Origin of the sequence: Carboxydothermus pertinax, from assembly GCF_001950255.1 — a bacterium.
In the GTDB taxonomy this organism is placed as follows: domain Bacteria; phylum Bacillota; class Z-2901; order Carboxydothermales; family Carboxydothermaceae; genus Carboxydothermus; species Carboxydothermus pertinax.
In genome coordinates this window covers 20142-76919 of sequence record NZ_BDJK01000011.1, presented here as the reverse complement: position 1 = coordinate 76919, position 56778 = coordinate 20142, and the positions used below count along the sequence as shown (strand labels likewise).

Below are 56778 nucleotides of genomic sequence, written 5' to 3'. Positions count from 1 at the left end.
GTTTGAGAGGACGAATATTCGTTACTTTGAAGGGGAAAAGTTGCCTGTAAGACCTGATTTTGCTACTTGCGATGTTTCTTTTATTTCCCTTAAGCTAGTATTACCGAAGATCAAAGAGATTTTAGTTCCCGATGGCCAGGCAATTGTCTTAATAAAGCCGCAGTTTGAAGCCGGGCGGGAAAAGGTAGGGAAAAAAGGTGTAGTAAAGGACCCGGATACCCACCGGGAGGTAATAAAAGAAATTATTGGTTTTGCTAAAGATACTGGATTTTCGGTATTGGGACTTACCTATTCTCCGATTACCGGTCCCGAAGGAAATATAGAATACTTATTATATCTTTCGACAAAAAAAACTGAAAAAGAGGTTTCAATTGACATAAGTAGGGTTGTAGAAGAAGCTTTTTTACGGTTAAATAAGTAAGCAGGGAGTTTCCCTGCTTTTTTAAGTATCAAGGAGGATTTAGGTAAGACAGAGAGAATTTAAATAGCGGAGGTTGACGCCCTTGAGAATAATTGGTATTGCGGTAAATAAAGATAAAAAACTGAGTCCGGCATTATATGAAAAAATAATGGAAAAGGCGTCGGAATATGGGTTTTTATTAAAAAACCGTTATGCTGTTTCGGGAGAATGCGGAATTGTTGAATTGGCTGAAATTGATGAAAAAGCTGGAAAGCTAGACCTTGTTTTTGTCTTAGGAGGCGATGGAACAATTCTTTGTGCTACCCGGTATTTTGCCCCCAGGGGTATTCCGGTTTTAGGGATAAACCTTGGGCAGCTTGGGTATTTAAGTGAGCTTGATCCCCAGGAAATTGACTTTGGTTTGCAAAAAATTCAAGCCGGAGAATTCATTATAGAAGACCGTACCATGTTAGAAGCCGTAGTTTTGCGCGAACAAAGGGAAGTGGCGGTTTTTCATGGGTTAAACGATGGGGTTTTGACCAAAGGGGCTTTTGCCCGAATAATAAATTTCTCGGTTTTTGTCGATGAACAGTATATAACCGAGTACGCCGCCGATGGAGTAATTGTGGCAACTCCTACCGGCTCCACCGCCTATTCCTTATCGGCTGGGGGGGCAATCCTTGATCCGGAAGTAAAAGCTTTTATTATTACTCCCATTTGCCCCCATACCCTTGCTGCCCGGTCGCTGGTCGTTGCTGATGATAAAGAAATTAAAATACTGGTAAAGACGGCTTTAGAGAGCAGTATGTTAACTGTAGATGGCCAGCAAGGTTTCGGTATCCGTAAGGGTGATGAAATACTAATTAGGAAGGCTCCTTACCGGGCAAAATTTGTAAAGCTAAAAAACCGAAGTTTTTATCAGCTTTTACGGGAGAAAATGCGGGAGGCAAATCGCTATCATGATTAACCTGGAAAAAATTACAGGACTTGCCCATCTCTATCTTCAGGAGGTAGTTCAAGCAGGGGATGTGGTAGTAGATGCCACTGCCGGTAATGGTAACGATACCTTATTTCTGGCAGAGCTTGTAGGGAAAAGCGGTAAAGTTTATGCTTTTGACATTCAAGAAAAGGCCTTAAAGATTACCAAAGAAAAGCTAGCGGAAGCTTTTTTAGAGGAGAGAGTTACTTTAATTTTAGACTCCCACGAAAACATTCGCCAATATGTTTTCTCTCCCATAAAGGCTGCAGTTTTTAATTTAGGCTATCTGCCGGGGGGAGATAAAAAAGTGGTGACCAAGCCAAAATCTACAATTGCCGGCATCTCGGAGTGTTATAAACTCCTTGAACTTGGCGGAATCATCGCAATTACTGTATATGTAGGCCATCCAGGAGGCGAGGAAGAAAAAATTTTGCTGGAAGAGCTTGGGCAAAAAATTCCGGACCGGGAAGGTTTTGTAGTAAAACATGAATATTTAAATCGTCCCCAATCTTATCCAAAGTTATATATCATTGGAAAAAGGAGGAATCCTCTTTGAAAATACGCCGCCAAAAAAAAATCCTTGAGCTTATAGAACAAAAAGTAATAAGAACCCAAGAAGAATTGGCTGACGCTTTAAAACAAGAAGGTTTTGACGTAACTCAGGCTACCGTTAGCCGGGATATTAAAGAATTGGGACTGGTAAAAATTCCTTTTCAAAAAGATAGTTACCGGTATGCCTTACCCCAAAAAACTATTTCTGCGGCATCGATAGAACGGCTAAAAAGACTCTTTGCTGATGCCGTAAGTAGTTATGATCAAAGTGAAAACTTAATCGTAATTAAAACCTTGCCCGGCGCGGCCCAGGGAGTGGCCAGTGCTATTGATCAGGTTGCTTTTCCTGAAATTTTAGGAACAATTGCCGGTGATGACACTATTTTAATCATTGCCCGGGACCGCGAACGAGTTCCGAAAATATTGGCAAGATTTGATGAATTTTTATCCTAGGTGATAGTATGCTGTTAACGCTGGCTATTGAAAATTTTGGCTTAATTGAAAGGGTAAATCTTGAATTTACCAAGGGGTTAAATGTCTTAACCGGAGAGACCGGTGCTGGAAAGTCCATGTTAATTGATGCTCTCCTTTTAGTCATTGGGCAAAAGGCCCGGGGGGACATGGTGCGAAAAGGCGCAACCAAAGCGTTGATAACTGCTTCTTTTGAGTCGGAAAAGCTTACGGAAAAACTTGTAGAACTTGGACTTCCTGCCGATGAGGTAAACATTTTTTCCCGGGAAATATCAGCGGAAGGTAAGTCGGTGGCCCGCATTAACGGTATGGTGGTGCCCTTGGCTCTTTACCGGGAAGTATCCCAGGGTTTAATAGATATTATGACTCAACACGAACAACAATTACTGCTCTCGCCATCTTATCATTTAAAGCTGTTGGACCGTAGCGGGGACGATGAATTTCAAAGATTAGGGGAACAGCTTGGAGAAGCTTACAACGCCTGGCAGGAAGCGGAAAGGAAATATGAGACTGTAATTTCGCAAGAAAAAGAACGGCTAAAACGATTAGATTACTTGAAGTTTTGTATTGAAGAGATTGAAAAATTAAATCCTTCGCTAGAAGAAGAACAGGAATTAAAAAGTTTACGTTTGCGTCTTGTCAACCAGGAAAGGCTTTTAGGGTTAATTGGGGAAGCATATCGGGAAATCTATGGGGAAAATGATCCGGGAATTGTGGACCGCCTGGGACGGGTTATTAAAGATTTAAAAGATGCTGCCCGGATTGATACTTTTTCCCTGGAAGCTTTAAAAAAAGTGGAAGAAGCAGCCTGTCTTTTAGAGGAATCGGCTTTAGAAATTAAAGGTTATTTAGATGGATTAGAAAACCAAACGATAAACCCCGATGAAGTGGAAGAACGGCTTTATCGTTATGAACTTTTAAAGAAAAAATACGGGCCAGAATTAAGGGATGTTTTAGTTTTTTTAGAAAACGCCCGGAAAGAATATCAGGATTTGGCACAAATTGAGGAAAATAAGGCTTTTTACCAGGAAGATGCTTTAAAAAAACGGGAAAACTATTTTAAAATAAATGCTTTAGTAAAAGAAAAGCGAAAAAAACTGGCCGAGCATTTAGAAAAGAGCCTTAAAGAATATTTAAAGGAATTATTAATGCCCCATGCGGAAATAAAGGTTATGTTTTCCGCAAGTTTCCCAGGGCCCCGGGGGGATGAGACGGTACAATTTTATTTTCTTCCCAATCCCGGGGAAGATTTGAAGCCCTTAGCAAAAATTGCTTCGGGAGGCGAACTATCCCGCCTTTTACTCTCCTTTAAACTGTATTTTAACCAGGTAGACGAACATGATACGCTGATTTTTGATGAAATAGAGTCAGGGCTTGGGGGGAGTATTATAGAAGTGGTAGGAGAAAATTTAAAAAAACTCTCCCAAAATCATCAGGTTCTTTTGGTAACTCATTCGCCGGTAATCGCCGGCTTTGCTGATACCCATTTTGTAGTGGAAAAAATAGTTAGTGATGGTCGCACCAAGACCCGGGTAAAAAAATTAAACATGGAAGAAAGGGTTTGGGAAATTGCTCGTATGCTTGGGGAACGGGAAATTGGGGCTTTAACCCTGGAAATGGCTGAAAAAATTCTCAAAAAAGGAAATTAGCGGGAAAACCCGCTAATTTTTTTTGGATATCACTCCAAAAAAATATCAACATAATGGCGAAAGCAAAAGAAAAAATAAAATTAAACAAAAAAAACGCCGAAATGGGGTGATATCCTTTGAAAAAAAACAAATATCGGAAAATATGGCGAAATATCGTTGTAATCTCTCTGTTGTTTTTTTGCTTGTCCGGGTGGTTGGTCCTAAACTCCTTACCAAATGAAATCCAAATTTTAGGTGATGAAAAACCTAAAGCCCCTTTTCTAACTTCTTTAAAAATTAACCCGTTAAATAAGGATTGCATTGAATTAAAACTATTGGGCCTTATTACCCTAAAAGAAATTTCCGTTAAAAAAATCCCGGTGAATTATCTTGTACCCGGAGGTCACAGTATTGGAATTTACCTTAAAACTCCTGGTGTTATGGTGGTGGGTTTTTCGGAAGTAAAAACCAAAAAAGGAGATGCTAATCCTGCCAAAGAGACAGGTTTAAAAGAAGGGGATTTGATTTTAAAAGTCAATGATATTACGGTTAATCACGAATTTGAACTAAAAAATCTTATTAATCATTTTGGAGGCCAAAAAATAACTTTTACGATAAAACGGGGCGATGATATTTTTAAACGAGAAATTACACCAGTTTACAGTTTTGAAGAAAAGAGATGGCGCATAGGGGTGTTTATTAGGGACAATTTAGCTGGGCTTGGAACACTCTCTTACTATAACCCCCGGGATAAGAGCTTTGGTGCTTTGGGCCACACAATTATTGATCCTGATACCGGAAAAGTATTTCCCATCAACAAAGGTAAAATTGTAGCGGCTAAAATCCAAACAATTTACCCTAGCCACCGGGGACAACCGGGAGAAAAAATTGGTACCTTTTTGCACAAAAATGTTATAGGTGCAGTGTATTTAAATAACCGTTTTGGTATTTTTGGTAAGGCGAGTCAGGAAATAATTAATCCTTTTTTTAAAAAGCCTTTACCCATTGCTTTTAATGAAGAAGTAAAACCAGGACCGGCAGAAATTTACACCGTGTTAAAAGGAGAAAAAATAGAAAAATTCACCATTTATATCGAAAAGGTAAGACCCTATCAAAAAGATGGTCGAAATTTAATCTTAAGGATAAAAGATCCCAGGCTTTTAAGGATTACCGGCGGAATCGTACAAGGAATGAGCGGTTCTCCTATTATTAAAGATGGTAAATTTATAGGAGTTGTAACCCATGTGTTTTTAAGCGATAGTAGCAAAGGTTATGGAATACTTATAGAAAATATGCTCAAAGAAATATATAATAATAATAAACTCTGGGGTGGGAGCCCCAATTTTGTTTTTGTAAAATATTGTCGCTATTTTTCTGAAAAAAATGTTTTGTAAAAAGCAGGAATTAAAATGTTGCCGTCGAAATGTATTGAGGAAAAAATTTCAAGGTAATATTTAGGAGGCGGGGATGGTGGAACCAATTAGAATTGTCATCGTTGATGACAACCGGGAATTTTGTGAGCTTTTAAAAGAATTTATACACCAGCAGGAAGATTTTGAGCTTTTAGGAGTGGCCTATAATGGCATTGAGGCTTTAGAGGTCATTTTCAATCAAAAACCGGATATAGTGGTTCTTGATATTATTATGCCTCATTTAGATGGTATAGGTGTGTTAGAAAAACTGGCAGAGTTTGAAGAAAAGCCAAAAGTTATCCTCCTTACTGCCTTTGGGCAAGAGTCTATAACCCAGCGGGCGGTAGAGCTGGGAGCGGATTATTATATCTTAAAACCTTTTGATTTTTCGGTCTTAGCTTCCAGGATTAGACAACTGGCTTACGGAGCAACTCCCAGTAAACCTGTAACTTCCTCCAACCTAACATCTAACCTTGCATCATTACCTAAAACTAAAAATCTTGATTTATTAGTTACTAATATTATTCATGAGATGGGTGTACCTGCCCATATCAAAGGCTATCATTATTTACGGGATGCAATTTTAATGGTAACCAAAGAGGTAAATCTTTTAGGAGCAATTACAAAAGAGTTATATCCGATGATTGCCCAAAAATACCATACTACTCCCAGCCGGGTAGAAAGGGCAATACGCCATGCCATTGAACTTGCCTGGGACCGTGGGAATATTGAAATGATTAATAAGTATTTTGGATATACTATAAATGTTGAACGGGGTAAACCTACCAATTCTGAATTTATTGCGATGATTGCTGACCGTTTGCGCTTGGAAGCAAAGGTCAGTTAATAAATAATTAAGATTTTCTACCGTAAACGCCAGGTTTCCTGGCGTTTTTTAGTATGCTATAATAGGAAGGAAAAAAGTAGCTTGGGGTGGCAACAAATGGAAATAAAGGGCACGGCCCTTTTAGACAAAAAAACTAAAAATCTTATTAAACGGTTAAAACCCGGGCACATTGCTGTAATTGATCACCAGGATATCGATGAAGTAGCAGCTAGAGGTTTAATTGAAAAAAAAGTGAAAGCGGTAGTCAATTGTGCTCCTTCAATTAGTGGCAAATATCCTAATATTGGTCCGCTCTTGCTTGTGCAAAATGGTATTATCCTTGTAGATGAAGCACCAAAAAAGCTTTTTGAGGTTTTAAATGAAGGGGATTGCCTGACTGTCAAAGAAGGTGCCCTTTACCGCAATGGGGAGTTTTTAGGGCAAGGAACAATTTTAACGGAAGAACAAATTAAGGTTAAAATGGAAGCTACCAAAGAAAACTTAGGCGATATTATGTTGGCTTTTATTGAAAATACCTTAAATTATGCTCAAAAAGAAACGGGACTTATCTTGGGTCAATATCCACCGCCACCGGTTAAAACCGATTTTCGCGGGCGGCAGGCATTGATTGTGGTGCGCGGTCACAACTATCAGGAAGATTTAAAGACAATTCGCCTGTATATAAACGAAGTAAAGCCAGTATTAATTGGTGTGGACGGTGGTGCTGATGCTTTAAGGGAGGCTGGTTACTGTCCGGATATCATCATTGGGGATATGGACAGTGTAAGCGACGAAACTTTAAAATGCGGAGCAGAAATTATTGTGCACGCCTATCCAAACGGTGAAGCTCCGGGTTTAGCGCGGCTTCGTGATTTGGGACTTACGGCCCAAATTTACCCCGCTCCTGGAACCTCGGAAGATATCGCGATGCTTTTGGCGTACGAAAAAGGTGCTGAGTTAATTGTAGCGGTAGGAACTCATTCGAATCTGTTTGACTTTCTGGAAAAAGGTCGTAAAGGGATGGGAAGTACTTTTTTAGTAAGGCTTTTAGTGGGTTCCAAACTTGTCGATGCCAAAGGTGTTAATAAACTTTATAAAAGCCGCCTTAAAGCTAAATATTTAGTGCAATTAATTATTGCGGCCTTAATTCCGGTGTTAATTATTTTAGCTGTATCGCCGGTTACTAGAAACTTATTTAAAGTTTTGGTAATTCAGTTTAAACTTTTATTTGGAATATAGTTTGGAATTAGTACTGGAGGCGAATTTATTATGATTATTGATTTTAAATATCACATTGCCTCGTTAATTGCGGTATTTTTGGCTTTAGGCTTAGGAATTTTCATTGGTACATCTTTAGGATATGATAGTAACATTGGAGAAGCAATTTTAAATCAGCAAAAACAGCTTACCCAGGGCATTGAAAAGCGCTTAGATGAGCTTAAAAAGAAAAACGATGAACTGGAAGCATTAAATGAAGAGCTGGAAGTTACCAATAAAGTTTTAAAACAGTACCAGGAGGAAACCTTGCCGGTATTAATTAAAGGCAAGCTTACCGGTAAAAAAGTGGCAATTATTGTCACCGGGTATTACGGTTTAAACGAAGAAATAAAAGGGGTTTTAAAAACGGCGGGGGCAGAAATTACCAGTATAACTGAGATAATTCCCGAGGAGCTTACAAACCCTTCGGATATCGAGTATATAAAATCCCAAATGAAATGGCAAACCAAAGATGAAAAAGAGTTTTACACTAAATTTGCTTTAGAAGTAGGAAAAAATCTTTTAGCTCCGGGAAATGGTTCGACCCTTTTAACCTTAGCTAAAACCGATGCCTTAAAAATTAACGGAAAATATGGCGTGCCAATAGACGGTGTAGTCATTATTGGTGGAGGTTTAAACGATAGTGAGCTAGTTAATTACCTGGACGTACCTTTAATTAAATTTTTAAAAACTGTGCCTATTGTAGTTGGCACTGAATACAGTAATGTCGAGAAGTCTTACGTTAAATTCTACCAGAAAGAAAGAATTAGTACCATTGATGATTTAGATTTACCTTCAGGCCAATTAAGTTTGGTGTACTGTTTGCTTGGCACAACGGGAGACTATGGCATTAAAAGTACTGCCAAAAGGTTAGTGCCACCAATTGAACAATAAGGGGGCCATTATGGAAAAAAAAGTTTCGGTGATTATCCCAGCTTTTAATGAAGAGGAAAGAATTGGGGAAACGGTAAGGGCTTCCTTTAAAATTCCGGGGGTTAAAGAAGTTTTAGTGGTTGATGACGGCTCGACGGATAATACTTATCAGGAGGCAGCTAAAGCGGGGGCCAGGGTTATAAAACTTACCCAAAACAGGGGTAAAGGTAAGGCTATTGAGGCGGGAGCTCAAGAATTTACTGGAGATTTTGTGGTCTTGTTAGATGGAGATTTAGGAAGTTCTGCAGCTTGGGCGGAAAAACTCTTAAATCCCCTTCTTTCAGGAGAAGCGGATATGGTAATAGCCCGCTTTGGTAAAGCCCGGAAAAAGGGTGGAGTTGGGCTGGTCAAAAAGCTCACCCGCTGGGGGTTAAAACTTTTTACCGGGCAGGTGATCGACGCGGTGCTGTCGGGACAGAGAGCTTTTACCAGGGAAAGCTTTTTAGCGCTCCTTCCCTTATCTCCCGGTTATGCCCTGGAATTTGGAATGACCGTTGATGCCTTAAAAAAAGGTTACCGGATTGTAGAAGTTCCAGTGGAGATGACCCATCGGGAAACGGGGAGAGATTTAAAAGGTTTTCTCCACCGGGGTAAGCAATTTAGAGATATTTTGAAAGAAATTTTCAAGAGGAAATTTACAGGGGAATAGGGGGTGTAGCTAATTTATACCAAGATACTGTTATTAATTGTAGCTTTTGTGTTAACCCGCATTCTTATGCCACCGGTATTGGCCTTGTTGACTGCTGCTGGACATCTTAGGCCTAATTTTCAAAAGGAACTGATCCCCCAGTCGGGGGGATTGGTTTTTTTGCTGGTGCTGTTATGTATGGCACCATTAATTTTGCTATTTTCCCGGGGAGAATTTTGGTTTTTATTTTACTCCGGTGTTGCCACTATGACTTTTTTGGGAATTGTTGATGATTTTTTTGGAGATGCAAAAGCAAAAGGGCTAAAGGGGCATTTTAAAAAATTAATTTTAGAACACAAGCTTACTACAGGAGCCTTAAAAGCAATTGGGGGGGCTTTTTTGGCCCTAATGTTAACAATAAACGAGCCCTTTAAATTTCTGGTGATAGATTTTTTGTTAATAGTGCTGGGAATTAATTTTATGAACCTTTTTGATTTGCGTCCGGGAAGAGCCGGGAAGGTATTTATTTTTCTGGCGGCTATCATCGGCCTAACTTATTTTACTTATCCGGCAGCAACGTTTTTATATATGGTTTTTGGCATAGTGCTTGCTTATCTACCGCTGGATTTAAAAGCAAAAGTTATGATGGGGGACGCGGGGTCTAATGCTTTAGGCTTTATTTTGGGATATTCGGCAGTGCTGCTTTTTTCTTACAAAGTAAAAGTGGGGGTTGTTGTCTTTTTAGTTTTATTCCATCTCTTGACTGAAAAATATTCATTGACAGCAATTATTAAAAATAATCGTCTTTTAAGTTATCTGGATGAATTGGGGAGATAAGAAGGATTTTTGATAAAAAAGTCGAATAAGTACAAAAATTTTAAAAAAAGCGGTTGCCATGACCGCTTTTTCTTTTAATTACAAGAGGGGGGAATTTGGTTGGGTTTCATTTGTCAATATCATGCGGATATTTATCTTCTGGGGGGTTACATCGGTGATAGAAACTGCTACTGTTTTAGAGGTATTAAAAGAAATATTTGGAGCCAAAGGGGTTCATCCTTTAAACGAAAAAGCATTTTGGCAAGGTTACGAAGCGGCAGGAAAAAGTAAAAATAATGTAGAATTAGAGAATTAAAATATCCTTGGAGCGAATTTTATGAATGACCAGTTAACCAGTGATTTTCACCGCCTACGCTTTATTGCTTTGATAGGAGCATTATTCTTTTTTCTTCTTAATCCAGAGCCCATAAATAAAAAAGCGTTTTTGGTTTTATTACTGGCTATAGTTTATTCGGTGCTCCTGTATACTTATTTGCGGTTAAATCCCGAGAAAAGGGATTTTGGCTATAAACTTGCTTTTTGGCTGGATTGTTTGTTTATAACGATTATTATTTTCTATACCGGTTTAACGCATAGTTTGTTTTATTTTGGCTACCTACTGCTGGTGGCTCTTCACACTTTTTATTACGGTCCAACTTTTGGTTTTATAACCGCCGGGGTTAGTGCGGGAATGTATTTTATTGTTTCTTACCTTGACCCGGAGGTTAAATGGTTTGATTTTATTTTTAAATCGGGCTTTCTTTTTGTCATGGTAATAGGGGTAGCGGTGGTTTACTGGGAAAATTACCGGTTAAAAAAGCTTTATCTTGATGAAATTTCAAAACTTCAAGATTTAACGATAAAAACCCAGAAGATTGCCCAGGTAAGGGATCTAGAAGAGCTTGCCGATTTAGGACTGAAGATTGCGGTAAATATTAGCAATGCCGCCGCCGGAATAGTTTGGGTCTGGGAGGAAAAGCAGGAAAATTATCTTTACCCTGTAGCGGTATATGGGATTGAAAAAAAGGATATTCCGTTAACCCTGGCGGTAGATACTGTCTCCTGTTTTCCTTCTTTGCAAAATTTTGAGACAACCATTACCGCCGGAAGCGTTACCGGATTATTTTTTGAAAAAAACTATCGAAAAATTATTACCGTTGGTTTAGCCAGTAAAGACCAAAACTTAGGCTTTTTAACTTTATATAGCAATCTAGATTTTACTGAGCTTGATTATTTAACGATTTTTTGCAATTATCTGGCGGCGCAAATGTCTATTGTCCGCCTCTATGAACAATCAAAAGAGCTTTGCTTTAGTATTACTCAAGCGCTGGTGATGGCTATTGAAGCCAAGGATTCTTATACTGCTGGACACTCGCTGCGGGTTACCGCCATTGCCGAAAAGATTGGGGAAAAGTTGGGTTTTTCCCAGGAAAGACTGGAAAGGCTAAAAAAAGCTGCTCTTTTGCACGATATCGGGAAAATCGGGATTCCGGAGAAAATTTTAAATAAGCCGGGTAAACTTTTGCCCGATGAATACCGGGAAATCCAAAACCATCCGGAAATTGGGGCTGAAATAATTAAACCTATCGCGCAAATGCGGGATATTATTGAAATAATTTACCATCACCATGAAAGGTATGACGGGACTGGCTATCCTAGCGGCCTAAAAGGGGAAGAGATCCCTTTAGAAGCCAGGGTTTTAGCGGTGGCCGATGCTTTTGAAGCGATGACTTCCGATCGTTCTTACCGCAAAGCCTTAACAAAAAAAGAGGCAATTGCCGAAATTATAAACCAAAAAGGTAAGCAGTTTGACCCGCAGGTAGTGGAGGCTTTTTTAGAAGTAGTAAAAGAAGACGGGGGTTATGAAAATGCCAGTTAAAGTAAAAAATGAACTCTGCCGGAAATGTGCTCATTTAACCAATTGCCGGGCGGTATCTTCCTGTGTTCCGGGCGCCTTAAATTTCGATCAAAAAGAAATAAAAATTTTTATCAAATACGATCGTTGCTGGAACTGTCGACGGTGCCTGGCTTATTGCAGTGAAGGTGGTTTGTTTTACGAAGAGTAAAGGGGGTGTAAATCCCCCTTTTTTTATGGCTTTAACTGAATCCCATTGTTAAAATGATTCATACTTCCCACTAAATCAATTAAAGCTAAAACTCCTAAAAGCTCTTTTTCTGTTAAACCTTTGTCGTTGGCTTGTTTTGTGTAATTAGTGATGCAAAAGGCGCAATTATTTAATACAGAGATAGTGTAGGCAATTAAAATTTTTGTTTTTTCATCTAAGGGATTTTCTTCCCAAAGAACTTTAAACTTTTCGGTAAAAAGTTTTAGCATAGAAAGGTTATGAGCCATGACCTGCAAAGGGGGTGGAACTACTTCGTGTTTGGCTTTTAAGGCGGCAAAGATTTCTTTAGCCTCCGCCGGCAATGCTTCCTCGGCTACCGGTTTAATTAGTGGTTCCATAAAATGACCTCCTTTTTCTTTTTAGTATGGACAGCTAGAAAAATTTTTAGCCGTTTTTATTCCCAGGAAATCAGTTTATAATAATTAATGAGATTGGCAATTGAATGGAGGTTTTTGATGATTGAATTAAAAGAGGGCATGGTTTTGCAAATTTTAAACGAAGATGAGGAAACTCAGGAATTATTGGTTGATATTAATGGAAGTGTCGAAAAAGCTCTTTGTTATCCCAACCTTACCGGAAAAGCAAAGGTCAAAGACCGCCTTTTATTAAACACGACTGCAGTTACTTTAAAACTCGGGACGGGCGGTTATCATTTTGTAGTGGCCAATTTTAACCGGCCAAATCAGCGCTTAAAGGGACCTGGGCACATTATAAAGCTTCGTTATACTCCCATGCAGTTAAAATGTCAGGCAGCAGAAGAGGAGGGCACTCCCTATCATGAAGAGGTCCAAAATTTCCGAAGTTTAGATGGAATGCCGGTAGTGGTTTGTACCTTACATAGCCAGTTATTACCGGTAATTGCTGGGATTCGTTTCACTAATAAACCCTTACGAATTGCTTATCTTATGAGCGACCAGGGGGCCTTGCCCATAGCTTTTAGTAAAACGGTGAAAAATTTAAAACAAAGGGGCTGGCTCTGTGGTACAGTTACCTTTGGCCATGCTTTTGGAGGAGATTTAGAGGCGGTAAACGTTTATTCGGCTTTAATTTTAGCAAAAGTAGCTTTAAAAGCAGATGTGGCAATAATAGCGATGGGACCGGGCAATGTTGGTACCGGAACCAAATGGGGGTCTACTGCTTTAGCGCAGGGGGAGTATTTAAATGCGGTAAAAATCCTTGGGGGCAGTCCCGTCATGGTACCCCGGGTCTCTTTTGCCGACCCCCGGGAGAGGCATTTTGGCCTGAGCCATCATTCGCTGACGGTGATCAACGAAGTTTCGCTGGTGGAGTTTTCTTTGGCCCTTCCGGAGCTAAAAGATGAGAGGAAAAAAGAACGCCTTGCCCAACAGACAAAATCTTTCCCCCAAAGGGTGAGGGTCTTTTATTTTTCCGAAGATTATTTAAGTAATCTCTTAACAGAAGAGGTTGCTAATTTATCTACCATGGGGCGGGATTTTGCAAAGGACCGGGAGTTTTTCTTGACGGCAGCTGCCGGTGGCGTAGTAGCGGGGAAGATGTTGAGGAGAGTTGAGAAAAATGGGTAAATTACTGGTTACTTCCGATGCGAGCATGGCTGCCTGGTGTAGTCAAAGGGGAATGGCGGTGGCGGTGGTGGACGTTATAGATATGTCTACTACCTTAGAGGGGGTTTTAGAGGAAGGAGCAGTGGCCGTTTTTGGGGCTAGCCCTGCAAACTACCGAGCGCCGGTAACCCTTGATCCCTTTGGGATAGGGAAAAGGGCAGGGGAATTAGCAGAAGAAATAAATTCCAGCATTATAATAATTGCCGAACCCAGGGTAGGGGATGAGCGAGAGAGGCAAAGACGTATCCAGCCGGTGGTGGACGGAATTAATGCTGCTGGCGGCAGGGTAGTAAAAGTAGTGCCGAATATTGGCAAAGAAACGGTAAAACTGGCCGATTTTCACGGAAAAGTTGCGGTTGCGGTAACCGATTCGGGAGGGGTTGTTTTTGATGCTGCGGTTACCGCAGGTGCTCCTGCCGTTTTTCCAGTGACGGTAGCAAGAACAATTAAAAGTAATACTAAAGAAGTGGTAGAAAAGGGACTTGCCCGGATAAAAGAAGCTTTAGACCGCTACGGGCAGGTAGCACTGGTGGCGGCCAGCGGCCGTAGTATTGAAGATATAGAAGGAGCTTTTTATTACTACCGTTTGGCTTTGGAAAGGTATAGATAAGCCTTTTACCTCATACCTATTACTAAGCTTTAGGTATGGGGTGGAGAAAATGCGGGAAAACGACTTTTTTGGCACTTGGCCCCAAAAAGGGCATTTCTTTCTTTATTTTATGCTGTTTATTTTTTTTCTTTGTGGTGTAGTTTGGGGAGTGCGGGAGGCAGTTCTTTTAGGTAGCCAGGAAAAAGAAATAGTAGTACAGGAAGCGGCTAAACTTTTGGATACCGTCAGGCAAAGCTATAATCAAGAAACGGTTTTTAGCAATGTATGCGGTCAACTTTTTTCCATTTATCTTTTACTATTTCTAGCAGGACTTTCGGTAATTGGTTTTCCCGTTGCTTTTGCTGTAGTTTTTAGCAGGGGAGTTATGCTTGGTTTTACTGGGGGAGTCTTAGCTGCTCAGAATCCGGGAAAAGGAGTATTATTGGCTCTGGCAGCTCTTCTTCCCCAGAATCTTATCTACTTACCAGTTTTGTTTGTGGCGGCTTGCGGAACGGTGGTCTTTGCTCTAAAATTTCTTAAAGTTTATTTTCGTCGGGAGAAAAGCTTTGGTTTTACTTTTTTTGGCTATATTGTTTTAATGCTGTTGGCAGTAGCTTTAGCTTATGGGGCAGCGGCGGTAGAAGCTTATCTTTCTCCCAAAATAATTTTTTACTTTTTAAAGTAAGGTGGGAAGATGCTCGATCTTTTTATTGATTATCTTTTATTGGAAAAAGGCTTATCAATCAATACTCTTTTAGCTTACCGCCGGGATTTAGAGAAATTTACGGCTTTTTTAAACAACCGAAATATCAAACTAGAAGAAGCTACCACTAACGATATTAAACTTTTTTTGCAGGAACTGGCCCGGGAGTTAAAACCAGCAAGCGTAGCGAGAACTCTTGCTGCCGTACGAAGTTTTTATAAATATTTACTACGAGAAAAACTTGTTGCCCAAAATCCTGCCAGCGATGTGGACGGACCTAAACTGGGTTTAAAATTGCCGGAAATTTTAAGTTACGAAGAGATTGACCGGTTGCTACAAGCTCCAAACTTATCTTCCTGGGAAGGGGTAAGGGACAGAGCAATGTTAGAACTTCTTTATGCAACTGGTCTTAGAGTGTCAGAATTGATAAATTTAGAGCTTTCAAACTTATATTTTGAAGCTAGATATGTTAGAATTTTTGGTAAAGGGGCAAAAACCCGCCTGGTTCCTTTTGGGGAAGTAGCTGCTCATTATTTAGAAAACTACTTATCCCTTAGAACCCAACAAAAAGTAAATACTCAAAAACTTTTTATTACCCGCAGAGGCAAGGAGTTTACCAGGCAGGGATTTTGGAAAATGCTGAAAAGATACGGACAGAAAGCAGGCCTGCAAAAAAACCTTACTCCTCACCTAATCCGCCATACCTTTGCTACCCATCTTTTAGAAAATGGAGCGGATTTGCGGATTGTCCAGGAGCTGTTGGGACATAGTTTTATTGAAACTACCCAAATTTATACCCACTTAACGGCCAAAAAGCTTAGAGAAGTCTTCCGTAAGGCCCATCCCAGAGCTTAAGGAGGTATTTGGTATGAAAAGAGCAGTATTAATAGTTTTAGACAGTGTAGGAATTGGCGAATTACCCGACGCCGAACTTTATGGCGACAAAGGCAGCAATACCTTAGCCAATACCGCGCAAAAAGTTGGTGGCTTTAATCTTCCTAACTTGGAAAAACTTGGTTTAGGAAAAATTCATCCAATTTTAGGATTAAAGGACAATATTAAAGCCCTGGGGGCATATGGGAAAATGGGGGAAAAGTCCCCTGGAAAAGATACAACTACCGGTCACTGGGAAATAACTGGAGTAATTTTAGATAAACCTTTTCCGGTATATCCCCAGGGGTTTCCTTTGGACTTAATTAAACGTTTTGAAGAAGCAATTGGCAGGAAAACCTTGGGCAATAAACCGGCTTCGGGAACGGCAATAATTGAGGAGTTAGGCGAGGAACACATGCGTACCGGCTATCCAATAGTTTATACTTCTGCCGATAGTGTTTTTCAAATTGCTGCCCACGAAGAAATTATCCCGTTAGACGAGCTTTATAAAATGTGTAAAATTGCCCGGGGCCTTTTAACCGGTGAACATGCGGTAGGACGGGTAATTGCCAGGCCCTTTATTGGTACTCCGGGAAATTTTAAAAGAACTGCTAACCGCCACGATTATTCTTTAGAACCTACCGGAAAGACCGTCCTTGATAAACTGGTGGAACGGGGTTATGAGGTTTTTGGTGTTGGGAAGATTTATGATATTTTTGCGGGGCGAGGGCTTACCTGGCATGAGTCAACCAAAAATAACGAAGATGGTATTTTAAAAACCATTGACGTACTAAATAAAGATTTTACCGGTCTATTATTTACCAATTTAGTAGATTTTGATATGGTTTACGGGCACAGAAACAATGCAGAAGGTTACTATGAAGCTTTAAAACAATTTGATTCGTATCTAGCGGAGATTATTGAAAGATTAAGAGAAGAGGATCTTTTAATCATTACCGCTGACCACGGCTGTGACCCTACTACTCCGAGCACTGACCACTCCCGGGAGTACGTGCCGCTTTTGGTTTACGGTAAAAGAATTAAAGAAGACGTAAATTTAGGTATACGCCAAACCTTTGCTGATATAGCTGCGACCCTAGAAGAAATTTTTGGTTTAGAACGGGGCGTTGGGCAAAGCTTCTGGGGTGAAATAAGAAAGTAAAGGCAAGATGCATAAAAAATACCTCCCTCTAATATACTATTGGTGAAAGGGACAAGAGGGAGGAATTTTTATGCCAAAAAGGCTTTCAATTTTAATTTTAATTCTTTTATGTTTTGGCGTTACCACCCAGGCTTTAAGTGCTCCTTTAGAGATAAATGCCAAAGCAGCAATCTTAATGGAGCCCTATACTGGAAAGGTTTTATACGAAAAAGATATACATAAAAAGCTATCAATTGCCAGTGTAACGAAATTAATGACCCTGCTTTTAGCAATTGAAGCGGTAGAGAAAGGCAAAGTTAAATTAGACGAAGTGGTAAAAGCCAGCGAAGAGGCTGCTTCCATGGGGGGTTCCCAGCTCTATATGTACGCGGGGGAAGAATTTACTTTTAAAGAGCTATTAATGGCAGTGGCGGTAGCTTCCGCTAATGATGCTTGTGTAGCCGTGGCCCAGACGGTGGCGGGAAGTGAACAGGCTTTTGTGGAAGAGATGAACCAAAGAGCCCAGGAGCTTGGAATGACCAACACGCATTTTGTAAATAGTTATGGATTTGATGACCCGAATCACTACAGCACCTGCTATGATTTAGCTATTTTATTAAAAGAAGCAATAAAACATCCTCTTTTTTTGGAATTAAGCCAAATTAAGGAATTTACATTGAGGGGCGGCGATACCCGCAGGTTTAATACCAACAAGCTTCTCTGGTATTACCGGGGAGTAGACGCGGGTAAAACCGGCTGGACCGAAAATGCTGGTTACTGTCTAGCGTCCACCGCTATTAAAGATGGATTACGCTTAATAGCGGTGGTCCTGGGCTGTCCTGTAAAAAAAGGACATTTTACCGAATCAATTAAAATGTATAATTACGGCTTTGCCCAGTTTAAGGCTTACCCTGTTTTGGATGAAAATTTTACCACAAAAGTTAAAGTGGTAAGAGGGGAAAAGGAACAATTACTGGTGGGTCCAGGGACACCGGTACTGCTGGTGGAAGAGAAGGGAAAAAAAGTAACGCCCAGGTATGAGTTAAAACTTCCGGAAAAGATTAATGCTCCGGTAAAAAAAGGACAGGTGGTGGGAGAAGCGGTGGTTTATGATAAGCAAAAAATAATAAACCGAGTTCCCCTTAAGGCTTTAGAAAGTTGTCCTAAAGCGCGGTTTGATATTGCAATAGGACGGTTTCTAAAAAATTTAGTCACCTTCGAGTAGCCGAAAGGCTACTTATTTTTTTTAATTTTAAGCAGGAAAAAATTGGATGGATATAGAATAAGTTTTTGAAACATGTTTTTGGGGGGATTTTTTTTGGAAGTAGAAAAAGAAGTTAAAAATAAGGTTTTATTTGTCCGGATTTCCGGGGAAATTGACTTAAAGGAGGCAGATCGGTTACGGCGGGAGGTAGATGAAGTTATTGAAAACTATCCAGTAAAAGATATTGTTTTTAACTTAAAAAATGTGTACTTTATTGATAGTTCTGGGCTTGGAGTAATTTTAGGGAGGTTTAAAAAGGTTAGAAGCCTTGGGGGCAGGGTATATCTGGCCGCAACTAACGAAAAGATAAAAAAGCTCTTGGAACTTTCCGGGTTTTTCCGCATAATGAAAGGTATTTCTCGGGAAGAAGAAGTATGGGAGGAAAAAGCCCATGAAGCATAATTATTTTACTTTAACTATTCCGGCTTTAAAAGAAAATGTCGGCCTGGTGCGAGTGCTGGTGGCTTCTTTTGCCGCTCAAAAAGACCTTACCTTGCCGGAACTGGACGATATTAAAGTTGCAGTGTCCGAAGCGGTTACCAACAGCATTATTCACGGTTATGGAAATAACCCGGGCGAGATTATAATAAAGGGTTATTTTGCCGATGAGGGTCTATACATTGAAGTTATAGATTTTGGTAAAGGGATTGACCGGGAAAAAATCCGGGAAAAGGCAGTTTTAGATCCGGAAGAGGAACACCCGGGATTGGGGTTTATCTTTATGCAAAGTTTAATGGATCGGGTGGAGATTATACCGGGGGAGCGGGGTACAAAAGTAATATTATTTAAGCGCATCTTGGCAGATAGAACCGCTTGAATTTTCGGTTTTCTTCCATGAATTTACCCCGCTTTCCAAGGCTTAGCGACCAGGAGATCAAGGAACTAATCAAAAAAGCTAAATCTGGGGACGTGGCTTCCCGGGAAAAACTTATTAACTGTAACTTAAAACTGGTATTTAAGGTAGTGGAACGATTTTTAAACCGAGGGTACGAAGTTGAGGATTTATTTCAAATTGGAACTATTGGTCTCATTAAAGCTATTGATAAATTTGATTTAAGTCAAAACGTCAAATTTTCTACTTATGCGGTACCAATGATTGTGGGTGAGATTCGTCGTTTTTTGCGCGATGATCAGCCTATCAGGATTAGTCGCTCTACCAAAGAGCTTGGGATTAAAATCTTAAAAGAAAAAGAGGCCTTAACGGTAAAATTAGGACGGGAACCAACCATTACCGAGTTAGAAGAAGCCTTAAACTATCCCCGGGAGGCAATTATCGAAGCTTTAGAAGCCGGGCAAAATCTGGCTTCCCTTTTTGAAACGGTTCACCAGGATGACGGGGACCCAATTTACCTTTTAGACCAAATAAAACAAGAAGGCGATGAGGAATATAATTTACTGGAAAACATCTCCATTAAAGAAGTATTAAATAAATTAGAACCGCGGGAGCGGTATATTTTGGTAAACCGTTTTTTTAAAGATAAAACGCAAATGGAAATTGCTAAAACTCTCGGAATCTCTCAGGTACAGGTTTCAAGGCTTGAACGGCAAGCCCTTTTAAAATTAAAACAGTACCTAAACGAGAGTTAAATTTATTACTCTGACATGCAAAAAATAACAAAAAAACAAAACATTACCTTAATAAATAGCCGTTTTAGGGTTCATTTTAATAAATGCAAGAAAAAATTTTTTAAGGAGGAGTTGGCCATGCATGTTAAAGTGGCAGAACTGGTTGGAGAATCTCAAACCGGCTGGAAAGACGCCGTACAAACAGCGGTAAATGAAGCAGCTAGGTCTTTAGGAACGGTTACCGGGGTAGAGATTTTAAACTTTACCGCCAACGTAGAAGGCGGACGGGTAGTCGAGTATAAAGCCAATGTAAAGGTTGCGTATATCGAGTAACGGGGGAAATTTCCTCCGTTATTTTTTTCTGTTTTTAAGGGAAAATTATATTTTGAGGTGGGAAGTATGGTTCTTGATAAAAATCAATACCAAAAAACGGTGGAAAAAATTAAGCCTAAGCCGCCGGCGGTGAAAAATGGAATCTTGGCATTTTTAATGGGTGGATTTGTTTGTTTTTTAGGGGAGATTTTATTTCATGTTTTGACCGGTTTTGGTATTCCAGAAAAAGAAAGTTATACTTATGTGAGTATTATTTTTGTCCTTATAGCAGCAATCTTAACGGGAGTTGGGATTTACGATGATTTAGTACGGATTTTTGGGGCTGGGCTGATTGTTCCTATTACCGGTTTTGCCAATTCTATGGTATCGCCAGCCTTGGAACATAAACAGGAAGGTTTGGTTTTAGGAGTTGGGGCAAAGCTTTTTACCGTTGCTGGCCCGGTGATAATTTACGGGCTTATTAGTTCCCTGATAGTTGCTATTTTGTTAAGGGGGCTTGGAAAATTATGAAAAAAACCAGAGAATTTTCTAAGCCTCCGGTGGTTTTAAGTTATGCCACCATAGCAGGTCCGAAGGAAGGGGAAGGGCCTCTGGCTTCTTATTTTGATAAGGTAATAAACAATCTTTATTACTATGAAGACACCTGGGAAAAGGCGGAACAAAAAATGCTTTTGGAGGTAGCAGAACTGGCTCTTAAAAAAGCTTCTGTTAATAAAGAAGAAGTTGACTTTTTTTTGGCTGGAGACCTTTTAAATCAAATAATCTCGGCTAATTTTGTGGCCAGAAATTTAGGTATACCTTTTCTGGGCCTATATAGTGCTTGTGCAACCTTTTATGAGGGGCTGGTTTTAGGAGCAATGTTAATTGCTGGAGGCTTTGCTAAAAAAGTTTTGGTTGGTGTTTCCAGTCACTATGCTACTTCTGAGCGGCAGTACCGTAATCCTACCGAACAAGGAGTGCAAAAAACCCCAACAGCCCAGTGGACTGTAACGGGGGCTGTGGCAGTGTTGTTAGGAGAAGGGGAAGGGAAAATCAAGATTCCGAGGATTACGGTAGGCAAAGCGGTAGATTACGGCCTGGCGGATCCTTCGGATATGGGTGGTGCCATGGTACCGGCAGCTTTTGATACCTTACTTTCCCATTTTAAAGAAACTGGCTTAGACTATGATTATTATGATTTATTAGCTACAGGAGATTTAGCAAGCTTTGGCCATCAGCTCTTAGTTAGGCTTTTAAAGGAACAAGGCATAAGTTTTGGCTCAAAACTCACTGACTGTGGAATAATGATTTATCATCCAGAGCAGCAGGTCAATGCTGGCGGCAGCGGGGCTGCCTGTTCGGCTCTGGTTACGGCGGGATATGTTTTTAACCAGCTAAGTCAGGGAAAAATAACAAAGTTTCTGGGACTGGGTACTGGAGCTTTATTATCTCAGGTTACAACGCAGCAGGGAATGACCATACCGGCAATTGCCCATGCGGTTTCTTTTGAAAGTTATTGACGGAGGGATGGCTGTGGAGTATTTGTTTAGTTTTTTAATAGGTGGCCTTATTTGTTTAATAGGGCAATTATTGATGGATTTAACGAGTTTTCGAGTAACTCCTGCCCATGTGTTAGTCTTGTTTGTATCTGCCGGGGCCTTTATCTCTGGTTTCGGTGTTTATGAAAAGTTAATAAGTTTTGCTGGTACCGGGGCAACCATACCCTTGACTGGCTTTGGTCATTTATTGGCTCAGGGGGCAATGGAAGGTTTTAAACAAAAGGGCCTTTTAGGTCTTTTGGGTGGCGGTGTCCAGAATGCAGCTGCCGGGATTGCTGCAGCTATTATCGCCGGCTATGTTATTGCCCTTCTTTTTAAACCCAAAGGTTAAGTATAGAAATTTAAAACCCGGGGAATGCTAATAAAGATGGGGTGGTTTAGGTGATAATAGGAATTCCGCGGGGATTATATTTTTATGATTTCTACCCTTTTTGGGAAACTTTTTTTCAAGAATTAGGTGTAGAAGTTAGAACTTCAAAACCTACCGATAAAGAAATATTAAATTTAGGGGTAGAAAAGGCTGTAGATGATGCTTGTCTTCCAGTTAAAGTGTTTTTTGGTCATGCAGAGTATTTAAAAGACAGGGTAGATTTTCTTTTTGTTCCGCGTTTGGTAAGTGAATATAAACGCACCTATATCTGTCCGAAGTTTCTGGGGCTGCCGGAAATGGTGGCTTACCGCTTAAAAGCAAAAAATATCTTATCCCAGGATTTAACTTTTTATAAAAATTGGTGGGGATTTTACCGGGGCATTTATGCTTTAGGAAAAAAAATTACTCCCAAAAGCTCCAAAATTGTTAAAGCTATTTATTTTGCCAAAAAACGGCAAAAAGAATTTTTACAGAAAAAAAAGCTAGGATATCAACCTGTTGATTTATTAGAGCTAAAAAACTATACCCCTGATTTAAAAAAACCGCTTTTTGCAGTAATCGGTCATGCTTATAACATAAATGACCGCCATGCCAGTATGGATTTAATTTACAAAATCCGCCGCCTAGGGGGTGAAGTTTTAACTCCCGATAACGTTCCGTTTAAGGAAGCATTACAAAAGGCAGGTAATCTTCCCAAAAAACCTTTTTGGAGCTTTGCTGTGAAAAATTTTGGTGGAGCTTTATATTTAAATGAAAAATATCCTTTAAAAGGGATAATAAGCGTAAACTCTTTTGGTTGTGGGCCTGATTCGTTGATAACCGAACTTACCGAACGTTACTTAAAAAAAGTAAATTCTCTTCCCATCTTAAATCTTACCGTTGATGAACATACCGGTGAGGCGGGACTTATCACCCGCTTGGAAGCTTTTTGGGATATGACGGTAGAAAGGAGTTTTGCCGGTGAAAGTAACGTACCCGCACATGGGCAATATGGCCTTGGGAGTTAAAACTATGCTTGAAGAATTGGAGGTTAAGGTGGTTTTACCCCCACCAATTACCAAAAAAACTTTAACTTTAGGAACTAAATATGGTCCGGAATTTGCTTGTCTGCCGTTTAAGATTAACCTGGGAAATTTTATTGAAGCGTATGAACTGGGAGCCGATACAATCTTAATGGCAGGAGGAACTGGTCCCTGTCGGTTTGGTTATTATGCTTATGTAGAACAGGAAATTTTAAGAGATTTGGGTATTTATTATGACCTCTTGGTGTTAGAACCTCCTGAACGAAATATCTTGGAATTCATTACCAAATTAAAAAAACTTACCGGCAACAAACCCTTACCCCAGGTAATTCGGGCTATTAAAAAAGGCTTTTTCAAAATAAAAGCGGCGGATGAAATAGAAAAAAAGGCAGCCTTTTTTCGAGCTAGAGAGCTTACAAAAGGGGTAACAGACCGAGTTTGGCAGGAGTTTTTAAGAAATTTAGATCAAGCTAAAAACGAAAAAGAAATAAATGAAGCCATGAATATGGCAAAGGAAAGTTTGGCCAGCATTCCGGTGGATTTAACCCGCAAAGTGCTAAAAGTCGGGGTGGTAGGTGAAATTTATACCCTGTTAGAACCTTTTACTAATTTCAATATTGAACGTCATTTAGGAAATTTAGGGGTAGAAGTTTGTCGCACTATTTATTTAAGCGAATGGGTCAACGACCATCTTTTTATGGGACTTTTTAGAAATTTTAGCCGGCATGAGGAAATTGTAAGGGAAGCAGCTCCTTACCTTTGTCATTTTGTCGGCGGTCACGGACAGGAAACGGTAGGGGGGGTAAAATACTTAAAAAAACAGGGGTATGATGGGGTAATCCAGCTTTTACCTTTTACCTGTATGCCGGAAATTGTGGCTCAAGCGGTATTGCCGGAGGTAAGTGAACAGCTTGATATACCGGTTTTAACTCTAGTGGTGGATGAGCATACCGGTGAAGCTGGACTTCTTACCCGGCTAGAAGCCTTTTGTGATCTTTTAAGCTTTCGCAAACAAAGAGGAGGAAATTATGAAAAAAGGCTTATATCTGGGTGTTGATGTGGGCTCGGTAAGTACAAACCTGGTGGTAATAAATGAAAACCGGGAGATTTTAGCAAATCTTTACTTAAGGACCAACGGTCGGCCGCTTACGGCCTTAAAAGAGGGGTTGAAGAAGATTTACGACGGGTGTCGGGAAAAGGAAATTTTAGGAATTGGAACTACCGGCAGTGGTCGGCAATTGGCAGCTTTAGTGTTAGGGGCAGATGTGGTGAAAAATGAAATCACAGCCCATGCGGTTGCCGCCGGTTATCTGGTACCTGGAGTGCGGACTATTTTGGAAATTGGCGGTCAGGATTCCAAACTAATCCTTTTAAAAGATGGAGTAGTTACCGACTTTGCCATGAATACCGTTTGCGCTGCCGGTACCGGGTCGTTTTTAGACCAGCAGGCCCAAAGGTTAAATATTCCCATTGAAAAGTTTGGGGAAATTGCTTTAAAATCAAAAATGCCCGTACGGATTGCTGGACGCTGTGCGGTTTTTGCTGAGTCGGATATGATCCATAAACAGCAAATGGGATGTAGTCTTGAAGATATTTTGGCCGGACTTTGCGACGCTTTGGTTCGAAACTATTTAAATAATTTAGCTAAAGGTAAAAAGCTTTATGATAAAGTAGTTTTTCAGGGAGGGGTTGCCGCCAATTCTGGGATGCGGGAAGCCTTTGCCCGGGTGCTTGGAACAGAAATTATTGTGCCGCCATATTTTAATGTCATGGGAGCTTTAGGGGCTGCCTTAATTGCTGCTTTTGAACAGGAAAAACAATCTTTTAAGACTAAATTTAAAGGATTTAACTTAAAAGATGTTGAATTTAAAACGGAAAATTTTGAGTGTCAAAACTGTCCCAACCTTTGTGAAGTGGTTAAAATATATGAAGGAGATAAAGTTGCAGGTTACTTAAATGACCGTTGTGGTCGGTACAGCCAAGCATACCTTAAAAAATTAGCGGTTAGTGGTTGACGAAACTTAAAGTAAAGTGTTATAGTTACAATTAAGAATGCCTAATTAAGAAAATATTGTATACCTCATCTCTCTTTTGAGGTGAGGTAGAGGTGCGAACGGTCAAGAGTAGCCGGGCAAAAACCCCGCAGGTTGATGCTGTCCGGTGAAAGGGGCCTTCGCCGAAATCCCTTGCGGTTGCGGACGCAGGGGGTTGGGCCTATGCCGAACAGGTATAGGACTGTCACCCGTTTAGACGGGTGGAGCGCTACCTTGCTGGGAGCTGAGGTATTTCCTCGTGTTACCGCATGCCTATTGCGGGTCTTTGGGGAAATACCAAGGGCCCGCAATATTTTATTATTATTGAGGAGGAGTTGGCATGCGATTTACCGGAACAATGAAAGTAAATGAAAAAGGACACTTAGAAATTGGCGGTGTGGATACGGTAGATTTAGCCCGGGAGTTTGGGACCCCACTTTATATTTTGGATGAGGCGGAGTTTCGAAAAAATTGTCGGGAATATTACCATAGTTTTACCGAAAAACGACCGGATTCTTTAGCTATTTATGCCGGTAAAACCCTTTTAACTACAGCTATTTGTCGTTTGGTTGATGAAGAAGGTCTGGGGCTTGATGTGGTATCGGGGGGAGAGCTTTATACCGCTTTAAAAGCAAATTTCCCAATGCATAAAGTATTTTTCCATGGTAACAACAAAAGCCCTGAGGAAATTAAACTTGGTGTTGAGGCAGGAGTTGGCCGTTTTGTTGTAGATAATCTTTACGAATTGTATCTTTTAAACGATATTGCCCACGCTCAAAAAACCAGGCAAGCTATACTATTAAGAATTAGTCCGGGAATTGAAGCCCATACCCACGAGTATATAAAAACCGGCCAAATTGACAGCAAATTTGGTTTTCCCATTGAAACAGGACAGGCTATCGATGCTGTAATCCGGGCTTTAGAGCTAGAAAATATTGAGTTAAAAGGTTTTCACTGCCATATCGGTTCCCAAATTTTTGAGCTTGATTCCTTTGCCCATACGGTGGAAGTAATGACCGAGTTTATGGCTGAGGTCTACAAAAATACCGGCTTTATGACCCAAGAGCTGGATTTAGGAGGGGGCCTTGGTATTTACTATACCGCTGGAGATAATCCCCCCGCGGTAGACGCTTTAGCGGAGGTTATTTTTAATACCTTAGAAAATCAATGCCAAAAACTTGGGCTAAAGGTACCCCGGGTGGTGGTAGAGCCCGGAAGGTCAATTGCAGGGCCGGCAGGGAGCACCTTGTATACGATTGGGGCTATTAAAGATATTCCCGGGATTCGGACTTATGTTGCGGTTGATGGAGGTATGGGGGATAATCCCCGGCCGGCATTGTATCAGGCAAAGTATGAAGCAATAGTGGCCAATAAAGCTAACGCCAAGCCAGTAAAACTGGTCTCCATTGCCGGAAAGTGCTGTGAATCGGGTGATATGCTTATCTGGGATATTGAGCTGGCGGAAATAAAACCGGGGGATCTTTTATTGATTAGCAATACCGGAGCGTACAACTATACTATGTCCATGAATTATAACCGTCTGCCCCGGCCAGCTATGGTCTTAGTAGGTGGCGGCCGGGCGGAACTAATTGTGCGCCGGGAAACCTATGATGATTTATTAAGGCATGATCTAATTCCGGTTCATTTAAAAAATAGGAAAGTTGCCCAGATATATTAGAATTAAATCCCTCTGATTCTTCCATACTAATACCTAGAATCAGGGGGTTTTTTTATGAAGATTAGCTGGGGCGAAGGAGTAGTCCTAATTATTGGGGTTAGTATTGGGTCTGGGATTATCTCTCTACCGGCTGTTATGGCTGATGCTGCGAAAAGTTCTGGTTGGTGGCTTATCTTGCCTGGGGGCCTTATAAGCCTTTTATCCCTTTTAGCCATTGTTTGGGTGCAAAATTACTGGCCTAACCAAGACTTTATTGAATACGGGGATAAACTTTATGGTAAGTTTTTAAGTCGTTTATTTGCAGTAATTTTTGTTTATTATTTTCTTTGGCTGGGAAGTCTTGTGATTCGGGTTTTTGCTGATTTTACTGCCGATACTTTACTTGAAGAAACTCCGGTGTATGTGTTAATATTGTTTTTTTTAACAGGAATTTTTTATTTTTGCAATACGGGCTTTGATACGGTAAAAAACGTCAACTTAATTTTTATGCTAATTAAAATATCATTATTGCTTATTATAGTATTTTTCGTGATGAATAAGTGGGATTTGGAAAATTTAAGGCCTTTTGTAAGCCCTGAAATAAATGTTGTAAAAAGCATCTTGGGAAGTGTATTTTCTTTTTCCGGTTATGGCATCTTTCTTTACCTTGCTAAGGGCTTTAAGGGTTTAAAAGATGGAATAAAAGCTTCTGTATTAGGAATGGGAGCAGTGACTATTACTTACATGTCTGTTTGCCTGGTAGGCTTATTAATTTTTGGACCCACTAATATAGCCAGGATGCGTTATCCCACTTACGAGATAATAAAAATGATGAATCTTGGTAATGTGGTTTATCGGTTGGATAGTTTATTAATTGCTGGCTGGATGACGGCAATTTTTACTGTAGTGGGGCTTTGTGTGTTTACTTCCCTTCTGGTTTTGCAAAAAGCTTTTGAGCAAAAGGACTACCGTCATTTAACTGCTCCGGTCTTACTGCTTTTGTTTTTCTGGGCTCTCTCGCCCCAGAATATTGCAGAGGTTAAGGACAATCTGGGGACGATGTCAGTAATGGCTTTATTTGTGGAAAATCTGTTTCCTTTTCTTTTGCTGGTTTTAACCTTAATAAAGAAAAAGCGGGCCGGCTAATACCGGCTTTTTTTGTTCACATCATGCGTTTCATGGTATAATTATATAGATTAGGAATAGAGGAGAGTAGCTATGGATTTAATTACCACCCACCATAACATGGACTTTGACGGTCTGGCGTCCATGGTGGCTGCCAACCTTTTATACCCCAAGGCAAATCTTTTATTACCTGGAAAGGCTTTGCCAGCGGTAGAAGAATTTTTAGCCCTTTATAAAGATAGGTTAAAAATCCAGCAAAAACTCTATAATCCTCGGGAAATCAAACGCCTTATTCTGGTAGATAGTTCTGAACTTACCCGCTTTTCTCATTTAAAGCCTTATCTAACGGAAGAAGTGGAAATTATCTTATATGATCATCATCCGTTAGCTCCGGATCTTAAGCCATACCTAACCGAAAAGGTAGTTAAGCCCTGTGGGGCTACGGTAACTTTATTAATTCAACGCTTGAAAGAATTGGACCTGAAGATTTCCTCGGTGGAAGCTACCGTTATGGCTTTAGGTATTTATCAGGATACTGGCGGTTTATTGTATCCCTCAACAACTAAGGAAGACATTGCTGCTCTTTTATACTTATTTAATTTTGGTGTAAACCTTGAAGTGGTGCAGCGATTTTTAAAACGGCCCTTATCCCGGGAACAGGAGCTTTTATTAAAAGAGCTTATTAAAAACGCAGTGACCGAAGAAAAAGAAGGTCTTTCTTACCTTGCCACCTGGGCAAAAACCGATGATTATTTACCGGGACTTTCGTACATGGCCAGTTATCTAATGGAGCTTCACCAACCGGATATCTTAGTAATGGCTGTAGAGATGGACAAATCTGTGCATTTGGTTGGTCGGTCTTCAAAAGAGGAAATTGATTTGCGCTCCATTCTTTATGGCCTTAGGGTAAAGGGGCACCCCCAGGCGGTTTCAGGAGTGCAAAAGGGAAAAAAGGTCAAAGAAGTTTTAGATTTAGCTTTAAAATTATTGCGGAATTTCAAAATTCCTGCAAAGACTGTAAAAGAAGTTATGAGCTGGCCGGTTAAATTTGTAACAACGGAAAGCACCATAGAAGAAGCCCGAAAAATTATGGTGCGCTATGGTCATTCGGGCTTACCGGTGTTAGATGGGGATAAATTGGTAGGTATTATCTCGCGGAGGGATGTGGATAAGGTTATCCATCACAACTTAGGTCATGCACCGGTAAAAGCTTATATGAGTAAAAACCCAATTACGATAAATCCTGAGGCGTCAATAGAAGAAGCACTTTCTTTATTAATAAAACATGATATTGGACGGCTACCAGTAGTGAAAGAAGGACGACTTTTGGGGATTGTTTCGCGAACGGACCTTTTAAAGCTTTTCCACCAGCCCGAAGAATTAAAACCTCATAAAACCCTTTACCGGGAAGGAGGTTTTGCGTTAAACTTAAAGAAACTTCTGGAGGAGAATATTCCCCCTGAGGGTCTCGAGTTAATTAATACTGTGGGAAAAACGGCGAGTCTTCTTGGGATGCGGGCCTTTCTGGTAGGAGGAATTGTTCGGGATTTGCTATTAGGACAAAAGCAAAAAGATCTGGATTTTGTTGTGGAAGGGGATGCCCTTTTGCTGGTTAAGGAGCTTGGCAAAAACCTTCCAACTTTAAAATTAATTTCCCATGAACGCTTTAAAACCGCTTCAATAATTTTAAAAAACGGGCAAAAGGTAGATTTTGCTACCTCCAGGGTCGAATTTTATCAATATCCCGCTGCCCTGCCGGAGGTAGAAGCCTCAACAATTAAAGAAGATTTATACCGGCGGGATTTTACCATAAATTCCATGGCGCTTGAAATAACTTTTGGCCATATAGGTGAACTCTATGACCCTTTTGGCGGATTTGCGGATTTACAAGAAGGGATAATTAGGGTATTACATAACTTAAGCTTTATTGAAGATCCTACCCGAATTTTGCGAGCACTGCGCTTTTTGGGGAGATTTAATTTTAAATTGGAGGATAACACCGAAAGTCTCTTGTTAGATGCAGTTTCCAGTGGTCTTTTAGAGTTAACTTCTCCCGGACGAATTCTTCAGGAAATAAAGCTTTTTTTTGCGGAAAAAGATATTTTTAAGATACTAAAGCTTTTAAATCATTACGGAGTTTATACCGAAGTTTTTCCAAAGGCCCATTATGAGGAGGAATTTTTAAGCCGTTATTTTACTTTTTCTTTTGAATTTTCCCGTTATTTGAAAGAAATAAAAATTCCCTGGCTTTTTGGGGTGATTGGCATTTATGCCAAAAATTTAACTGAAATTAGTAAATTTAGGAAAAAATATCCTTTAACCCGAGAAGAAGAGGAGACATTAATAAAAGTAACTAAGGGTATTGGCGAGGCTTTAAAGCTTTTACCTTCTCCCCGGGATATTAAAGGGCATGAAATTTATGAAACATTAAAGAATCTACCGCCGGAGGGTTTTTGGGCTTTATATCTTCTTCTTGATCGCTACCGGGCTAAGGTGCGTTTTCGCCAGTATTTGGAAGAGTTAAGATTTATTAAACCTAAGATTACCGGGGAAGACTTAAAAGCTTTAGGGCTAAAGCCAGGCCCTTTGTTTCGGGAGATTTTAAATAAAATAAAAGCCCTCAAAATAGATGGGGTCTTAAAAGAGCAAAAGGATGAAATTCTTTATGTTAGACAAAATTATCTTTCCTAAGGAGAGAAAAGATGGATAACGTTTTTAGCTTTTTAAGTATACCTTCTCTATATGATTTAGGAGTAATGCTTCCGGGAATAATCCTGGGCCTTACAGTTCACGAATTTAGCCATGCTTTGGTGGCCAGCCAATTAGGCGACGATACTCCCCGAAGGGAAGGAAGGCTTACCCTATCGCCTTTTGCCCACTTAGATCCTTTGGGCTTTCTAATGCTTTTGTTGGCAGGATTTGGATGGGCCAAACCGGTACCGGTTAATCCCTATAACTTTCGGGGAGAGCCGCGCACGGGCATGGCCCTGGTAGCTGTTGCCGGGCCGTTATCTAATTTTGCTTTAGCTTTTGTTATAATTATCTTTTTGGCTTTAGGGGGAATACGTCTTCCCTATGCTTGGGAGATAGGAATTACTGCGGTAGCAATTAATGTCTCTTTAGGAGTATTTAACCTTCTACCAATTTTTCCTTTAGATGGTGAGAAAATCTTTGGCCGGTTTTTTTCCTACCGGGTGCAGGAATTTATGGCTAGCTACGGGCAGGCAATTTTATTACTTTTGTTGTTTACGGGTGTAATTTCCTATATATTGCAACCAATCACAAAATTTATCTTAAATATTTATTATTTAATTTTTAAATTACTGGTGGGATAGGAGGATAACATGGAAAAAGTTGTTTTAAGTGGAATGAGACCTACAGGAAAGTTGCATTTAGGCCATTTGTTGGTGCTGGAAAACTGGGTTAAGCTGCAGGCAGAAGCAAAATGCTATTATATGATTGCGGACTGGCATGCTTTAACTACTGAATACGAAAATACTGGAAGCATTCTCCAGAATATTGAAGATTTGACTTTAGATTTTTTAGCGGCGGGAATTGACCCTGAAAAATCCGCTTTATTTGTTCAATCGGAAGTAAAGGAACATGCGGAATTAGCTCTTTTGTTTGGCATGTTTACACCCCTTTCTTGGTTAGAACGGGTACCAACTTATAAAGACCAAAAGGAAAAGTTAGGGGAGATGGGAAAAGACCTTAATACTTATGGCTTCTTAGGATATCCCCTTTTACAAGCCGCTGATATCTTAATTTATCGAGCAAATTTAGTACCTGTTGGCGAAGATCAGTTGCCCCACTTAGAACTTACCCGGGAGGTGGCGCGACGGTTTAATTATCTCTATGGTGAGGTATTTCCCGAACCCCAGGCGGTGTTACATACCGTGCCTTTATTGCCAGGAATTGATGGCCGGAAAATGAGTAAAAGCTATAAAAATGAAATTGCCATTTCCAGTAGTTCCGAGGAAGTTAACGAGCAGGTAAGGAATATGATAACTGACCCGGCGAGGGTCAGGAAAACCGATCCGGGAAATCCCGAAGTGTGTGTGGTGCATACCTATTACAAAGTATTTTATCCCGAAAAAGTGGCGGAAATTGAAGAGCAGTGTAAAACTGCGGGAATTGGGTGTGTGGCTTGTAAGAACCAACTAGCAGCCAAAATTAACGAAATTTTAGATCCCTTACGGGAAAGAAGGCAGGAATTTTTAAAAGGCAAAAAATACCTGGAAATTTTGGCCCAAGGACGCATTAAAGCTACTCATGCCGCACAAGAAACCATGGGTAAAGTTCGGGAAAAAATGAAGTTGAGGTAAGTCCATGTATAAAATTGTTTTGCCGGTATTTGAGGGACCTTTAGATTTGTTATTACATCTAGTGGAGAAAAACAAAATTGATATTTATGATATAGAAGTTGCGGAAATTACCCGGCAATACCTTTGGTATCTAGAACAATACCAAAAGCACAATTTAGAAATAAAAAGTGAATTTTTAGTGATGGCAAGCCATCTTTTATATCTAAAGGTCAAAATGCTTTTTGGCAAAAATGAGGAAGAAGAAGACCCAAGGACTGAATTAGTAGAGCGATTGGTGATTTACAAAAAATTTAGAGAAGTGGCCCAGTATTTAAAGGAGCTTAAAGGGGCTTTTCCCAATGTTTACCGTCGGAATGTTAACGTTGATGAATTAATAAATATGTACTCAACTCGAGAATTAAAGGAAATCCCTTTAATTAAACTTACTGAAAACTTAAAGCAAATACTTTCACGGCTAGAGGCCAAACCCAAACCTATTTCCTTGCCGGAACAAGAATATACCGTAGAGGAAAAAATGGGGGAAATTTTAAGGAGCTTATTGCGGCAAAATAAGGCCTTACCTTTTGGAGAACTCTTTGCCCGGGTGGAAAGTAAAAGGGAAGCGATAGTATTATTTCTGGCCCTTTTAGAACTTTTACGCCAGGAAGTAATAGAGGCCTGGCAGGTAAAAGCAGACGGGGAAATCTGGATAAGACACCTTGGCGGAAAAGGGAGGAGAGAAGGTGGCGGTCTTGTTTCCAATTAACCTTGAAGGGGCGCTCGAAGCGCTCCTTTTTGTAAGTCCGGAACCTTTACCCCTTAAAAAAATTGCTCAAACCTTGGAGTTATCTCTGGAAGAGACCAGGGAAGTAGTGTTACGGTTGCAGGACAAACTTAACGAAGATCAACGGGGGATAATGTTAAATTTTGCTGAGGAGGAGGTTTGGCTCACCACCCGACCGGATTTTTCCGTTTATATAGAAAGGCTTTTTAAACCACCGGCTCAGCATTTAACTCAGGCTACCCTGGAGACTCTGGCAATTATAGCTTACAAGCAGCCAGTTACCAAGACCGAAATAGAGCTTATTCGGGGAGTAAAAGCTGATAGCTCCATAGCCACCCTTTTGGAACGGGGGCTTATTGAAGAAGCGGGGCGCAAAGAGGCTCCCGGTCGTCCAATACTCTATAGGACTACCGCGAAATTTTTGGAGTTTTTTGGCTTAAAAAGTCTGGAGGAACTGCCACCTTTAAATTTGGAGAATGAACCGGAAAATGATGGAAATAATAGTCTTAAAGATAAGGAAAATTAAAAGAGGTGGCAGCTCTTGGAACTTCTACTTTCTTTTGAGTCTACCAACGATGTAGAAATTAACATTGTTTTTCGCCTTTTCTTTAGGCTTTTGAATTTTGAACTTGCCCTGCCTTTACCGGAATTTACTGAGCATTTGGGGATAAAAATTCCGGTGGTAGGGCATTTAATTTTTCCAACTAAAAAAGTGATGAAAAAAACGGCTAAAATAAAACTTTCGCGGGAAAGGACGCTAAGATTAATAAAAACTTACTGGGATTACCTTAAACTTTTTGATAAAACTAATGCTTATTTTCAAAAAGGGCTAATTATTAAAATGCTTTCGGTAGATTTGGCAACGGGTCTTAAAGATCCTTTTTACTTTGGAGTAGTTTGGGGGATTTTATACTCGTTATTTGGTACTACTTATGCGCTTTTGGCTCAGCGAGTCAAAAAAATGGAAGGGGTTTCTTTTAAAATTAATCCTCGTTTAGAAAACCATTTTTCTTGTAAAGCTTTGGTTTTAATAGAAATTCCCTGGTATCATCTTTCATTAACCTGGGGGTATTTAATAATACTTTTTCTAAAACAGAAAATAAAAGGTATATTTAGGCAACCTTTGGTGCAAATTAAAGGGGAAAAGTAATAACGGAGGTGGGTAAAAAATGGAAGAACAACATCATCCCATTGAAAGTTTAATGAAAACGGCGATGGAAAGCATAAAGGAAATGGTAGATGTAGATACTGTGGTGGGAAGTGCCGTAGAAACCCCCGATGGTAGCGTTATTATTCCGGTATCTAAAGTTACTCTGGGATTTGCTGCTGGGGGCAGTGAATTTTCGACCGGTGACGGCAAAGAAAAATCCCTTCCCTTCGGCGGCGGCAGCGGTGCAGGGGTTTCGGTACAGCCCGTAGGCTTTTTAGTGGTAGGGCAGGGCCAAATTCGTCTTTTACCGGTAGATACCAATGCTTTAGTGGATAAACTTATCGATATGACTCCTGACCTTTTAGCGAAAATCCAAAACATTGTAGGCAAAAATCGCCCAAATCACGACCTCCCCATTGATACCTTCGACACCCCTACCGCCTAATTGGAAAAAATTCTGCCCAGAGTAGTACCGGGCAGAATTTTTTTGTTCTACTGGAGCAGGGGGGTGAATAGGATAGTAGTACAAGCTTTGAGGGGGGATGGGTGTGTTAAATTATCTCTGGGGTGGAATGATGGTCCTGGGGTGTTTGGCTGCTTTTTGGCAGGGAAAACCGGAGCTCATAATCAAAGCCTCGCTAGACGGGGCCAAGCTTGCGGTAGATACTGCCTTTAGCCTTATTAGCATTATTACTTTTTGGCTGGGGATTATGAAAATCATGGAAGAGACAGGAGTGGTAGCAAAACTTGCTCATGCCTTAGCGCCACTTATCCGTTGGCTTTTTCCGGAGGTTCCACCCGGGCATCCTGCAGAAGGAGCCATCCTTTTAAACTTAAGCGCTAATATCTTAGGTTTAGGTAATGCCGCCACTCCTTTTGGCTTAAAAGCCATGGAGGAGCTCTCCCATTTAAACCCCCAAAAAGATACTGCTAGCAGGGCCATGTGCACTTTTCTTGCTTTAAATACCTCTGCTATAACCCTTTTACCTACAACCATTATTGGCCTTAGGCAAAATTTTGGGTCAAAAAATCCCACAGATATAATAATTCCCACTTTTTTAGCAACCCTTTTAGGGTTTTCTGCGGCTTTAATTGCTGATTATCTTTTTAAAAAGTCCAGGTGGTAACGATGTTTTTAACTTTGGGCAACTGGATTTTACCTGTAATCTTGTTTTTTATTGTATTTTACGGTATGTTAAAAAGGGTAAAGGTGTATGAAACCTTTTTAGATGGGGCTAGGGATGGGTTTAACACGGCGGTGCGGACAATTCCCTATTTGGTAGGGATGATTGTTGCCATCAATATCTTTTTCGAATCCGGGGCCATAAAAGTGCTGGCTTTAGGCCTGGAACCGCTTTTCTCCAAACTAGGCATTCCTGTAGAGGTATTGCCCCATGCCCTCTTACGGCCGTTGTCGGGCGGGGCGGCTTTGGGAGTTGCAGCAAAGCTAATGCGCCAATATGGGCCCGATAGCTTAATTGGCCGCCTGGTTTCAACAATGCAGGGAAGTAGCGATACTACTTTTTATGTACTAGCCCTGTATTTTGGCTCTATTGGTGTAAAAAAATTTCGCTATGCCCCATATATTGGTTTAATTGCCGATTTTACCACTTTTCTGGCAGCGGTCTATATAGTTAAAGTATTCTTTGGTTACAGGTGAGGTATAAGATGCAAAAACAAACTAACGGTTTTCTTACGTATTTAATATTTGGTGCTTTATCTGGCGGTTTTTTATTTTGGACCTTTGGCGAGCTGACCGAAGCTATCTTTACCACCAATAAAAATTTTTACTGGGATGAGCTAATTTTAAAGAAAGTTCAAGCGCTAAACTTTCCCGGGATATTTCCCTTAATGAAAGGGATTACTTTTTTAGGGTCTATTGGTTTTTATCTTATGTTTATTCCGGTGGTCTCTTTTGTCTTTTATAAAAAACGACGTTATGATAGCCTTACTGCCTTGCTCGGTAGCACTACAGGAGCATCGGTTTTAAACTATGTCTTAAAACTTCATTACTTAAGGCTTAGACCAACCCTTTATTTCAAAATTACTGAAAGTGGGTACAGCTTTCCCAGCGGTCATGCTATGATCAGCATGGCGGTGTACGGGATGTTTTTTTATCTTTTGGCGAGAAATGCTCCTTCACCGTTAAGATATTACTATATTTTACCAGGACTTGGTTTTCCTCTAGTAATAGGATTTAGCCGGATTTATTTAGGGGTTCACTGGCCCACGGACGTCCTGGGTGGTTTTATAGCTGGTTTATTTTGGCTTATCATAACTATAATAATAACGGAAATTATATTTTGGCGAAAAAGGTGATATTATGGAACGCTTGCAGAAGTATTTAGCAAGGACGGGAGTATCTGCTCGCCGGGATGCCGAACAGCTTATTTTAGCTGGAAGAGTAAAAGTAAATGGTCGGGTAGTAAAAGAGCTTGGTTTTAAAGTCGGCGAAAATGATGTGGTTGAAGTGGATGGAAGGGTAGTAAAACCAGAAAAGCTTATTTATCTATTAATGTATAAACCAGCCGGCTATGTAACTACTGTGGACGACCCTTTTGGACGACCGACGGTTTTATCTTTATTAGCTGGTAAAGTTAAAGAGCGGGTGTTTCCTGTTGGAAGACTTGATATGAATACGGAGGGTTTACTTCTTTTAACCAATGACGGTGAATTGGCAATGGCGTTAACCCACCCCAAGCATCAATTTCCCAAAATGTATTTAGCACTGGTGCGGGGGACGCCTAATCGCTCTAAACTTCTAGAGCTCGAAAAAGGGATTTTGCTGGAAGACGGCTATACAGCTCCGGCAAAAGTGGTTTATAAAAAGCCCTATGGCAAAAACAGCTGGATTGAAATTACTATTCATGAAGGACGAAAACGGCAGGTTAGGAGGATGTTTAAAAAAATAGGCCATCCGGTTTTAAAATTAATCCGTACCCGCATTGGTTTTTTAACCGGCTATGGCCTGAAAAAAGGAAGTTTTCGTTATTTAACCCCGCAGGAAGTTATAAAACTAAAACGCTATGCCCGTTCTACCCGTGGGGAATAGAGGCTCTTTCAAGGTGGGGGTTCCATTTTTCTACCTGGCGGCCACCAAAATCCGCTAAGATATTGGCGGCTTCATTTACCTTTTCTTCTTCGGTTTCAATAATGACAACTACTTCGTTTTGTTTTAATGCTTTTTTTATTTTTTTAATTTTATTTTCGGTAAATCCCAAGGGGAGCAGGGCTTTGTACAAACCCTTTTTTGCGAGATCCCCGGCAATGGGACCGGCAGTTGCAACTTTACCAATTTCCGGTATTTCAAATAATGGCATCTCGACTAGAACTCCGTGGAAATCATGAAGGATGCCAATTTCCCCTGTTCCGGTAATTTCTTCGGCGTATTCTTCATTAAATTTTTTGGTGGTGTAAGGATTTACCGGACAAATCAGGGAAACATAAGAATTAGCGAGCCGGGCGTTGCCAATTAAATCAATAGCCCGTTCTGCTTGTTCTAAAGATTTAAAAGATGCGGTAATTACCTTTTTCACAGTACCCCTCCTAAAAAGGTCTTTTTAATAGCTTTTCTCAAAAGGAGTTCAGATAATGTAGCAAAAAGGCAGGATTTTTTAGGAAAAAAGCGAATACCAAAAGGCAAGGAGGGAAATCGATGAAAAACGAAATACTTGCTCGTGTTCGCTTTGACTACAAAGCCAGAGGTAAAACCAAATTTCTTCTTGGTGGAAAAACTTCGGATAAAATGGCGGAAGAAATCAGGGAAAGTCAAGTGGCAAAGCTTAGAAATCTTCCGTTTCAGGGGATTACTGTCGAAGATATAGATATCGGGGTGGATATTTATACGGTCTTTGATGAGCTTACTAACGCCGAGGTGTCTTTTGCTCCGGTTTTAATTACTTTAAAAGCCGATAGTTTAGAGGACTTAATCCGTTTTGTGGCAACGGAGGAATTTAAAAAAATAGAAATTTTTGAGCCCCAAGAACTTGTCTTAAGCAAAAATGAAGCGGAAAAAATGATTTTTCGCCTGGTAGAGGAGATCAACCGCTTAAGAGAATTTATTGAAAAAAAATATCTGGGGAAGTAAAAATGAAAAGGACTGTAGTTGTTGGAGGGGGAGCCGCCGGTATGATGGCGGCTTTAAATTCCTCGGGAGAAGTAATTTTATTAGAAAAGACCGATTCGCTGGGAAAAAAACTGGGGCTTACTGGGAACGGACGGGGAAATATTACCAATTTAACTCCAATTAACGAGTTTTTGGAGTATTACCATAACGGAAAGTTTTTAAAAAAAGCGCTTTTTACTTTTACCAATGAAGATTTAATAACATTTTTTACCCAACAGGGCTTAAGTTTAAAAGTTGAGGAGAAAAAAATTTTTCCTGCCAGCGACCGAGCTAAAGATATCGTAAAACTCTTTGAAAGGCTTTTGGTAAAAAAAGGGGTTAAAATATTTTTCAACCAAAAAGTAATCGATCTCATAGTTTCTGATGCTAAAATCCTTGGCGTTCGGACAAAAGATAACGACTACTTTGCGGATAAAGTAGTCATTGCAACTGGCGGGGCCTCTTTTCCCCAAACTGGCAGTTCCGGGGATGGTATATTGTTGCTGAAAAAATTAGGGCATAATATAATTCCTTTGCGCCCTGCTTTAGTACCTTTAAAACTTAAGGAAAAGGTAGCTGATTTAAGCGGTATTTCCTTAAACAATGTAGATTTAACCCTGTTATCTTCGGGAAAAAAGCTTAAAACAAAACGAGGGCCGATCCTTTTTACCCATTTTGGGGTTTCGGGCCCGGCGGTATTAAATCTTAGCTGTTATATACCGCAAAATTTAAAGGAAGTAGAAATTAAGATTGATTTTTGCCCCGAATATTCACCTGAAGAATTAACTAACTTAATGATAAATGCAGGAAATAAAATATTAAAAAATGCTTTGCCCCTGAAACTTCCGGAAAAGCTTAGGGAGTGGCTTTTAATACATTTCGGCTTAAATCCTGGAAATACGGTAAAAGCTACTGCTCCCAAAACCCTTCGTAAGCTAAGCGAAGCTTTAAAAGCTACCCCTTTTACCTTGGTTGATACCTTGCCTTTAGAGGCAGCTTATGTCACGGCAGGAGGGGTGGAGGTTCGGGAAATTAATCCTTCAACAATGGAATCAAAAATTATAAAAGGCCTTTATTTAGCCGGGGAAATAATTGATTGTCATGGCGAATCGGGTGGTTTTAACTTGCAGATGGCTTTTTCTACTGGATTTTTAGCTGGTAAAAGTTAAAAATTAATTGGTTTATGAAGTTTTTGCGTGTATAATTGATTTTGAAAGTTTGTTGAGGAGGGTCAATATGCCAAATATCGGCAGTAAAAAAGCTGCCAAAGCAGCATTGATGATGGCTTTAACCGAAACTCGCGAGGAAGAAAAGGAATTAAAATCAAAACTTGCCCAGGAAAATATCCGGGCAGCAGCGGTTGATTACGGCGGTGACTTTATTTCTGCGGTTAATAAAATTGTGGAGCGGGCTGTTGTGGCTGCTAAACGCGAAGGAGTTATAAAAGAAACCCATGCCGATGAAGGTGCTGTAGCCGGTGCTACTCGCGAGGCGATTTCCCAGCTTATGGCCAAAGCTCTAGGTTTAAATGTAGGAGGGAAAATTGGGATTGCCCGTTATCAGGACCACGTGGCGGTAGCGGTCTTTTTTGGCGTAGGACTTCTCCATTTAGATGAGGTTGGAGTTGGCCTTGGACACCGGGCAGTTCCCTAAGGGGGGATTTAATGCTGAAAGGTATTCGGGGAGCTATTTCCGTGGAAAGGGATACTCCCGATGCTATAAAAGAGGCAACAGTTGAATTACTTGCGGCTATTTTTCAAGAGAACAAACTTTCCCGGGAAAAGATAACGGCAGTTTTCTTTACCCAAACCGCCGATTTAGTTACTGCTTATCCTGCTAAGTTTGCCCGGGAATTTGGGTTAAAGGATGTTCCTTTAATGTCAGCCCAGGAACCTAATGTTGTAAATAGCTTGCCCCGGGTAATTCGGGTCTTAATTTTGGCCCAAGTTAATGAGGGTGACGGAATAAAACATGTTTATTTAAAAGAGGCTCTAAAACTCCGCCGGGATTTAGCCTAAGTTTTATTAGAGCTAGCCTTAAAGAAGGGGTTAACTTGCTTTTACTTATTGACAACTACGATTCCTTTACCTATAATCTTGTTCAATACTTTCAGATTCTTGGTGAGCAGGTAACGGTTTATCGTAATGATAAAATAACGATACCGGAAATATTAGAGTTAAATCCCAATTACATCGTGATTTCTCCAGGACCCTGTACTCCCAAGGAAGCGGGGATAAGCCTTGAGGTGATAAAAAGCCTGCCTTACTTTCCTATTCTGGGAGTGTGCCTTGGGCATCAAGCAATAGGTCAGGTCTTTGGCGGGAGGGTAGTAAGAGCAAAACGACCAATGCACGGGAAAATTTCTCCGGTTTTCCACGATGGTCAAAGGATTTTTAAAGGAATTCCTTCGCCTTTTTTAGCTACCCGCTATCATTCGTTAATTGTAGAATTGCCTCGTGGTTTAGAGCTAATTATTTCTGCTAAAACCGCTGAAGGCGAAATTATGGGCTTAAGGCATAAGATTTTTCCCATTGAAGGGGTGCAATTTCATCCCGAGGCAATTCTTACCGAGCATGGGCTTACCCTTTTAAAGAATTTCTTAGAGGTTTACCGCAAGGGGGTGGAACGATGGAGCTAAAAGTCAGCCGGAAAAGTAAAAGTAAAAAAACTGTCATTACAGTAAAAGATGTCAAGATCGGAAATGGTGACCCCGTGATTATTGCTGGCCCCTGTGCGGTAGAAGGGGAAGAAGAGTATATAGCGGAAGCATTATTTTTAAAAGAAGCGGGAGTGCAAATTTTAAGGGGTGGTGCGTTTAAGCCCCGAACCTCTCCCTATGCTTTTTCTGGGCTTGGGGTAGAGGGATTAAAAATTTTAGCCAAAGCCCGGGAAATCACAGGACTTCCGGTAGTTACCGAAGTTATGGACCCCCGGGATGTAGAAATTGTGGGGAAATATGCGGACATCTTGCAAATTGGTAGCCGGAACATGCAAAATTTTACTTTATTAAAGGAAGTGGGCCTAGTAGATAAACCGGTTTTATTAAAACGGGGTTTAGCAGCAACGATTAAAGAGTGGTTTTTAGCAGCAGAGTATATCGTAAATAGTGGCAACGAACAGGTAATTTTGTGTGAGCGGGGTATCCGCACCTTTGAAGATTACACCCGGAATACCTTTGATCTTGCCGGCATGGTTGCCGCTTTAGATTTAACCCATTTGCCGGTAATTGCGGACCCTTCTCATGCTACCGGCCGTAGCGAATTGGTAGGTCGAGTTGCTTTAGGGGCGCTTGCCGCCGGGGCCGATGGGATTATGGTGGAAGTACATCCCCATCCCGAGGAAGCTTTATCCGATGGGCGTCAATCTTTAGATTATGAAGAATTTAAAAAGTTAATGTCTGTAATTAAAAGGTTTAAAAGCCAAAGCGTTTAGCTTTCGGCTTTTTTTCAAATTTAAAAAGGGGGAGCGGCAGGATGGTTAGAAAAAGTGTGCAAAATTTAAAACCTTATGTGGCGGGAAAGCCTATTGAAGAGGTAGAACGGGAGCTTGGAATTACCAATATTGACAAACTTGCTTCCAACGAAAACCTCTGGGGCATTTCTCCCAAAGTGGCCGAGGCTATTAAAGAAGCGGTAGAGCAAATTAATTATTACCCCGATGGGGGGGCTTTTCGTCTTAAAGAGAAAATTGCGGTTAAATATGGAGTAGCCTTAGACCAAATTATCCTCGGAAACGGTTCCGATGAACTGGTAATGTTTTTAGCGATGACCTTAATTGATCCTGGTGATGAAGCGGTCATGCCGGTTCCGAGCTTTCCCCGGTATGAACCGGTGGTAACGATGATGAGTGGGGTAGCCCGGGAAATACCCTTAAAAGAGCACCGCTTAGACTTAGAAGCCATGGTTAGGGCGATTAACGAAAAAACTAAACTTATCTACCTTTGCAATCCCAATAACCCTACCGGCACGTATATAACCCAAACGGAGTTGGAACAGTTTTTAAATGAGGTACCGCCTAACGTTACGATTGTACTTGACGAAGCTTACTTTGAATTTGCCAAAGTTAATCCTGATTATCCCGATGGGTTTAATTATTTCCAAAAACGCCCCAACATAGTAGTTTTAAGAACTTTTTCCAAGGCTTACGGCTTAGCCGGGTTGCGAATTGGCTATGGCTTTGCACCAGCTGAGCTAGCCAAAGCAATTAATAGTTTACGCCCGCCTTTTAACGTTAACTTTCTTGCCCAGCGAGCGGCTCTGGCAGCTCTAGACGATGAAGAATTTGTTGCTGAAGTGGTGAAAAATACCAATAGTGGAAAAGAATATATTTACGGTGAATTAAAGAAGCTGGGTTTAGCCTATATCCCTTCAGCAGCAAACTTTTTGATGGTTAAAACAGGAAAACCGTCCCAAATTGTTTTTCGGGAATTATTAAAGCGAGGGGTGATTGTCCGCTCGGGGGATATTTTTGGCATGGACGACTGGATTAGGGTAACAGTAGGTACTCCTTCCCAAAATAAACGGTTTTTAAATGAGCTTAGGGTAGTCTTAGAAAAAATTTAAGGGGTTTTGGAAGATGAAAGTGACTTTAGCTAAATCTGGCTTAAAAGGGGAATTAACGGTTCCCGGGGATAAGTCGATCTCCCATCGGGCTTTAATTTTTGGAGCTTTGGCGGAAGGAATTACCGAAATAGAAAACTTTCTGGTGGCCCGGGATACTTTAGCTACTTTAAACTGCTTAAAAAAGTACGGGGTAAGAATTTCAAGAAGCAAAAACCAAGTGAAGGTTTTAGGAACAGCCCAAAATTTTTCTGAACCAAAAGATATCCTCAATGCCGAAAACTCCGGAACTACTATAAGACTTTTATCTGGAGTTGCCGCTACTTTTCCTTTTGTTTCGGTTTTTACTGGCGATAAATCCTTACGCCAGCGGCCAATGAAGCGGGTTTTAGAGCCCCTAAGTCAGATGGGGGCAAAAGTTCTTGCCCGAGCCGAGGGGAACTACGCTCCCTTTGCAATAAATGGGGGGAAGCTTGTTGGGCGGGATTTTACGCTAAAAAAAGCTAGTGCTCAGGTAAAATCCGCTTTAATCCTGGCAGGACTTCGAGCTTCGGGCACCACTACGGTAACTGAACCCAATCTTTCCCGGGACCACACCGAAAGGATGTTAGAAGGGTTTGGGGTAAAAATTGAAAGAAGTGGCCAGACTATAGCCATTATCGGGGGGCAAAAGCTTTATGGTCAAAAAGTAGTGGTACCCGGGGATTTTTCGTCGGCGGCTTTTTTTATCGTTGCGGCTTTAATCGTACCCGAAAGTCACCTTTTACTCAAGAATGTCGGGTTAAATCCTACCCGTACTGGTCTTTTAACTGTTTTAAAGGAAATGGGGGCTAAGATTAACCTCCTAAACTTACGGGAAACCGGAGGTGAACCGGTGGGGGATATTGAGGTTTTTACTTCTCCTTTAAAGGCGGTGGAAGTCCCACCAGAAATAGTACCGGCCATGATTGATGAATTTCCTATTTTAGCGGCAGCGATGGCTCATGCCGAAGGGGTCAGTGTGGTCCGGGGGGCTGAAGAACTTCGGATTAAGGAATCGGATCGTATTAAAAGCATAGTTGGGGAGTTCAGTAAAATGGGGGTTATGGTGGAAGAACTGCCCGATGGCTTTAAAATAACCGGTGGACGGCGCCCCTTGGGAACGATCGTCGATTCCCACCACGACCATCGTATTGCTATGACTTTAGGAGTATTAGGTTTAACGGCGGTAGGCTCTACCGAAATCTTAAATGCTGAGGCGGTGGCTATTTCCTATCCTGACTTTTTTGTCCAATTAACGAAACTTTTAGAAGGAGCGTAACTTATGAGAATTGCCATTGACGGACCCGCGGGAGCAGGAAAAAGCACTGTTGCGAAAATCTTAGCCCAAAAGCTTGGTTATACTTATCTTGATACCGGCGCTATGTATCGGGCCGTTACGGTTTTACTTTTAAAGGAAGGTTTGAGTTTTACGGATGAAGAGAAAATTAAAAAACTGCTGCAAGTAATGGATCTGAAAATAATTCCGGAAAAGGATGGACAAAAAATTTATTTAAACGGTCAGGATATAACCGAGGTTATAAGAACCCCTCGGGTTTCCGAACTTGTAGCGAAAGTTTCTGCCCTACCGGTAGTGAGGGAACATTTAACTAAGCTTCAGCGGGAATATGTCACCCGGGGAGAAATAATTGCCGATGGTCGCGATATGGGAACCGTGGTCATGCCTGAGGCGGAAGTAAAAATTTTTTTAACCGCCTCTCCCGAAGAACGGGCCCGACGGCGGTATCAGGAACTTAAGGCAAAAGGTTTTGCTGTTAGTTATGAAGAAGTTTTAAAAGAGGTTTTAAAACGCGATGAAGTAGACACCACCCGGAAGGTATCACCTTTAAAACAAGCTCCCGATGCGATTTTAGTGGATACTACTGGTCTTTCGATAGAACAAGTGGTGGATACACTCTTAAGGATAATTAGGGGGAAGAGGAATGTTTTATAACTTTGCCCGGGCTCTAGCCCGGTGTTTTATGCTGGTTTTTAAAGGGATGAGGGTGGAAGGTTTAGAAAATGTACCGAAAACCGGTCCCTATATCGTGATTGCCAACCATGAAAGCTATTTAGATCCGGTGGCGGTAGGTTGTGCCCTGCCCCATCAGGTTTATTTTATGGCAAAAAAAGAACTTTTTGCTGTTCCCCTTTTAGGTTTTATCATCAAGAAATTAGGAGCTTTTCCGGTAAAACGGGATGAAGTGGATTTAACAGCGGTAAAAACAGCCTTAAGGCATTTAAAAGACGGCAAAGTAGTGGGGATTTTTCCCGAAGGGACACGGCTTAAAACTTTAGGGGAGTTTCATGAGGGTGCAGCGTCTTTAGCTTTAAAAGCGGCGGTACCGGTTTTGCCGGTGGGTTTAATTAATGTGCGGGGGTTAAAAAGGTGCCGAGTTGTAATTGGTAAACCTATATACGACCTTCCCTACTCCAAGAATGACTTAGAAAGAGGGGCAAAATATTTAAGAGAAAAAGTCTTAGAATTACTCTAAGGAGTGCTGCCCATGGAAGTGATTGTTGCCCAACATGCCGGCTTTTGTTTTGGGGTTAAAAGGGCCATTGATCTTGCCCAGAAAGCAACGGAAAATAATCCTAAAGTTTATTCCCTAGGCCCCTTAATCCACAATCCCCAGGAGGTAGAGCGTTTAAAGAAAGCCGGGGTTATACCAGTAGAAGATATTGATGAGGGACATGGTAAAATCATAATTATTCGTTCCCACGGGACAACCCCGGAGAAACTTCAGGAAATTAAAGCCAAAGGATATCAAATTGAAGATGCGACCTGCCCTTTTGTAAAAAAAGCGCAAAGTTTTGCCCAAAGATTAACAAGAGAAGGTTTTCAAGTGGTAGTGGTAGGGGATAAGAAGCATCCGGAAGTCCAGGGCATTGTAGGGTGGAGCGGTTATCAGGCGCTGGTGGTGGAAAATGCAATAGAAGCTAAAGCTTTACCTTATTTTCCTAAAATTGCTGTCATTGCGCAAACTACCCAAAAAAGTGAAAACTTCTGGCAGGTGGTGGAAGAATTAAAGAAAAAAGGGGGGGAGGTCAAGGTTTTTAACACCATTTGCCACGCTACCCGCACCCGGCAGGAAGAAAGCCGGAAACTTGCCCAGGAAGTAGATTTAATACTGGTCGTTGGAGGTAAAAACAGCGCCAATACCAAAAAACTGGCCCAGCTTTGTGCTGCTACCGGTACCCCTACCTATCTTGTGGAAGAAGCGGCGGATTTAGACCCAAAATGGTTTTACGGAAAAACAAAAATTGGGATAACAGCGGGAGCCTCGACCCCCGCCTGGATTATCGAGGAGGTTAGGCAAAAAGTGGAACAGTTAGAAAGTTTAGAAAAAGCTCTTTTGGATGTTAAACCGCTAAAAGAAGGGGAAATTGTTCCTGGCAAGGTAGTAAAAGTTTTGGAAAAGGAAGTATTGGTGGATATTGGGGCCAAGGGAGAAGGTGTAATTCCCTTACCTGAGCTTTCCTGGTATAATTATGCTCATCCCCAGGAGGTGGTAGACCAAGGGGATGAATTTCCTGTTTATATTTTAAAAGAAGACGAGGAAGGTAGGCTTATTTTATCCCGGAAAAAGGCTTTAGAGGCAGTTATTTTTGAAAAAATTAGGGACTTATATCAACATAAAAAACCCGTAACCGGCAAAGTCGTTGAGGTGGTTAAAGGCGGGGTTTTAGTAGATATTGGGGTTAGAGCTTTTCTTCCGGCATCTTTGGCGGCTCTTGGCTATATAGAAGATTTAACTACCCTTAAGGGCGAACTTATAACAGCGTACCTTGCGGAAATAGATACAACGAAAAAACGAATAGTGTTAGACCAAAAAAGTTATTTAAAGGAACAGGAGAAAAAAATAAAGCAAGAAAAAATACTAGCCTTAAAAGAAGGAAACCGGGTTAAAGGAACAGTTACCAAAATTTTATCCTTTGGAGTTTTTATAGACCTTGGCGGTATTGAAGGATTACTGAGGGCCAAAGATTTAAGCTGGCAGCGTAAGGTAAAGCCGGAAGAGATTTTACAGGTCGGTCAGGAAGTGGAAGTGGTAGTTTTGGAAATAGACAGGCAAAATCTTAAGGTGGGATTGGGTTTAAAACAATTAACCCCCGATCCCTGGCAAAAAATTCCTATTGAACTTAAAGAGGGGGCTTTGTTGGAGGGAACGGTGGTAAAAATTTTACGCCATGGTTTAATAGTGGAGGTATTTCCCGGTATTGAAGGTTATATGCCTGCTCGGGAAACGGAAGTGGAAAATGAGCCGTTAATAAAGAAATATCAAGAGGGGCAAAAAATTCCAGTAAAAGTTTTAACTTTAAAGCCTTTAGAGCGGAAAATGACCTTGTCTTTGAAAGAAGCGCTTAAAGAAAAAGAAAAAGAGGAATACCAGCGGGAGATACCAAAGGACGAGGCTTTAACTTTTAATTTAGGAGAACTTTTAAAGGAAAAGGTTAAATTTAAAGAATAAAAATTTGTTAAAGGGCTAACTCTATTTAATGAGTTAGCCTTTTTATTTTGCATCTTTGGAGGGAGTGATTAATGGCATGTTTTCGTTAGGTACTATTCTACTGGTGGTACTGGTTGCTTTAATATTTTTTGGACTTATGCACCGGGTATTAGACCGGATGAAGCTTTCGGACCGGGAAGCATTGATTTTAATAGGCTTAATGATTGTTGGAAGTTTTATTGATTTGACCCTTTTTAGAGGCAGGATAACCTTTTCTTTAAACTTAGGCGGGGGGATCATCCCTCTAATAATTGCTGGGTACTTAATCTATAAAGCCGGTTCCACCAAAGAGTGGGTACGGGCATTAATTGGTTCGGTAGTTGCGGCGATAGCGGTTTACTTTATTACTGCTGTATTGATGCGGGGAAATGTGGAGCCGGCAGGCCGGTTTGAAATGTTAGATCCCCTGTATGTAGCTCCGGTAGTAGCAGCAGTGGTTGGGTATCTTGCTGGCCGTTCGCGGCGGGGAGCTTTTATCGCTGCAACTTTAGGTTTAATCTTAAACGATCTTTTCCACTTATTTTACTTATTTACCACCAACACCCCGGGACGGGTTGATTTAGGCGGTGGTGGTGCCTTTGACGGGATAGTAGTAGCGGGTATTTTGGCAGTTTTACTGGCGGAAGTGTTTGGGGAAGTCCGGGAACGGTTGCAAAGGGGTCCTGATACTGAAAACCGGGATTCCAAACTTTTAGAGGGATTAAAAAACCCTGAACCTGAGCTAACCAGCAGTTTAGGTATTACCGGGGAGGTGAAGGAAAATGAAAAAGAAAATAAATAACTTAATTATTTACATCATCCTTGCTTTAATCTTTTTGTTCCCCCTTCCGGTATACGCAGAAAGGTACTATACCGCAGATATAAAAGAGCAAATCTCTGACCATAGCGGCTCTTTTTATGTAACTATTTACGATGAACAGGGTCGAGTAATCGACAAGATGGCCCGCCAGGTGGAAGTGGGAGATGAGTTAATTGCGGAAGATGACCACCATTATAAAATTATCCGGGTGAACCACGACCGGGCTTATGCTCGGGATTTAGGAAAAGACCAAACTTTAGTTGGGTATAAAGAGTACTTTGACCGGGTGGTGTTGCCTGCCGGGACAACTCCCGCTAAAAAGGGAACCGTTGCAATTTATCATACCCATACCGATGAGGCGTATGCCCCTTCCGATGGCAAAGCCAACATCCCTGCCCGGGGAGGTATCTACAAAGTTGGTGCTGCTTTAGCCGATAAATTAAGCCGGATGGGGATAAAGGTGAACTATGATCGTACTCCCCACGATCCTCACGATGCCAATGCCTACCACCGCTCCCGGCGGACGGCGGTACGTTTAATGAAAAAACGGCCAATTGCCATGTTAGATGTCCACCGGGATGCGGTACCTGATCCGGATTTTTACGAAAAAAATATTCAGGGGCAAAAAGTAACAAAAATCCGCTTGGTGGTAGGCCGGCAAAATCCACAAATGGCGGCAAACTTAGATTTTGCCCGAAAGATGAAAGCGTACGTAGATAAAACCCATCCTGGCCTCGTCAAGGGCATTTTTATTGGGAAGGGCAACTATAATCAAGATTTAATGCCAACGGCCCTTTTACTAGAAGTGGGAACCCATACCAATAGGCGGAGTGAAGCAGAAAAAGGGGTACAAATGTTTGCTGACGCTGTTCCTAAAGTCCTGGGCATTACCACTTCTATTCCTGGGGCCAGGGGTACTCCCGGCGGTGTGCGTTCAGATATTGCAAAAACTCCTGGAGCCTGGCGAAACTTTTTTATCGTGCTAATTGCCGCCTTAATTTTAGGGGGAGCATTCCTGTTAATTAGTACCGGAAGCTTAGCAGGAGCTAAAGAACGGTTAGGGAGTTTTATCTCCCGGGAAGTAACCAGCACTATAGCTCCCCGGAATAAGGAAAAGAAGGAAGACCAAGGCGAAAATAAATAGCAAAAAGCGGGATGGGTTACCCCATCCCGCTCCACTTGAAGGGGATAAGATATGAAAATAATTTATCACTGTTATGGCGGTGCCCATTCGTCGGTAGTTATGGCGGCGATTCACTTGGGACATTTGCCGATGGAGCGAATTCCTTCAAGTTACGAAATTATGAATATGCCCCTCTATGAAAAACAGGAAGGGGAAGAACACGGAGCTTTTTTTTACTGTGGTCGAGATGAATTTGGTAATGACGTATATGTGTTAGGACGCAGGTCGCTTAATTTAGTTGTGGAGCCAGTATTAAAATACCTTGCTACAAAGTTTGCGGAAAAGATACTGGTAGTAAATGCTGTGACGTATGTAAATCTTCCCATGAAGATTGGAGGTTTTTTATCAAGAAGATTAAAACTTATTTTTTTAGGCCGTCCGCTTGTTCTTTGGGGGACACGTAAAACCTATCACAAATTTACCGCCGAAGTAAAAAAAATCAAGGAGAAATTCAATGTTAATTCTTCTTTGCCGTAGTCCAATGGTATTAAAAGATTTAGCAAGCTTTTTATTTAATAATACTCAGGAAGTAAATAAGAATGTTTTATATAAATTTGCTGAGCTTTTGGGGGTAGAAGTTTTAGCAATTTCGACCTTTGAGGATAGCCTTTTAAAGACCATTATTAATAATTTTATGGATTTAATTGGGAAGAAAACGCAAGTTTTAACGTTGGATTTAAACCCTAATCTCAAAACTATTGAATTTATATTTTGGCGTTTTAATTTTGGTGGCTTTCGGGAAAAAAAACTTAAAGCACTTAGCAATATTATCTTGACAGAGTTAAATCAATTAAAAGATAATTTGAAAGAAAACACTCCATAAAAGTAGGGATTTATATGGCAAAGATCTGCGAAGTTTTACCCGAAAGCATAGCTTTTAAACTTGGGATTTTACCCGGAGACGAACTTTTAGAAATAAATGGACAACAGCTTTTAGATTATATTCAGTACAAAATGTTAACTTTAAAGAAAAGTTTTGTTCTTAAAATTCGGGGAATAGACGGACAAATTCGAGAAATAAAAGTTAAAAACCCTTTTTTGGAAGAGCTAGGACTTATATTTGAAACGCCTGTTTTTGATGGAATCAGAGAATGTGAAAACCACTGCCTTTTTTGTTTTGTAAGACAGCTTCCTCAAGGGCTAAGAAGTAGTCTTTATATTAAAGATGACGACTTTCGCTTATCCTTTCTCCACGGAAATTATATTACCTTAACTAACTTAAGCGGTGCGGATTTTCATAGGATAATTAAAGAGCGGCTTTCGCCCCTTTATATTTCAGTACACGCTACCGATCCCAAGGTAAGGGCTTTGCTTTTAGGAAATAAAAAAGCCGGGGATATCTTAAACAAACTTGAACTTTTAGCCCAAAACGGAATTTCTTTTCATTTGCAGTTAGTTTTAGTTCCGGGAATTAATGATGGTGAGATTTTAAAGAAGAGTATAACGGACCTAATAAAATTTTTCCCGGCGGTTCAGTCTATTGCTCTGGTACCGGTAGGGCTAACCCGTTTTCGCCAAAATAAAAACTTACGCCGGTTTACCAGCAGCGAGGCAAAAGAGGTTGTAAATCTTGCTTTAAAATATGGCCGCCAATTAAAAAAGGAACTCGGGACAAGATTGATTTACCCTTCGGATGAATTTTTCCTTTTAGCTGATAAAAAATTTCCCGGAAAGGATTTTTACGAAGGTTTTCCCCAGTATGAAAATGGTGTTGGTATTGCCAGAGATTTTATTGATAAAATGAAAAGAATTTTAAAAAATCTTCCTCAGGAAGTTACACCCCAAAGAGTTGGACTTGTAACTGGTATTCTGGGAGCTAAAATTTTAGCTCCTTTTATTGAAAGGTTAAATCAAGTACCTGGTTTAAATATTACTTTGCTTCCGTTAGAAAATGGCCTATTTGGCCCGGAAGTAACTGTGGCCGGCCTTTTGACCGGACAGGATATTTTACGGGAAGTTTTGCCTAAAAGCTTTGATTATCTAATAATTCCCGATATAATGGTAAAAGAAGGAGAAAATCGCTTTTTAGATGATTTAACCATTGAAGAGGTTGCGTTACGCTTAAAAATGCCCGTTTATCCGGTTTTAACACCTCGGGAACTCATTTCAGTAATTAAACACTTCGGGAGGTGAAAAGATGAAAAAGCCAGTGGTAGCAATAGTCGGTAGACCAAATGTAGGTAAGTCAACCCTGTTTAATCGCATTGTGGGCGAGCGAATTGCTATTGTCGAAGATACCCCTGGAGTTACCCGGGATCGATTATACAGTGAAGCGGAGTGGCAGGGCAAAGTTTTTGACCTTATTGACACCGGTGGCTTGGAGTTTGCGGAAGACATTATTACCACAAAAGTGCGGGAACAAATCGAAAAAGCTATTGAAGAATCAGATCTAATTTTATTTGTCTGTGATAGTCGGGAGGGGGTTACCCCTACTGATGAAATAGTAGCAAAAAATTTACGAAAATCAGATAAACCAGTAATCTTGGTAGCTAATAAAGTAGATGATTATTTAAATCCGCCAACTAATTTTTATGATTTATACCGCTTAGGCTTAGGAGATCCGGTGCCCATTTCAGCGGCAAGTGGTGCAAATATAGGAGATCTTTTAGACCTTGTGATTTCTAAACTTAATTTTCCTGAAGATTATGAAGAAGATGATCCAGTAGTAAAAATTGCTGTAGTAGGGAGGCCCAATGTAGGTAAATCGTCTCTGGTAAACGCTTTACTGGGGGAAGAACGGGTGGTAGTGTCTGATATTCCCGGAACTACCCGGGATGCCATTGACACTCCCCTATGGTATCAGGGCCGACCGTATCTACTAATCGATACCGCGGGGATGCGGCGGAAAAGTAGGATTGAGGAAGACTTAGAAAAGTACAGCGTCAATCGTTCTATTAAAGCGATCCGCCGGGCGGATGTAGCACTGCTTATGATTTCAGCGGAAGAGGGAATAACCGAGCAGGATACAAAAATTGCCGGTTTAATCCATGAAAACGGCCGGGGGGTTATTATCGTAGTAAATAAGTGGGATCTGATAGAAAAAGATGCGAAAACTGCTGACCGCTATCGGGAACATATTTATTTTGAATTAGGCTTCTTAAAGTATGCTCCAATTATTTTTGTTTCGGCTAAAACGGGACAAAGGCTTCATAAATTAATGGAACTGGTAAACCAGGTAGCTTTTGAGCACCAAAAAAGGGTGTCTACCAGCCTTTTAAATCAAATTTTACGGGAGGCAGTACTTTTAAATCCGCCCCCAACCGACCGGGGAAGGCCTTTGAAGATTTTTTATGTTACCCAGGTGGAAACCAAGCCGCCAACCTTTGCCCTTTTTGTGAACGATGCGGAATTAATGCATTTTTCGTATTTAAGGTATTTAGAAAACGTTTTCCGGCAAAATTTCGGTTTTGAAGGAACGACGATTAGATTTCTTTTGCGGGAGCGGGGGCGAACCACTTGATTATTTTGGCAAGTTTAATTGCTTATTTACTGGGCTCAATACCCTTTGGCTATCTCACCTCAAAATTTCTCTGGGGAGTTGACATTACCAAAAGGGGAAGCGGGAATATTGGGGCCACTAACGTTTACCGAAACCTTGGGCCCTACCCTGGAGCTATTACTGCCTTAGGGGATGTGGGCAAAGGAATGCTGGCCGTTTATTTAGGCTTTCTTTTAGCCGGGGAGCGGGGAGCGCTTACCGCTTCATTTTTTGTGGTAATCGGCCATGCTTATTCAATATTTTTAAAGTTTCGGGGCGGAAAGATTGTGGCTACAACTTTTGGAGTACTGATTATGACTTCTATAAAAGTGGCTTTAGTAGTTTTTATCATTTGGTTGGTAATAATGCTTTTGAGCCGCTATGTATCGCTTGGCTCCATTGTCTGCGGATTGTCGATCCCACTGGTTATGCTGCTCTTTGGCTTAAAAGTACCACAAATTTATCTTGGAGCATTTTTAGGACTTATGATTTTTTACCGCCATCAGGATAATATAAAAAGGCTTATGGCCGGTACCGAAAATAAAATAGGTACCAGGAAAAAAGGCTAACAAGGGGTAAGACCATGAAGACGATAAAAGTTGCAGTTTTAGGGGCCGGAAGCTGGGGAACGGCCCTTTCCAATCTTTTAGCCCAAAAGGGGGTAAATACTTACCTCTGGGGGCGAAATAAGGAGTTTATTGAAGATTTAAAAAATACCCGGGAAAATACCCGCTATCTCTCTGGAGTTAAGCTATCCCCAGCCATTCATTTTACGACAGACTTAAAAATGGCTTTAGAGGGGTCAGATTTTGTAGTGGCGGCAGTACCATCTCAGGTATTTCGGGAATTACTGCAAAATATCTCCCCCTATTTTACCCGGCAACAGGTCCTCGTTAATACGGCCAAAGGGATTGAAGAAGGAAGCCTTTTAACAATGTCCGGGGTATTTAGCCAGATAATGCCGGAGTATCGGGCAAATTATACGATTTTATCCGGTCCCAGTCATGCGGAAGAAGTAGGACGGGGAATTCCAACGGCGATAGTAGTTTCCGGGTTTAATGGAGAAAATCTTATCCGGGTGCAAGAACTTTTTGCCACCGAATATTTTCGCGTTTATACCAATGATGATTTAATAGGAGTGGAACTCGGGGGAAGCTTAAAAAATATTATTGCTATTGCATCCGGAATCTGCACCGGATTGGGTTTAGGGGACAACACCAGGGCTGCTTTAATCACCCGGGGTTTAATAGAAATTACCCGCATTGGAATTAAACTGGGAGCTAAAAAGGAAACCTTTATGGGACTATCCGGATTAGGCGACCTGTTTGTAACCGCGGGAAGTCGCCATAGTAGAAATTATAAAGCAGGAATATTAATTGGTGAAGGAAAAACGGTAGAAGAGACCCAGAAGGAAATAAAGATGGTAGTGGAGGGGATAAGAACTACCCGGGCGGCTTACCGGTTAGCCCAAAAGGTAGGCGTGGAGATGCCGATTACCGAAGCATTATATAAAGTGCTCTTTGAAGGATTATCCCCCAGGGAAGGGCTTTTTGGTTTGATGACCCGGGCCAAAAAAGAAGAATTAAATTTTTAAAAAAAGTAATAAAACTTCCTTCGTCCCAATATATATTAGCGAGGATATTAAAAAAACCTATCTTGTCCTCAACAAATTTCAATATATAGGGCGAAGGAGGTAGCTTATGGAAAGAGTAGATCTATTTCGGGATATTGCCCAAAGAACCGGCGGCAACATATACATTAGCGCTGTAGGACCGGTCCGGACCGGTAAATCCACCCTGGTTAAAAAATTTATGGAACTATTAATTCTCCCCAACATTAAAAATGTTTACGATCGGGAACGGGCTAAAGACGAGCTGCCCCAAAGCGGTGCCGGAAGAACGATTATGACCACCGAACCCAAATTCATCCCCAATGAAGCTATTGAAATTAACATCAATAGCAGTGTAAAAGCCAATGTCCGTTTGGTGGATGTGGTGGGCTATCCGGTAGTTGGCGCTTTGGGCTATGAGGAAGAAGACGGTCCGCGGATGGTCTTAACTCCCTGGTTTGAGGAAGAAATTCCTTTTGCCGAAGCGGCGGAAATCGGGACGCGGAAAGTGATTACGGATCATTCAACCATGGCTTTTTTAGTGACCACCGATGGCACCATCACCGATATCCCCCGGGAAAACTACCTGGCGGCGGAAGAACGGGTGGTCGAAGAGTTAAAACAATTAGATAAGCCGTTTATTATAGTTTTAAACACTACCCACCCCAATGCTCCAGAAACCAAAGCCTTAGCGGAAGAATTAGAACAAAAATATGATGTTACTGTAATTCCTGTTGATGTGGCGGAGTTAGGACTTAATGATTTAAATAATCTTTTAGAAAATCTTTTATATGAATTTCCGCTGGTTGATGTCAACTTTAACCTTCCGCAGTGGATTGAAGAGTTAGATGCAACCCACTGGTTAAAAGAAAAGTTTACTCAGGCCGTACACGAGGCATTAAAACAAGTAAAGAAGGTAAAAGATGTCAATAATGCAGTAGTTAGGCTTGCGGAAGATGAATATGTTGACAATGTGGAGTTAGAGAACCTTGATATGGGTACTGGTCAGGCCAGTATCAAAGTTGCCGCTAAAGAAGGCTTATTCTACCGGATTCTGGAAGAAGTTTCGGGCTATGCTATAAGAGGCGAGCACGAGCTGCTGCGTCTTATGAAAGAATTAAGCTATGCCAAGAAGGAATACGATAAAGTTGCTATAGCCTTAAAAGAAGTAAAAGAAACCGGCTACGGGGTAGTCACTCCACGGCTAGAAGAAATGAACTTGGAAGAGCCGGAATTAATCCGCCAAGGTAACCGCTTTGGCGTAAGACTTCGGGCCAGTGCTCCGTCCATGCATATCATCCGGGCTGATATCACCACCGAGATTACCCCGATTATCGGCACCGAAAAGCAGTGCGAAGAACTGGTCCAGTATATGTTAAAAGAGTTTGAAGAAAATCCCAAGAAAATCTGGGAGTCGGAAATTTTCGGTAAATCCCTCCACGATTTAGTACGGGAAGGTATTCAAAACAAGCTCCACCGGATGCCGGAAAATGCCCAGGTCAAACTTCAGGAAACCCTCCAGCGGATTGTCAACGACGGCGGCGGCGGTTTAATCTGCATCATAATTTAGCAAAAACCCGCTCTTTAAAGGGAGCGGGTTTTTGTATGAGTATGCTAATTAAGCTTTATTTGAAGTTTTGCCTATTAGACATAGGAACAATATCGGTATAAGCTTTTACAGAAAGTTAAGTCCATATAATTGTGTAAAAAGGGAAATTTAAAAAAAGTTGAGCCATCCCCATCCTCTGGTTAGAATTAAAGGTGAGCAAACCAAAAACCATTCTTTCGGGATGAGAAATGGCTCAATATAATATTACCATTGATTCCGAAATTTTGCATCACCTCTTTCTCAATGGAGCAAAAAATGAAGGAGTAGCTAAACTTTTAGAATCCGTGCTTAATCAAATACTCCAAGCTCAGGCCAAAGAGCAAATCAAAGCTGACCCTTACGAAAGAGCTGACGAAAGACAAGATTATCGCAATGGCTATTATCCAAGAAATTTAGTTACCCGTGTAGGTACGCTTACCTTAAGAGTTCCAAGACTTAGAGAAGGTAAATTTACTACTGATATTTTTCGCCGTTACCAGAGAAGCGAACAGGCACTTTTACTGGCATTAATGGAAATGGTGTTTAATGGCGTATCTACCAGAAAAATAGAAGAAATAACTTATGAATTTTGCGGTACCGAGTTTTCCAAGTCTACAATTTCAGAACTCTGTAAAAACCTTGACCCGATTGTAACCAGATGGAATTTAAGGCCTCTTAGAGAAAAAAGCTACCTCTTTATCATAGTTGATGCAATGGTCATAAGAGTTAGAGAAGATGGCCGTGTCCGGCAGCAAGGCGTATTAATTGCTATTGGCGTAAACGAAGGAGGTTACCGGGAAATATTAGGGATTATGCTTGGCGACAGCGAATCAGAAAAGCTTACGTGAATTTTTCTTCTGGCTCG

General features: G+C 40.9%; 65 protein-coding genes, 1 pseudogene and 1 riboswitch (1 of these 67 cut by a window edge). Of the genes and pseudogenes, 64 read left to right on the top strand and 2 right to left on the bottom strand.

The annotated features are described in order from the left end of the window. The 14 genes from cpu_RS04460 to cpu_RS04400 all read left to right on the top strand — a co-directional run. On the top strand, positions 1-421 hold the 3' portion of the coding sequence (locus cpu_RS04460) for a TlyA family RNA methyltransferase (RefSeq protein WP_075858839.1). Its footprint begins 380 nt before the window's first position; only the last 421 of its 801 coding nucleotides appear in the window; its start codon lies beyond the left edge, outside the window; it ends in the stop codon at positions 419-421. Positions 422-503: 82 nt separating this feature from the next. Next, on the top strand, positions 504-1367 hold the full coding sequence (locus cpu_RS04455) for an NAD(+)/NADH kinase (RefSeq protein ID WP_075858838.1): 864 nt from the start codon (positions 504-506) through the stop codon (positions 1365-1367). Beyond that, positions 1360-1935 carry a tRNA 5-(aminomethyl)-2-thiouridylate-methyltransferase MnmM gene (gene mnmM, locus cpu_RS04450; RefSeq protein WP_075858837.1) on the top strand — a complete coding sequence of 192 codons (576 nt, stop codon included), beginning with the start codon at positions 1360-1362 and terminating at the stop codon, positions 1933-1935. Before cpu_RS04455 ends, mnmM begins: the two co-directional genes overlap by 8 nt. After that, positions 1932-2384 carry an arginine repressor gene (gene argR, locus cpu_RS04445; RefSeq protein WP_075858836.1) on the top strand — a complete coding sequence of 151 codons (453 nt, stop codon included), beginning with the start codon at positions 1932-1934 and terminating at the stop codon, positions 2382-2384. The genes mnmM and argR overlap by 4 nt, the downstream gene beginning before the upstream one ends. 8 nt (positions 2385-2392) lie before the next feature. Next, positions 2393-4051: a DNA repair protein RecN gene (recN, locus tag cpu_RS04440; protein ID WP_075858835.1), complete on the top strand. Its 1659-nt coding sequence runs from the start codon at positions 2393-2395 to the stop codon at positions 4049-4051. A gap of 116 nt (positions 4052-4167) precedes the next feature. Further along, positions 4168-5424 (top strand): SpoIVB peptidase, encoded by a 1257-nt coding sequence (spoIVB, locus tag cpu_RS04435; RefSeq protein ID WP_075858834.1) that lies wholly within the window; start codon positions 4168-4170, stop codon positions 5422-5424. A 73-nt stretch (positions 5425-5497) separates the two neighbouring features. Next, positions 5498-6289: a sporulation transcription factor Spo0A gene (gene spo0A, locus cpu_RS04430; protein ID WP_075858833.1), complete on the top strand. Its 792-nt coding sequence runs from the start codon at positions 5498-5500 to the stop codon at positions 6287-6289. A gap of 96 nt (positions 6290-6385) precedes the next feature. Beyond that, complete coding sequence (steA, locus tag cpu_RS04425) at positions 6386-7507, top strand: putative cytokinetic ring protein SteA (protein WP_075858832.1); 1122 nt, start codon at positions 6386-6388, stop codon at positions 7505-7507. Between the two features lie 30 nt (positions 7508-7537). Further along, entirely contained in the window at positions 7538-8419 is an 882-nt protein-coding gene (locus cpu_RS04420) for a copper transporter (RefSeq protein ID WP_075858831.1), read from the top strand. A gap of 10 nt (positions 8420-8429) precedes the next feature. Further along, a complete protein-coding gene (locus cpu_RS04415) occupies positions 8430-9107 on the top strand; it encodes a glycosyltransferase family 2 protein (protein ID WP_075858830.1) in 678 nt (225 codons plus the stop codon). A 177-nt stretch (positions 9108-9284) separates the two neighbouring features. Further along, the gene (locus cpu_RS04410; RefSeq protein WP_159433969.1) at positions 9285-9923 is read left to right on the top strand and encodes an MraY family glycosyltransferase; all 639 of its coding nucleotides are present in this window, start codon (positions 9285-9287) and stop codon (positions 9921-9923) included. Between the two features lie 154 nt (positions 9924-10077). Next, positions 10078-10218 (top strand): hypothetical protein, encoded by a 141-nt coding sequence (locus tag cpu_RS13590; protein ID WP_159433968.1) that lies wholly within the window; start codon positions 10078-10080, stop codon positions 10216-10218. Positions 10219-10239: 21 nt separating this feature from the next. Further along, positions 10240-11781, top strand: a complete 1542-nt coding sequence (locus tag cpu_RS04405) for an HD domain-containing phosphohydrolase (protein ID WP_075858829.1) — start codon at positions 10240-10242, stop codon at positions 11779-11781. Then, positions 11771-11968, top strand: coding sequence for a hypothetical protein (locus cpu_RS04400; protein ID WP_075858828.1), 198 nt, complete (start codon positions 11771-11773; stop codon positions 11966-11968). The genes cpu_RS04405 and cpu_RS04400 overlap by 11 nt, the downstream gene beginning before the upstream one ends. A 23-nt stretch (positions 11969-11991) precedes the next feature. On the opposite strand, the gene cpu_RS04395 is transcribed toward cpu_RS04400, so the two are convergent. Next, on the bottom strand, positions 11992-12366 hold the full coding sequence (locus tag cpu_RS04395; protein ID WP_075858827.1) for a carboxymuconolactone decarboxylase family protein: 375 nt from the start codon (positions 12364-12366) through the stop codon (positions 11992-11994). A 117-nt stretch (positions 12367-12483) separates the two neighbouring features. Between cpu_RS04395 and cpu_RS04390 the strand changes: the two genes are divergently transcribed. The 29 genes from cpu_RS04390 (at position 12484) to cpu_RS04250 (ending at position 37115) form a co-directional block, all read left to right on the top strand. Further along, positions 12484-13572 (top strand): DUF3866 family protein, encoded by a 1089-nt coding sequence (locus cpu_RS04390; protein WP_075858826.1) that lies wholly within the window; start codon positions 12484-12486, stop codon positions 13570-13572. Further along, positions 13565-14221, top strand: a complete 657-nt coding sequence (locus cpu_RS04385; protein WP_075858825.1) for a hypothetical protein — start codon at positions 13565-13567, stop codon at positions 14219-14221. Before cpu_RS04390 ends, cpu_RS04385 begins: the two co-directional genes overlap by 8 nt. A 49-nt stretch (positions 14222-14270) precedes the next feature. After that, positions 14271-14885: a stage II sporulation protein M gene (spoIIM, locus tag cpu_RS04380; protein ID WP_075858824.1), complete on the top strand. Its 615-nt coding sequence runs from the start codon at positions 14271-14273 to the stop codon at positions 14883-14885. Between the two features lie 9 nt (positions 14886-14894). Beyond that, on the top strand, positions 14895-15758 hold the full coding sequence (gene xerD / locus cpu_RS04375; protein ID WP_075858823.1) for a site-specific tyrosine recombinase XerD: 864 nt from the start codon (positions 14895-14897) through the stop codon (positions 15756-15758). Between the two features lie 13 nt (positions 15759-15771). Then, complete coding sequence (locus cpu_RS04370; RefSeq protein WP_075858822.1) at positions 15772-16938, top strand: phosphopentomutase; 1167 nt, start codon at positions 15772-15774, stop codon at positions 16936-16938. A 70-nt stretch (positions 16939-17008) separates the two neighbouring features. Further along, positions 17009-18142, top strand: coding sequence for a D-alanyl-D-alanine carboxypeptidase family protein (locus cpu_RS04365; protein ID WP_075858821.1), 1134 nt, complete (start codon positions 17009-17011; stop codon positions 18140-18142). 93 nt (positions 18143-18235) lie between these two features. Beyond that, positions 18236-18583 carry an anti-sigma F factor antagonist gene (gene spoIIAA, locus cpu_RS04360; protein WP_234970185.1) on the top strand — a complete coding sequence of 116 codons (348 nt, stop codon included), beginning with the start codon at positions 18236-18238 and terminating at the stop codon, positions 18581-18583. Further along, complete coding sequence (locus cpu_RS04355) at positions 18573-18998, top strand: ATP-binding protein (RefSeq protein WP_075858819.1); 426 nt, start codon at positions 18573-18575, stop codon at positions 18996-18998. The genes spoIIAA and cpu_RS04355 overlap by 11 nt, the downstream gene beginning before the upstream one ends. 17 nt (positions 18999-19015) lie before the next feature. Continuing rightward, positions 19016-19768, top strand: a complete 753-nt coding sequence (gene sigF, locus cpu_RS04350; RefSeq protein WP_075858870.1) for an RNA polymerase sporulation sigma factor SigF — start codon at positions 19016-19018, stop codon at positions 19766-19768. Positions 19769-19885: 117 nt separating this feature from the next. Further along, positions 19886-20080 (top strand): dodecin family protein, encoded by a 195-nt coding sequence (locus cpu_RS04345; RefSeq protein ID WP_075858818.1) that lies wholly within the window; start codon positions 19886-19888, stop codon positions 20078-20080. Between the two features lie 66 nt (positions 20081-20146). Further along, positions 20147-20590, top strand: a complete 444-nt coding sequence (spoVAC, locus tag cpu_RS04340; protein ID WP_075858817.1) for a stage V sporulation protein AC — start codon at positions 20147-20149, stop codon at positions 20588-20590. Continuing rightward, positions 20587-21579, top strand: a complete 993-nt coding sequence (spoVAD, locus tag cpu_RS04335) for a stage V sporulation protein AD (protein ID WP_075858816.1) — start codon at positions 20587-20589, stop codon at positions 21577-21579. Before spoVAC ends, spoVAD begins: the two co-directional genes overlap by 4 nt. Positions 21580-21592: 13 nt before the next feature. Next, positions 21593-21949 carry a stage V sporulation protein AE gene (gene spoVAE / locus cpu_RS04330; RefSeq protein WP_077177167.1) on the top strand — a complete coding sequence of 119 codons (357 nt, stop codon included), beginning with the start codon at positions 21593-21595 and terminating at the stop codon, positions 21947-21949. Between the two features lie 50 nt (positions 21950-21999). Continuing rightward, positions 22000-22995 (top strand): acyl-CoA dehydratase activase-related protein, encoded by a 996-nt coding sequence (locus cpu_RS04325; protein WP_075858815.1) that lies wholly within the window; start codon positions 22000-22002, stop codon positions 22993-22995. Further along, positions 22949-24067, top strand: a complete 1119-nt coding sequence (locus cpu_RS04320; RefSeq protein ID WP_075858814.1) for a CoA protein activase — start codon at positions 22949-22951, stop codon at positions 24065-24067. The genes cpu_RS04325 and cpu_RS04320 overlap by 47 nt, the downstream gene beginning before the upstream one ends. Continuing rightward, complete coding sequence (locus tag cpu_RS04315; protein ID WP_075858813.1) at positions 24039-25025, top strand: acyl-CoA dehydratase activase; 987 nt, start codon at positions 24039-24041, stop codon at positions 25023-25025. The genes cpu_RS04320 and cpu_RS04315 overlap by 29 nt, the downstream gene beginning before the upstream one ends. Positions 25026-25104: 79 nt before the next feature. Next, a riboswitch (Lysine riboswitch) is annotated at positions 25105-25283 on the top strand. A 100-nt stretch (positions 25284-25383) separates the two neighbouring features. After that, positions 25384-26721 carry a diaminopimelate decarboxylase gene (gene lysA / locus cpu_RS04310; RefSeq protein WP_075858812.1) on the top strand — a complete coding sequence of 446 codons (1338 nt, stop codon included), beginning with the start codon at positions 25384-25386 and terminating at the stop codon, positions 26719-26721. A gap of 54 nt (positions 26722-26775) precedes the next feature. After that, positions 26776-27846: a GerAB/ArcD/ProY family transporter gene (locus cpu_RS04305; RefSeq protein WP_075858811.1), complete on the top strand. Its 1071-nt coding sequence runs from the start codon at positions 26776-26778 to the stop codon at positions 27844-27846. Between the two features lie 72 nt (positions 27847-27918). Beyond that, positions 27919-30516, top strand: a complete 2598-nt coding sequence (locus tag cpu_RS04300) for a CBS domain-containing protein (protein ID WP_075858810.1) — start codon at positions 27919-27921, stop codon at positions 30514-30516. A gap of 11 nt (positions 30517-30527) precedes the next feature. Continuing rightward, entirely contained in the window at positions 30528-31160 is a 633-nt protein-coding gene (locus cpu_RS04295; RefSeq protein ID WP_075858809.1) for a site-2 protease family protein, read from the top strand. Between the two features lie 9 nt (positions 31161-31169). Then, positions 31170-32150 (top strand): tryptophan--tRNA ligase, encoded by a 981-nt coding sequence (gene trpS / locus cpu_RS04290; protein WP_075858808.1) that lies wholly within the window; start codon positions 31170-31172, stop codon positions 32148-32150. Between the two features lie 4 nt (positions 32151-32154). Next, a complete protein-coding gene (locus tag cpu_RS04285; RefSeq protein WP_075858807.1) occupies positions 32155-32895 on the top strand; it encodes a segregation and condensation protein A in 741 nt (246 codons plus the stop codon). Beyond that, positions 32873-33439 carry an SMC-Scp complex subunit ScpB gene (gene scpB, locus cpu_RS04280; RefSeq protein ID WP_088775884.1) on the top strand — a complete coding sequence of 189 codons (567 nt, stop codon included), beginning with the start codon at positions 32873-32875 and terminating at the stop codon, positions 33437-33439. Before cpu_RS04285 ends, scpB begins: the two co-directional genes overlap by 23 nt. 15 nt (positions 33440-33454) lie before the next feature. Then, positions 33455-34063 (top strand): hypothetical protein, encoded by a 609-nt coding sequence (locus cpu_RS04275; RefSeq protein WP_075858806.1) that lies wholly within the window; start codon positions 33455-33457, stop codon positions 34061-34063. 19 nt (positions 34064-34082) lie between these two features. Next, the gene (gene ytfJ, locus cpu_RS04270; RefSeq protein WP_075858805.1) at positions 34083-34508 is read left to right on the top strand and encodes a GerW family sporulation protein; all 426 of its coding nucleotides are present in this window, start codon (positions 34083-34085) and stop codon (positions 34506-34508) included. 103 nt (positions 34509-34611) lie between these two features. Beyond that, positions 34612-35190, top strand: a complete 579-nt coding sequence (locus cpu_RS04265; RefSeq protein WP_075858804.1) for a nucleoside recognition domain-containing protein — start codon at positions 34612-34614, stop codon at positions 35188-35190. A 2-nt stretch (positions 35191-35192) separates the two neighbouring features. After that, positions 35193-35723 carry a spore maturation protein gene (locus cpu_RS04260; RefSeq protein ID WP_075858803.1) on the top strand — a complete coding sequence of 177 codons (531 nt, stop codon included), beginning with the start codon at positions 35193-35195 and terminating at the stop codon, positions 35721-35723. Between the two features lie 8 nt (positions 35724-35731). After that, positions 35732-36382, top strand: a complete 651-nt coding sequence (locus cpu_RS04255; protein ID WP_075858802.1) for a phosphatase PAP2 family protein — start codon at positions 35732-35734, stop codon at positions 36380-36382. A gap of 4 nt (positions 36383-36386) precedes the next feature. Next, positions 36387-37115 (top strand): pseudouridine synthase, encoded by a 729-nt coding sequence (locus cpu_RS04250; RefSeq protein WP_075858801.1) that lies wholly within the window; start codon positions 36387-36389, stop codon positions 37113-37115. On the opposite strand, the gene cpu_RS04245 is transcribed toward cpu_RS04250, so the two are convergent. Then, entirely contained in the window at positions 37099-37599 is a 501-nt protein-coding gene (locus cpu_RS04245) for a hypothetical protein (RefSeq protein ID WP_075858800.1), read from the bottom strand. The two genes, cpu_RS04250 and cpu_RS04245, sit on opposite strands and share 17 nt — an antisense overlap. A gap of 119 nt (positions 37600-37718) precedes the next feature. Here cpu_RS04245 and cpu_RS04240 point away from each other — a divergent pair, with 119 nt between their 5' ends. The 21 genes and pseudogenes from cpu_RS04240 to cpu_RS13920 all read left to right on the top strand — a co-directional run. Beyond that, entirely contained in the window at positions 37719-38150 is a 432-nt protein-coding gene (locus cpu_RS04240) for a hypothetical protein (RefSeq protein WP_075858799.1), read from the top strand. 2 nt (positions 38151-38152) lie between these two features. Beyond that, positions 38153-39337 (top strand): BaiN/RdsA family NAD(P)/FAD-dependent oxidoreductase, encoded by a 1185-nt coding sequence (locus cpu_RS04235; RefSeq protein WP_075858798.1) that lies wholly within the window; start codon positions 38153-38155, stop codon positions 39335-39337. Between the two features lie 67 nt (positions 39338-39404). Further along, the gene (locus tag cpu_RS04230) at positions 39405-39821 is read left to right on the top strand and encodes a HutP family protein (protein WP_075858797.1); all 417 of its coding nucleotides are present in this window, start codon (positions 39405-39407) and stop codon (positions 39819-39821) included. An 11-nt stretch (positions 39822-39832) separates the two neighbouring features. Further along, positions 39833-40186 (top strand): chorismate mutase, encoded by a 354-nt coding sequence (gene aroH, locus cpu_RS04225; protein ID WP_075858796.1) that lies wholly within the window; start codon positions 39833-39835, stop codon positions 40184-40186. Between the two features lie 35 nt (positions 40187-40221). Beyond that, a complete protein-coding gene (locus tag cpu_RS04220) occupies positions 40222-40806 on the top strand; it encodes an anthranilate synthase component II (RefSeq protein WP_075858795.1) in 585 nt (194 codons plus the stop codon). Next, positions 40797-41600, top strand: coding sequence for a 3-deoxy-7-phosphoheptulonate synthase (aroF, locus tag cpu_RS04215; protein WP_075858794.1), 804 nt, complete (start codon positions 40797-40799; stop codon positions 41598-41600). The genes cpu_RS04220 and aroF overlap by 10 nt, the downstream gene beginning before the upstream one ends. Before the next feature lie 41 nt (positions 41601-41641). Continuing rightward, a complete protein-coding gene (gene hisC / locus cpu_RS04210; protein ID WP_075858793.1) occupies positions 41642-42730 on the top strand; it encodes a histidinol-phosphate transaminase in 1089 nt (362 codons plus the stop codon). A 13-nt stretch (positions 42731-42743) separates the two neighbouring features. Then, positions 42744-44027, top strand: a complete 1284-nt coding sequence (gene aroA, locus cpu_RS04205; protein WP_075858792.1) for a 3-phosphoshikimate 1-carboxyvinyltransferase — start codon at positions 42744-42746, stop codon at positions 44025-44027. 3 nt (positions 44028-44030) lie between these two features. Further along, on the top strand, positions 44031-44699 hold the full coding sequence (gene cmk, locus cpu_RS04200) for a (d)CMP kinase (RefSeq protein ID WP_075858791.1): 669 nt from the start codon (positions 44031-44033) through the stop codon (positions 44697-44699). Further along, entirely contained in the window at positions 44689-45240 is a 552-nt protein-coding gene (locus cpu_RS04195; protein ID WP_075858790.1) for a lysophospholipid acyltransferase family protein, read from the top strand. The genes cmk and cpu_RS04195 overlap by 11 nt, the downstream gene beginning before the upstream one ends. 12 nt (positions 45241-45252) lie before the next feature. Continuing rightward, on the top strand, positions 45253-47217 hold the full coding sequence (locus tag cpu_RS04190; protein WP_075858789.1) for a bifunctional 4-hydroxy-3-methylbut-2-enyl diphosphate reductase/30S ribosomal protein S1: 1965 nt from the start codon (positions 45253-45255) through the stop codon (positions 47215-47217). Between the two features lie 76 nt (positions 47218-47293). After that, complete coding sequence (locus cpu_RS04185) at positions 47294-48037, top strand: DUF1614 domain-containing protein (protein WP_075858788.1); 744 nt, start codon at positions 47294-47296, stop codon at positions 48035-48037. Beyond that, the gene (gene spoIIP / locus cpu_RS04180) at positions 48018-49199 is read left to right on the top strand and encodes a stage II sporulation protein P (protein ID WP_075858787.1); all 1182 of its coding nucleotides are present in this window, start codon (positions 48018-48020) and stop codon (positions 49197-49199) included. The genes cpu_RS04185 and spoIIP overlap by 20 nt, the downstream gene beginning before the upstream one ends. 51 nt (positions 49200-49250) lie before the next feature. Continuing rightward, positions 49251-49715, top strand: coding sequence for a DUF3189 family protein (locus cpu_RS04175; RefSeq protein ID WP_075858786.1), 465 nt, complete (start codon positions 49251-49253; stop codon positions 49713-49715). Further along, a complete protein-coding gene (locus tag cpu_RS04170) occupies positions 49693-50061 on the top strand; it encodes a hypothetical protein (RefSeq protein ID WP_075858785.1) in 369 nt (122 codons plus the stop codon). Before cpu_RS04175 ends, cpu_RS04170 begins: the two co-directional genes overlap by 23 nt. A gap of 14 nt (positions 50062-50075) precedes the next feature. Further along, positions 50076-51371, top strand: coding sequence for a DUF512 domain-containing protein (locus tag cpu_RS04165; protein ID WP_075858784.1), 1296 nt, complete (start codon positions 50076-50078; stop codon positions 51369-51371). Between the two features lie 4 nt (positions 51372-51375). Further along, on the top strand, positions 51376-52698 hold the full coding sequence (gene der, locus cpu_RS04160; protein ID WP_075858783.1) for a ribosome biogenesis GTPase Der: 1323 nt from the start codon (positions 51376-51378) through the stop codon (positions 52696-52698). Continuing rightward, entirely contained in the window at positions 52695-53285 is a 591-nt protein-coding gene (plsY, locus tag cpu_RS04155) for a glycerol-3-phosphate 1-O-acyltransferase PlsY (RefSeq protein ID WP_075858782.1), read from the top strand. The genes der and plsY overlap by 4 nt, the downstream gene beginning before the upstream one ends. Before the next feature lie 23 nt (positions 53286-53308). Beyond that, a complete protein-coding gene (locus cpu_RS04150; RefSeq protein WP_200800636.1) occupies positions 53309-54310 on the top strand; it encodes an NAD(P)H-dependent glycerol-3-phosphate dehydrogenase in 1002 nt (333 codons plus the stop codon). Positions 54311-54416: 106 nt separating this feature from the next. Further along, complete coding sequence (spoIVA, locus tag cpu_RS04145) at positions 54417-55895, top strand: stage IV sporulation protein A (protein ID WP_075858780.1); 1479 nt, start codon at positions 54417-54419, stop codon at positions 55893-55895. Positions 55896-56122: 227 nt separating this feature from the next. Further along, positions 56123-56778: pseudogene (locus cpu_RS13920) on the top strand (IS256 family transposase); the annotation flags it as partial.

Excerpts from the sequence above, each read along its gene's own strand:
- mnmM (WP_075858837.1), top strand. The coding sequence starts at position 1,360 with ATGATTAACCTGGAAAAAATTACAGGACTTGCCCATCTCTATCTTCAG.
- recN (WP_075858835.1), top strand. The coding sequence starts at position 2,393 with ATGCTGTTAACGCTGGCTATTGAAAATTTTGGCTTAATTGAAAGGGTA.
- spo0A (WP_075858833.1), top strand. The coding sequence starts at position 5,498 with ATGGTGGAACCAATTAGAATTGTCATCGTTGATGACAACCGGGAATTT.
- steA (WP_075858832.1), top strand. The coding sequence starts at position 6,386 with ATGGAAATAAAGGGCACGGCCCTTTTAGACAAAAAAACTAAAAATCTT.
- cpu_RS04420 (WP_075858831.1), top strand. The coding sequence starts at position 7,538 with ATGATTATTGATTTTAAATATCACATTGCCTCGTTAATTGCGGTATTT.
- cpu_RS04415 (WP_075858830.1), top strand. The coding sequence starts at position 8,430 with ATGGAAAAAAAAGTTTCGGTGATTATCCCAGCTTTTAATGAAGAGGAA.
- cpu_RS04410 (WP_159433969.1), top strand. The coding sequence starts at position 9,285 with ATGGCACCATTAATTTTGCTATTTTCCCGGGGAGAATTTTGGTTTTTA.
- cpu_RS04405 (WP_075858829.1), top strand. The coding sequence starts at position 10,240 with ATGAATGACCAGTTAACCAGTGATTTTCACCGCCTACGCTTTATTGCT.
- cpu_RS04400 (WP_075858828.1), top strand. The coding sequence starts at position 11,771 with ATGCCAGTTAAAGTAAAAAATGAACTCTGCCGGAAATGTGCTCATTTA.
- cpu_RS04395 (WP_075858827.1), bottom strand. The coding sequence starts at position 12,366 with ATGGAACCACTAATTAAACCGGTAGCCGAGGAAGCATTGCCGGCGGAG.
- cpu_RS04390 (WP_075858826.1), top strand. The coding sequence starts at position 12,484 with ATGATTGAATTAAAAGAGGGCATGGTTTTGCAAATTTTAAACGAAGAT.
- cpu_RS04385 (WP_075858825.1), top strand. The coding sequence starts at position 13,565 with ATGGGTAAATTACTGGTTACTTCCGATGCGAGCATGGCTGCCTGGTGT.
- spoIIM (WP_075858824.1), top strand. The coding sequence starts at position 14,271 with ATGCGGGAAAACGACTTTTTTGGCACTTGGCCCCAAAAAGGGCATTTC.
- xerD (WP_075858823.1), top strand. The coding sequence starts at position 14,895 with ATGCTCGATCTTTTTATTGATTATCTTTTATTGGAAAAAGGCTTATCA.
- cpu_RS04370 (WP_075858822.1), top strand. The coding sequence starts at position 15,772 with ATGAAAAGAGCAGTATTAATAGTTTTAGACAGTGTAGGAATTGGCGAA.
- cpu_RS04365 (WP_075858821.1), top strand. The coding sequence starts at position 17,009 with ATGCCAAAAAGGCTTTCAATTTTAATTTTAATTCTTTTATGTTTTGGC.
- cpu_RS04355 (WP_075858819.1), top strand. The coding sequence starts at position 18,573 with ATGAAGCATAATTATTTTACTTTAACTATTCCGGCTTTAAAAGAAAAT.
- sigF (WP_075858870.1), top strand. The coding sequence starts at position 19,016 with ATGAATTTACCCCGCTTTCCAAGGCTTAGCGACCAGGAGATCAAGGAA.
- cpu_RS04345 (WP_075858818.1), top strand. The coding sequence starts at position 19,886 with ATGCATGTTAAAGTGGCAGAACTGGTTGGAGAATCTCAAACCGGCTGG.
- spoVAC (WP_075858817.1), top strand. The coding sequence starts at position 20,147 with ATGGTTCTTGATAAAAATCAATACCAAAAAACGGTGGAAAAAATTAAG.
- spoVAD (WP_075858816.1), top strand. The coding sequence starts at position 20,587 with ATGAAAAAAACCAGAGAATTTTCTAAGCCTCCGGTGGTTTTAAGTTAT.
- cpu_RS04315 (WP_075858813.1), top strand. The coding sequence starts at position 24,039 with ATGAAAAAAGGCTTATATCTGGGTGTTGATGTGGGCTCGGTAAGTACA.
- lysA (WP_075858812.1), top strand. The coding sequence starts at position 25,384 with ATGCGATTTACCGGAACAATGAAAGTAAATGAAAAAGGACACTTAGAA.
- cpu_RS04305 (WP_075858811.1), top strand. The coding sequence starts at position 26,776 with ATGAAGATTAGCTGGGGCGAAGGAGTAGTCCTAATTATTGGGGTTAGT.
- cpu_RS04300 (WP_075858810.1), top strand. The coding sequence starts at position 27,919 with ATGGATTTAATTACCACCCACCATAACATGGACTTTGACGGTCTGGCG.
- cpu_RS04295 (WP_075858809.1), top strand. The coding sequence starts at position 30,528 with ATGGATAACGTTTTTAGCTTTTTAAGTATACCTTCTCTATATGATTTA.
- trpS (WP_075858808.1), top strand. The coding sequence starts at position 31,170 with ATGGAAAAAGTTGTTTTAAGTGGAATGAGACCTACAGGAAAGTTGCAT.
- cpu_RS04285 (WP_075858807.1), top strand. The coding sequence starts at position 32,155 with ATGTATAAAATTGTTTTGCCGGTATTTGAGGGACCTTTAGATTTGTTA.
- ytfJ (WP_075858805.1), top strand. The coding sequence starts at position 34,083 with ATGGAAGAACAACATCATCCCATTGAAAGTTTAATGAAAACGGCGATG.
- cpu_RS04260 (WP_075858803.1), top strand. The coding sequence starts at position 35,193 with ATGTTTTTAACTTTGGGCAACTGGATTTTACCTGTAATCTTGTTTTTT.
- cpu_RS04255 (WP_075858802.1), top strand. The coding sequence starts at position 35,732 with ATGCAAAAACAAACTAACGGTTTTCTTACGTATTTAATATTTGGTGCT.
- cpu_RS04250 (WP_075858801.1), top strand. The coding sequence starts at position 36,387 with ATGGAACGCTTGCAGAAGTATTTAGCAAGGACGGGAGTATCTGCTCGC.
- cpu_RS04240 (WP_075858799.1), top strand. The coding sequence starts at position 37,719 with ATGAAAAACGAAATACTTGCTCGTGTTCGCTTTGACTACAAAGCCAGA.
- cpu_RS04235 (WP_075858798.1), top strand. The coding sequence starts at position 38,153 with ATGAAAAGGACTGTAGTTGTTGGAGGGGGAGCCGCCGGTATGATGGCG.
- cpu_RS04230 (WP_075858797.1), top strand. The coding sequence starts at position 39,405 with ATGCCAAATATCGGCAGTAAAAAAGCTGCCAAAGCAGCATTGATGATG.
- aroH (WP_075858796.1), top strand. The coding sequence starts at position 39,833 with ATGCTGAAAGGTATTCGGGGAGCTATTTCCGTGGAAAGGGATACTCCC.
- aroF (WP_075858794.1), top strand. The coding sequence starts at position 40,797 with ATGGAGCTAAAAGTCAGCCGGAAAAGTAAAAGTAAAAAAACTGTCATT.
- hisC (WP_075858793.1), top strand. The coding sequence starts at position 41,642 with ATGGTTAGAAAAAGTGTGCAAAATTTAAAACCTTATGTGGCGGGAAAG.
- aroA (WP_075858792.1), top strand. The coding sequence starts at position 42,744 with ATGAAAGTGACTTTAGCTAAATCTGGCTTAAAAGGGGAATTAACGGTT.
- cmk (WP_075858791.1), top strand. The coding sequence starts at position 44,031 with ATGAGAATTGCCATTGACGGACCCGCGGGAGCAGGAAAAAGCACTGTT.
- cpu_RS04195 (WP_075858790.1), top strand. The coding sequence starts at position 44,689 with ATGTTTTATAACTTTGCCCGGGCTCTAGCCCGGTGTTTTATGCTGGTT.
- cpu_RS04190 (WP_075858789.1), top strand. The coding sequence starts at position 45,253 with ATGGAAGTGATTGTTGCCCAACATGCCGGCTTTTGTTTTGGGGTTAAA.
- cpu_RS04185 (WP_075858788.1), top strand. The coding sequence starts at position 47,294 with ATGTTTTCGTTAGGTACTATTCTACTGGTGGTACTGGTTGCTTTAATA.
- spoIIP (WP_075858787.1), top strand. The coding sequence starts at position 48,018 with ATGAAAAAGAAAATAAATAACTTAATTATTTACATCATCCTTGCTTTA.
- cpu_RS04175 (WP_075858786.1), top strand. The coding sequence starts at position 49,251 with ATGAAAATAATTTATCACTGTTATGGCGGTGCCCATTCGTCGGTAGTT.
- cpu_RS04170 (WP_075858785.1), top strand. The coding sequence starts at position 49,693 with ATGTTAATTCTTCTTTGCCGTAGTCCAATGGTATTAAAAGATTTAGCA.
- cpu_RS04165 (WP_075858784.1), top strand. The coding sequence starts at position 50,076 with ATGGCAAAGATCTGCGAAGTTTTACCCGAAAGCATAGCTTTTAAACTT.
- der (WP_075858783.1), top strand. The coding sequence starts at position 51,376 with ATGAAAAAGCCAGTGGTAGCAATAGTCGGTAGACCAAATGTAGGTAAG.
- spoIVA (WP_075858780.1), top strand. The coding sequence starts at position 54,417 with ATGGAAAGAGTAGATCTATTTCGGGATATTGCCCAAAGAACCGGCGGC.